This is a genomic window from Kitasatospora sp. NPDC059327, from assembly GCF_042752535.1.
Taxonomy (GTDB): Bacteria; Actinomycetota; Actinomycetes; order Streptomycetales; family Streptomycetaceae; genus Kitasatospora.
The window spans coordinates 1-57,671 of sequence record NZ_JBHYYB010000056.1; the positions used below are offsets into that span (position 1 = coordinate 1).

The following is a 57,671-nucleotide window of genomic DNA, read 5'->3' on the forward strand; positions in this document are numbered from 1 at the left end:
CCGGCACCCGCGGGTCACCACGAACCCGTCCATCAGCAAGACCAGCCGCCCCCGCCGGGGCCAGGCCGGAATCCCTACACACGGATTAGGACCCCATGCCCTCCTCCACCGTCAGCCGCGCCGCCGCCACCCGCCTGCTCGCCCGCCGGATCGGCGTCGCGGGGGCGGCCTTCGCCGCCGTCGCGGCCCTGGCCTCGCCGGTCGCCGACGCCCGCGGCTCCGGCCCCAAGCAGCCCGAGCTCCGCGCCGACACCATCTCCCAGAACCCGCTGCCCTTCAAGACCCGCTTCGAGGGCAACTTCCACGGCTCGGTCACCCGGATCAGCAACTCGCTGATGACCTGTGACGAGACCCAGCCGCCGGTCGACCCGGCGCAGCCCCCCTGCGTGGACGCCCGCACCGGGGCGGGCAGCCGCCCGATCAACAACAACTACCAGATGAAGTACATCAACATCGACCCCGGTTCCATCGGCCCGCTCGGCGACCCGATCTACTCCGCCAGCTCCGCCGACCTCGGCCTGCTGGAGGGCTCCGAGATCAAGTACGCGCGGCTGTACTGGGGAGGCACCCGGGGCATCGGCGACACCGTGCTGCCGGAGAGCCAGATCGACGAGATCTACCTGAAGCTCCCGGGCGACAACCAGTACACCAACATCGCCAACGACCAGCCGTCGATCGGCTACATCACCACCACCGAGGAGAGCAGCTACCAGGCCTCCGCCGACATCACCGAGCTGGTCAAGAAGCACGGCAACGGCACCTACACCGCGGCCAACATGGACTCCGTGGTCAAGCCGCACAGCTGGGGCGGCTGGACGATCGTGGTGGCGTACGAGAACGCGTGCAAGCCGCTGCGCCACATCCACCTGTGGGACGGCTTCCAGGTCGAGCTGCCGGACAGCCCGCCGCGCGAGTTCGACCTGACCGGGCTGCAGACCCCGGCCACCGGGCCGGTCGCCGGCAAGCTCGGCTTCGTGGTCTACGACGGCGACCTGAAGTGGACCGGCGACACCCTCGCGATGAAGTCCACCAACGGCCCGCTGACGCCCTTCCAGGACGTCAACCACGCGGTCAACGACTCGTTCAACTCCACCATCGAGGAGCTGACCCCGGCCGACCAGTTCACCCGGAACCCGTACAACCGCAACAACTTCGGCTACGACTCCAACCGGTGGGACATCTCGCCCTACCTGCGCAACGGGGACACCGACATCTCCATCAAGTTCGACACCGACAAGGACGGCTACGACCTGGGCGTCTTCTACGCCTACGTGAACCTGGACGGCTCGCTGGAGGGCTGACCCGGCGTCACCGCACGGCGCCGCTGCCGCACCACCCGCGCCGGGTGGAGCGGCGGCGGCGCCGTCGTGTGCGCGGCACGCCCGCGCAGCGCCCGCTCGCAGGGCCGCTCGACCCAGCGGTACAGCGCGCCGGCCGCCAGCAGGCTCGCACCGGCCAGCAGCAGCCAAACCGCCGCCGTGGCCGCCCCGGGCTCCGGCCGGCCGGCCACCCGGAGCCAGCAGCGGATGCCGATCTCGTGCACCAGGTACCAGGCGTAGGACCACTCGCCGAGCCGCACCGCCGTTCGCCCGGCCAGCAGGCGCGGCCCGCCGGAGGTCGCGCGGTCGCGCTGCGCGGCGGCCACCAGCAGCGCGGCGAACAGCGGTGCCGGGACCAGCTGGGACGCGCTGTACGGGCCCCACCAGACGGAGTCCGCCGCGGCCGCGTGCCACGGCACCAGCAGCAGGTGCCAGCCGGCCACCGCCGTGGTGGCGGCGGCGAGCGGGACGCGGGGCAGCCGGCCGTGCCGGACGGCCAGCCCGGTGACCACGCCGAGGACGAACTGCGGGGTACGGGTCAACGGCAGGTAGTCCAGCAGCCAGCCGCGCACCGCCGGGTCGTCCGGGAGCAGGGCGCCCGCCGCCCAGAGCGCCGGGCCGAGGGCCGCGGCCACCGCGGCGAGCGGCGCCCAGAGCCGGCGGCGCGGGGCCAGCGCGCGCAGCAGGAACGGGAAGAGCAGGTAGAACCAGGCCTCCGCGCCGAGCGACCAGGAGGCCGGGTTGCCGCCGAACACCGTCTCCCGCGCCCAGGGGTGCACCAGTGGCAGCGACCAGAGCGCCGCCGCCAGCGGCAGCGCCGCGCCGGTCAGGGCGTCCGCGCCGAGCGAGAGCGCCGTGCTGAGCGCGTGCAGGGGCCAGATCCGGGCGAACCGGCGGCGGGCGAAGCGCCGTACGGTGGTCGGCACGCCGTCGTACGTCCAGGCCAGGACGAAGCCGGAGAGCACGAAGAAGAACGTCACGCCGCTGCGGCCGTACCAGGCGAGCGGGCCCAGCAGCGGTACCTCGCCCACCTTGCGGGCGAGGTGGTAGAGCACCACCAGCAGCGCGGCCCAGAACCGCAGCCCGGTGAGCGAGGGCAGTCGGGTGGGCATCGGGCGCTCCGCGGGTGGGGTCGGGTCGGGGCATTCGGTCGGGCCGGGGCGGGCCGGGGCGGTCGGTCGGGCCCGGCGCCGGTCCAACGAGTCGGGGCCGACCCGGGACACGCCCCGGCACGGTCGCGCCGTCGCGCCGGGGTGCGCGGGGCGGAGCCCGGCCGCGTACCCTGCTGGAGGCGGGTCGGACCGGTCGGTCACGGCTCGCGCGGGCCGGAGCCGGAGGGGCGATGACGGTGGAGGAGCAGCGGGCCGGGAGCCGGGTGAGCCGGCCGGAGATCAGGCTGGTCCGGCGCGGGTTCACCGATCCGGCGCAGGCCGTCCGGCTGCTCGCCGGACCGGGCCTGGAGGGACTGGCCGACGACCCGGTGCTGCTGGACGCGCTCGGCGCCACCGCCGACCCGGATCTCGCCCTGCTCGGCCTGGCCCGGCTGCTGGAGGGCGCCGACGAGACCGAGCGCCACACCCTGCGCGACACCCTCACCACCTCCAAGCCGCTGCGCGACCGGCTGCTCGGTGTGCTCGGCGCGTCCACCGCGCTCGCCGAGCACCTGGCCCGGCACCCGCACGACTGGCACGCCCTGGTCACCTTCGAGCTGCGCGACATGCACCCCGGCCCGGACGACTTCCGGCGCGCGCTGCGCGAGGGCTTGGCAGCGGACCCCGCCGGCAACCGGGCGGACGCGCTGCGGGTCTCCTACCGCCGCTGCCTGCTGGCCATCGCCGCCCGCGACCTCACCGGCACCACCGACCTGGCGCAGACCGCCGCCGAGCTGGCCGACCTCGCCGGCGCCACCCTGCAGACCGCCCTGGACATCGCCGCCGAGGAGGATCCGGAGGCCGCCGGGGCCTGTCGCCTCGCCGTCATCGGCATGGGCAAGTGCGGTGGCCGGGAGCTCAACTACGTCTCCGACGTGGACGTCATCTTCGTCGCCGAGCCGCAGGACGGCGTCGACGAGCACGAGGCGCTCAAGGCCGCCACCCGGCTGGCCGCCGCGCTCACCCGGCTCTGCGCCGACACCACCGGCGAGGGCACCATCTGGCCGGTGGACGCCAACCTGCGGCCCGAGGGCCGCAACGGCCCGCTGGTCCGCACGCTGGCCAGCCACCGGGCCTACTACCAGCGCTGGGCCAAGACCTGGGAGTTCCAGGCCCTCCTCAAGGCCCGCCCGGTCGCCGGTGACGCCGAGCTCGGCGCCGCCTACCTGGCGGCGCTCGAACCGATGGTCTGGCAGGCCGCCGCCCGGGACAACTTCGTCACCGACGTGCAGCAGATGCGCCGCCGGGTGATCGACTCCATCCCCGTCACCGAGCTGGACCGCCAGCTCAAACTGGGCCCGGGCGGCCTGCGCGACGTCGAGTTCTCCGTCCAGCTGCTCCAGCTGGTGCACGGGCGCACCGACCCGTCGCTGCGCAGCGGCAACACCCTGGAGGCGCTCGCCGCGCTCTCCCAGGGCGGCTACGTGGGCCGGGCCGACGCCGTCTCGCTGAACACCGCCTACCGTTTCCTGCGCTCGCTGGAGCACCGGATCCAGCTGCACCGGCTGCGCCGCACCCATCTGATGCCCACCGGTGAGGAGGACCAGCGCCGGCTGGCCCGCTCGCTCGCCCCGCTGATCAACGACGACACCCGGGCCGACCCGGTCGCCGCCCTCCAGCGGGAGTGGAAGCGGCACGCCGTCGAGGTCCGCCGGCTGCACGAGAAGCTGTTCTACCGGCCGCTGCTGGACGCGGTCGCCGAGCTGCCGACCGGCGCGACCGGGCTGACCCCGGACCGCGCCCGGGCCCGGCTGGAGGCCCTCGGGTACGCGGACCCGGCCGCCGCGCTGCGCCACCTGGCCGCGCTGGCCTCCGGCGTCAGCCGCAAGGCCGCCATCCAGCGGACCCTGCTGCCGGTGCTGCTCGGCTGGTTCGCCGACTCCGCCGACCCGGACGCCGGGCTGCTCAACTTCCGCCAGGTCTCCGACGCGCTCGGCCGCACCCCCTGGTACCTGCGGCTGCTGCGCGACGAGAGCGCCGCCGCCGAGCAACTGGCCCGGGTCCTCTCGGCCGGCCGGCTCGCTCCCGACCTGCTGCTGCGCGCCCCCGAGGCGGTCGCCATGCTGGGCGACCCGCAGGGCCTGACGCCACGCGGCCGGCCCGCCCTGGAGCAGGAGATACTGGCCGCCGTCGGCCGGGCCGACTCGGCCCCGGCGGCCGTCGCCGCTGCCCGGTCGGTGCGGCGCCGGGAGCTGTTCCGGACCGCCGCCGCCGATGTCCTCGGGCGGCTCGGCGACGACCCGGCCGAGGCGCTGGACGCCGCGGGCGAGGCGCTCACCGCGCTCAACGCGGCCACCCTGCAGGGCGCGCTGCGCGCCTGCACCGCCGCCTGGGAGGCCCGGCACGGGGAGCTGCCGACCCGGATCGCGGTGATCGCGATGGGCCGGTTCGGCGGGCGCGAGCTCGGCTACGGCTCCGACGCGGACGTGCTCTTCGTCCACGAGCCGCTGCTCGGCTCGCTGGAGCAGGACGCGGCCCGCGCCGCCCAGGCCGTCTGCCACGAACTGCGCACCCTGCTCTCCGGGCCGTCCACCGAGCCGCCGCTGGTGGTCGACGCCGATCTGCGCCCCGAGGGCCGCAACGGACCGCTGGTGCGCACCCTCGCCTCGTACGCGGCGTACTACCGGCGCTGGTCGCACGCCTGGGAGAGCCAGGCACTGCTGCGCGCGGAGCCCGTGGCGGGGGACGCGGGGCTGGGGGAGCGGTTCCGGCAGCTGATCGACCCGCTGCGCTACCCGGGCGCCGGGGTGCCCGAACGGGATGTGGTGGAGATCCGCCGGATCAAGGCCCGGATCGAGGCCGAGCGGCTGCCGCGCGGCGCCGACCCCACCACCCACACCAAGATCGGCCGGGGTGGGCTGGCCGACGTGGAGTGGACCGTCCAGCTGCTCCAGCTCCAGCACGGGCACGAACTGCCGGCGCTGCGCACCACCCGGACCAGGCCGGCGCTGGCGGCCGCCGCCGAGGCCGGGCTGGTCGGGGCGGAGGACGCGGCGGTGCTGAACGCCGCCTGGGTGCTGGCCTCCCGGGTGCGCTCCGCGGTGATGCTGGTGCGCGGCCGGCCCGGGGACAGCTTCCCCGGGGACGCCCGGGAGCTGGCCGGGGTGGCCCGCTACCTCGGCTACGGGGCCGGGCGCAGCGGCGAGCTGGTCGACGACTACCGGCGCACCACCCGGCGGGCCCGGGCGGTGGTGGAGCGCCTGTTCTACGGGTGAGCCCCGCCCCCTCCGGGGACGGCGAGGGCCGCCCGGACCTTCGGGAGGCGGACACGGCGAAGGCGCCCCGGAGGCGGACACGGCGAAGGCCCCCGGCCACGGGTACGGCGCCCACCGCGGGCGCGCTCCACTGCTCGGGGACGGTGATCGGCTCCTCCGTCGTCTCCCGGGCCGGGATCCTCGGCAGGCGGTAGACCCACACGTGGTAGATCAGCCGGGCCGCGACGAAGCCGACCGCGAGGCAGGCGACGCCGCCGACCGCGTCCATCCAGAAGTGGTTGGCGGTCGAGACGATCACCACCAGGGTGGCCACCGGGTAGAGCAGGCCGAGCACGCGCACCCAGGTGGCGCGGGCCAGGAAGAAGAGGGTCAGACCGCACCAGAGCGACCAGCCGATGTGCATCGAGGGCATCGCCGCGTACTGGTTGGAGACGTGCGTGGCCGGCCCGGAGGCCATCGAACCCCAGGTGTTGTGGATCTTCAGGGTGTCGATGAAGCCGCCGTCCGTCATCAGCCGGGGCGGGGCCAGCGGGAAGAAGTAGAACCCGACCAGGGCGATGCCGGTGGTGACGAACAGCACCGTGCGGGCCGCCACGTAGCGGCCGGGGTGCCGGCGGTAGAGCCAGACCAGGACGCCGATGGTCACGATGAAGTGCAGCGTCGCGTAGTAGTAGTTCATCCCGACGATCAGCCACGTCACGCTGTCGACCGCGTGGTTCACCGAGCGCTCGACGGCGACGCCGAGGCTGTGCTCGAAGTCCCAGATCCAGCCCGCGTGCCTCTGGGCCGTCGCCTCCTGCTCGGGGACGGCGTTGCGGACGAGGGAGTAGACCCAGTAGCTGATCCCGATCAGCGCCAGCTCGAACCAGATCCGCGGCCGGGCCGGCGAACGGCGCTGGTCACGGACGCGGCCGCGCAGCGCGGCCGCGCGGGACTGGGCGACACGGGTGGCTCCGTCGGGCATCCGGCCGGAGCCGGCCGGGCCCGCCACGGAACCGCCACCGTGCGCCGCTCGGGCGCGCTCGGCGTCCGTCTGCTGGATCTCGGTCGGTTCCCCCATGGACGAGAAGTCTGCCAGACGTCCCGTAGCCGTCTGCTCATCCTCCGGAAGTGGATTCTTCACCGGCTGTCCCCCTTGAGGGCTAGGGGACGGATCCCACCGGGGTAGGGGGTGCGGTGGGGTCTGGTACGAACCGGCGGGACGGACATACGTCCCATTGTCACGCCGGAGGTATCGGGTGGCGCAATCGGGGGGTGGACGGCGGCCCGCGGGGGCTTGCGGGTTTCCCGGACCGAAACCGTTTCTGCATCTTGCTGAAACGGATTGCAGACCGCTAGCGTCCTGCCCACTCGACACCCCTTCCCCCGCAAGGGAGCCCTCCGTGGCCGATGTCCCGCTCCACCACCGGCGGAGCACCACCCCGACCCGCGGCCCCGGCCGCACGGCCGTGCTGCTCGCCGCCGCGCTGACCGCCGCCACCCTCGGCACCGCGGCGCCCGCGGCCCTCGCCGCGGCCCCGCCCGGCCCGCCCTCCGACGCCGCGCTGGCCGCCACCGCCGGCCGGCACGACCTCACCCGCGAGCAGTTCTACTTCGTCCTGCCGGACCGCTTCGCCAACGGCGACCGGGGCAACGACACCGGCGGCATCACCGGCAGCCGGCTGGACCACGGCCTCGACCCGGCCGACAAGGGCTTCTACCACGGGGGCGACCTCGCGGGCCTGATCCAGCGGCTCGACTACATCCAGGACCTCGGCACCACCGCGATCTGGATGGCGCCGATCTTCGTGAACAAGCCCGTCCAGGGCACGGGTGACAACGCCAGCGCCGGCTACCACGGCTACTGGATCACCGACTTCACCCGGGTCGACCCGCACTTCGGCACCAACGAGCAGCTCAAGGAGCTGATAGCCAAGGCGCACGCCCGGGGCATCAAGGTCTTCTTCGACGTCATCACCAACCACACCGCCGATGTCGTCGACTACGGGCAGCGGCAGTACGGCTACCGCTCCACCGGCGCCTACCCGGTGCTGGACGCCGACGGCAGGCCGGTGGACGAGACCGCCGTCGCAGACGCCGGCGCCGCCTGGCCGAGGCTGACCAAGGACTCCTTCCCCTACAGCCCGGTCTTCCGCAATCAGGCCGACGCCGGGGCCAAGACCCCGGCCTGGCTCAACGACCCCGCGCTCTACCACAACCGGGGCGACTCGACCTTCGTCGGCGAGTCGGCCACCGAGGGCGACTTCTCCGGCCTGGACGACCTCGACACCCAGAACCCCGCGGTGGTGAAGGGCTTCGAGAAGGTCTACCGGCAGTGGGTCGAGGACGCCGGGGTGGACGGCTTCCGGATCGACACCGTCAAGCACGTCAACATGGCCTTCTGGCAGCAGTGGGCGCCCGCGCTCAAGGACTTCGCCGCCAAGCAGGGCAACAAGAGGTTCTTCATGTTCGGCGAGGTCTACTCCGGGGACCCGGCCGTCACCTCGCCGTACGTCACCAAGGGCCGGCTCCAGGCCACGCTGGACTTCCCGTTCCAGAACGCCGCCCGCTCCTACGTCTCCCAGGGCGGCTCGGCGCGCGGCCTGGCCGACGTGTACGGGCAGGACTACCGCTACACCACCGCCGACACCGACGCCTACGAGCTGCCGACCTTCCTCGGCAACCACGACATGGGACGCTTCGGGTCCTTCCTGGTCGGCGACAACCCGGGCGCCGACGAGGCCACCCTGCTGAAGAAGGACCGGCTCGGCACCGAACTGCAGTTCCTCACCCGGGGCCAGCCGGTCGTCTACTACGGCGACGAGCAGGGGTTCACCGGCGCGGGCGGCGACAAGGACGCCCGCCAGGACCTCTTCGCCTCGCGGACGCCCTCCTACAACAGCGACCGGGTGCTCGGCGGCACCGCCGGCTCCGCCGACCGCTACGGCGAGGGCGGCGGGCTCTACCGGGGCATCGCCGCCCTGGCCGCGCTGCGCCGCGACCACCCGGCCCTCGCCGACGGCGCCCAGATCGAGCGGTACGCCGCCGACGGCGCGGGCGTGTACGCCTTCTCCCGGATCGACGCCGGGCAGCAGGTCGAGTACCTGGTCGCGGTCAACAACGCGGCCGGGGCGAAGACCGTCACCCTGGACACTTTCTCGGCCGGCCAGGGCTTCGACCGGATCTACCCGGCGGCCGGGGAGCGGCTGACCGGCGGCGCGGACCGCAGGGTCACCGTCACCGTCCCCGCGTTCTCCTCGGTGGTGTTCAAGGCCGCCGGGAAGCTCGCGCCCGTCGCGGCCGCGCCCCGGCTCGCGCTGCGGACCCCGGCCGACGGCTCCACCGGCACCGTCACCGTCGGCGCGGACGTCGACGGCGGGGGCTTCGACCGGGTCACCTTCGCCGCGCAGATCGGCGACGCGCCCTGGCGGACCCTCGGCACCGCCGACAACGGGACGTACCGGGTCACCCAGGACCTGAGCGGTGTGCGGCCCGGCACGGTGGTCCGCTACAAGGCCGTCGTCCAGGACTCCGGCGGCCACCTGCGCTCGGTCACCGGCGCCTTCACCACCGGCGCGCCGGCCCCCGTGCCGGCGCCCAGCGCCACCGCCCGCCCGTACGCCGTCGTGCACTACCAGCGCCGGAACGGCGACTACGACGGCTGGAACCTCTACGCCTGGGGCGACCTCGCGGACGGCGAGGCCACCACCTGGCCGGCCGGGCACGGCTTCACCGGCCGGGACGCGTACGGCGCCTTCGCCTACGTGAAGCTGAGGGAGGGCGCCTCGGACGTCGGCTTCGTCGTCGAGAAGGACGGCGTCAAGGACGTGGACGCGGACCGCCACCTCGACGTCGGCGCGACCGGCGAGATCTGGCTCACGGAGGGCGACCCGGCCGTCCGGACGACCAACCCCGGGCCGGTGAACACCCAGCCCGCGAACACCGCCGTCATCCACTACAACCGGGCCGACGGGAACTACGACGGCTGGGGTCTGCACGACTGGACCGGCGCCGCCACCCCGACCGACTGGGGCAACCCGCTGCTGCCGGCCCGCCGCGACGCCTTCGGCGCCGTCTTCGAGGTGCCGCTGGCACCCGGCGCGACCAGCCTCAGCTACATCCTGCACCGGGGCAACGACAAGGACCTGCCCGACGACCAGTCGCTGGACCTCGCCGCCGTCGGCCGTGAGGTCTGGATCCTCGGCGGCCGGCCGGGCCACCTGCTGCCGCAGAACGCCGCCGCCTCCGCCCAGGTGGACCTCGGCACCGCCAAGGCCCAGTGGATCGACGCCCGGACGGTGGTGGTGCCGGCCGGCTACGGCGCGGACGACGCCGCCCTGGCCGGTGGCACCAGTGCCCAGCTGGTGTACGACCCCGAGGGCGGCATCCGCGCCGACAAGGGCGTGCTCTCCAAGCCCGGACAGTGGATCCGGCTGACCCCCGTCCCCGGCGGCCCGACCGCCGCGCAGAAGGCGAAGTACCCGCACCTGGCGGGCTACCGGGCCTTCACCGTGGACGCCCGCGACGCCGCCCGGGTGCCCGACGCGCTCCGCAGCCAACTGCTCTTCACCGAGCACCTGCCGAGCGGCGCGGCCTCGGCCGCCACCGGGGTGCAGATCCCGGGCGTGCTGGACGACCTGTACGCGGGCCGTACCGGCCGGGTGGACTTCGGGCCGGCCTACTACCACGGCAAGGTGGCGCTGTCGGTCTGGGCACCGACCGCGCGGGAGGTGTCCGTCCAGATCTTCGACGGTCCGACCGGCGGCACCCCGAAGACCGTGCCGCTGAAGCTGGACGACGAGACCGGGGTCTGGGAACTCGTCCGGGACAAGGCCGAGTTGGACGGCAAGTATTACCTGTACCAGGTGAAGGTCTGGGCGCCGTCCGTCCAGCGGACGGTGGTCAACGCCGTCACCGACCCGTACGCGGTGGCGCTCTCCACCGACTCCGGGCGCGGCCTGGTCGCCGACCTCGCCGCCAAGGAGCTCAAGCCCGCCGGCTGGGACAACCACGCCGTCCCGAAGGCCGTCCCGCCCGCGCGGCAGCAGATCCAGGAGCTGCACGTCCGGGACTTCTCGATCGAGGACACCACCGTGCCGGTCGCCGAGCGCGGCACCTACCTGGCCTTCACCGAGTCGCGGTCGGCGGGCATGCGGCACCTGCGCGAGCTGGCCGGGGCCGGGGTGACCACCGTGCACCTGCTGCCCACCTTCGACATCGCCACCATCCGGGAGAACCGGGCCGAGCAGAAGCTGCCCGCCTGCGACCTGGAGGCCCTGGCGGCGGACAGCGAGAAGCAGCAGGAGTGCGTGGCGGCCGTGGCCGCCGAGGACGCCTACAACTGGGGCTACGACCCGCTGCACTACAACGTGCCGGAGGGCTCGTACGCCACCGACCCGGAGGGCACCGCCCGCACGGTGCAGTTCCGGCAGATGGTGCAGGCGATCCACGCGGCCGGGCTGCGCGTGGTGCTGGACGTGGTCTACAACCACACCGCCGCCTCCGGTCAGGCCGAGCACTCGGTACTGGACCGGATCGTCCCCGGCTACTACCAGCGGCTGGACGCCAACGGCAAGGTGACGACGGACAGTTGCTGCGCCGACACCGCGCCCGAGCACGCCATGATGAACCGCCTGGTGGTGGACTCGGTGACCACCTGGGCCCGTGAGTACAAGGTGGACGGGTTCCGCTTCGACCTGATGGGGCTGGACCCCAAGTCCACCATGCTGGACGTGCGGGCGGCGCTGCGGCGGATGACGCCGGACTCGGACGGGGTCGACGGCGAGAACGTCTTCCTCTACGGCGAGGGCTGGAACTTCGGCGTCGTCGCGAACGACGCCAGGTTCGAGCAGGCCACCCAGCTGAACATGGCCGGCACCGGCATCGCCACCTTCGACGACCGGGTCCGGGACGCGGCGCGCGGCGGCAACTTCCAGCTCTCCTCGGCGCCGCGGCAGGGCTTCGCCTCGGGTCTGTTCACCGACCCCAACGGCTCGCCCGCCAACGGCGGTCCGGCGGAGCAGAAGGCCCGGCTGCTCCAGCAGATGGACCAGGTGAAGGTGGCGCTCACCGGCAATCTGGCCGGCTACTCCTTCACCGACAGCTCGGGCCGGGCCGTCACCGGCGCGGGCGTCGACTACAACGGCGCCCCGACCGGGTACGCGGCCCGGCCCGGCGAGTCGGTGGAGTACGTGGACGCGCACGACAACGCCGACCTGTTCGACGCGCTCGCGTACAAGCTGCCCACCGCCACCGCGCCCGCCGACCGGGCCCGGATGCAGGCGCTCGCGCTCTCGCTGACCGCGCTCACCCAGGGGCCGGGCTTCGTCCAGGCCGGCAGCGACCTGCTGCGTTCCAAGTCACTGGACGCCAACTCCTACGACTCGGGCGACTGGTTCAACGCCGTCCAGTGGGACCCTTCGCGGGGCAACGGCTGGGGCCGCGGGGTGCCGATGGCGGCCGACAACAAGGAGATGTGGCCGGCCGCCAAGTCCCTGCTGGCCGATCCGCGACTGGTGGTGGGCGAGGCCGACATCCGGGCGACCGCCGCGCAGTACCAGCAGTTCCTGCGGATCAAGCAGGGCTCGCCGCTGTTCTCGCTGCCCACCCTGGCCGCCGTCCAGCAGCGGCTCTCCTACCCGCTCTCCGGTACGGCCGGCGAGACGCCCGGGGTGATCACCCTTCATCTGGACGGGACCGGGCTGGCGGGTGCGGAGAAGGGCATCACGGTGGTGTTCAACGCCACGCCCACCGCGCAGAGCCAGACCGTGGCCGCCCTGCGGGGGACGGCGCAGGCGCTGCACCCGGTGCAGGCGGGCGGGGCCGACCCGGTGGTCAGGCAGGCCGGCTTCGCCGCCGGGACCGGTACCTTCACCGTGCCGGGCCGCACCGTGGCGGTGTTCGTCCAGGGCTGACGGATCGTCTCGCACGGCCCCGCGTCGCCTTCGGGTGGCGCGGGGCCGTGGTACTTCCCGCCGGTGCCCGGCGAGCGGTGGCCGAAAACCGCCTCCGGCACGGCCGGAAAGGTGGGGTGCCCGATCCGTTCGGCGACGCGGTCCACCACGCCGACGCCGAGCGGGCCCTGAGCGCTGGTCAGTGCCCGCCGGAGGTGATCGAACCTTTGCGGCGGGAATGAAAACCGTCGTCGGTAGTTCCCACGCCCGTAACACGGACGGCGGTCCGACGGATGAACGGTCCCGGTAGCTAATCGGCCAATCCGTGGCATGCATCTGTCATTAACGGCTCGTTTGCTGCCACGATTCCCCCGGCTGCAGACGAGGGGGCCCCACCCCCCGGTGCGGCTGTCCCAGGTCAGGTACAGCGCCTCTTCCTGTCAGCAACTGTTCGGCACCTTGCTCCGCAACCGCACCCGCGCCGCGCACCCGGCGGCGGGGGCCCCCACTGCGCCGCAACCCCGCGGCCAGGTTCTCTCCACCGCACGCGCACCCCGCGTCGGTCGGAAAAGGAGTCCGCATGTCGCGTTACACCCAGGCTCGGAAGGCAGCGGTTGTCATGGCCGCCACCACCGCGCTGCTGGTGACCGGTATCCCCGTCATCGCGCAGGCCGCCACTCCGGACGCGCCGTCCGCCGTCGCCGCCCAGCAGGCGAGCCGGGCCCAGCTGATCGCCTCCGCGACCCAGCAGACCAGCACCCTCGCCCAGGTCCTCGGCCTCGGCAGCGAGGAGAAGCTGGTCACCAAGGACGTCGTCCAGGACGCCAACGGCGCCCGCCACCTGCGCTACGAGCGCACCTACGCCGGACTCCCGGTGCTCGGCGGCGACCTGATCGTCCACCAGGACGCCACCGGCGCCACCCAGGGTGTGACCAAGGCCAGCGAGGCCGTGCTGACCGGCGTGAACACCACGCCCGCGCTGGCCGCGCCGAAGGCGCAGGAGACCGCGCTCGCCGCCGAGGCCGGCTCCGCCCTCGACACCGCCCCGCGGCTGGTCGTCTGGGCCGCCGACGGCACCCCGAAGCTCGCCTGGGAGACCGTCGTCTCCGGCAAGGAGTCGGACGGCACCCCGAGCCGGCTGCACGTCGTCACCGACGCCAAGACCGGCGCCGTCCTCAGCCAGGCCGAGGGCATCAAGACCGGCACCGGCCAGGGCGTGTTCGTCGGCAACGTGCCGCTGACCACCACCCAGAGCGGGTCGAACTACCAGCTCAAGGACGGCACCCGCGGGGGCCAGTACACGACCAACATGAACAACGGCACGACCGGCAACGGCACGCTGTTCAGCAAGACGAGCGACACCTGGGGCAACGGCCAGGCCAGCAACAAGGAGTCCGCGGCCGTCGACGCCCAGTACGGCGCCGCCGCCACCTGGGACTTCTACAAGAACACCTTCGGCCGCAGCGGCATCCGCAACGACGGTGTCGGCGCGTTCAGCCGCGTCCACTACGACAGCGGCTACGTCAACGCCTTCTGGGACGACACCTGCTTCTGCATGACCTACGGCGACGGGTCGGGCAACACCCACCCGCTGACCGAGCTCGACGTGGCCGGCCACGAGATGAGCCACGGCGTCACCTCCGCCACCGCCAACCTGAACTACTCGGGCGAGTCCGGCGGCCTCAACGAGGCCACCTCGGACATCTTCGGCAACGCCGTCGAGTTCTACGCCAACCTGCCCGCCGACAACCCGGACTACCTGGTCGGCGAGCTGATCGACATCAACGGCAACGGCACGCCGCTGCGCTACATGGACAAGCCCTCCAAGGACGGCGGCTCGGCCGACTCCTGGTACTCGGGCGTCGGCAACCTGGACGTGCACTACTCGTCCGGTGTCGCCAACCACTTCTTCTACCTGCTGGCCGAGGGCAGCGGCGCCAAGGTCATCAACGGCGTCAGCTACAACAGCCCGACGGTCAACAACATCACCGTCACCGGCATCACCCGGGACAAGGCGCTGCAGATCTGGTACAAGGCGCTGACCTCGTACATGACCTCGACCACCAACTACGCCGCGGCGCGCACCGCGACGGAGAAGGCGGCCACCGACCTGTACGGCGCCGGCAGCCCCGAGCTGCTCGCGGTCGGCACCGCCTGGGCGGCCGTCAACGTCGGCACCCTGCCCAACAACCCGGGCGGCGTCACCGTCACCAGCCCGGGCAACCAGAGCACCAAGGTCGGCACCGCGGTCAGCCTGAGCATCAAGGCCAGCGGCGGCACCGCCCCGCTCACCTACTCGGCCACCGGCCTGCCCGCCGGCCTGTCGATCAACGCCTCCTCCGGCCTGATCACCGGCACCCCGACCACGATCGGCACCTCCACCGTGACCGTCACGGCGAAGGACGCGGCCAACAAGACCGGCACCGCGAGCTTCACCTGGACCGTCAGCGACAGCAGCAGCACCTGCACCCCGGCGCAGCTGCTCGGCAACGCCGGCTTCGAGACCGGCACCGCCGCGCCGTGGACCGCCTCCAGCGGGGTCGTCGACAACAGCGCCTCGCAGGCCGCGCACGGCGGTTCGTGGAAGTCGTGGCTGAACGGCTACGGCTCCGCCCACTCGGACAACCTCTCGCAGACGGTGACCATCCCGGCCGGCTGCAAGGCCTCGCTCAGCTTCTACCTGCACATCGACACCGCGGAGTCCGGCTCCACGGTGTACGACAAGCTGGTGGTCACCGTCAACGGCACCGCGCTGAAGACCTACTCCAACGTGGACGCCGCGGCCGGCTACCAGCTGCGCACCTTCGACCTCTCGTCCTACGCGGGCCAGACGGTCACCCTGAAGTTCGCCGGCACCGAGGACGCCTCGCTGCAGACGAGCTTCGTGATCGACGACACCTCGATCGCCACCAGCTGACCCGCCCCGGCGGTCGGTAGAACCAAGTAGGACAGGGAGCGGGGTCCGGCAGCCACGGCTGCCGGACCCCGCGTCCGTCTGCCCGGGTCGGCCTGCGGTGCCCGGTGCGGTGCGGTCCGGCGCGTTCCGGCCCGGCCGGCGCTCACGGGGGCGTGAGGTTCCGGAAACCGGTCGGCAACCGCGGGGCAACCGCCGGGCAACACGAAACACGGGCGAAACGTGTCCGTCCGCAACCAGAAATCCGTCCTCGCGACACTCTCCCAACCGACCCGCGCCCTCCCCTCGCGCGGGCCCGTGGGAAGGCACCCCCTATGTTCCTGGCTGACCCGTCGCCCGGCCTCGACACCGGTGACACCGCCTGGCTGCTGGCCAGTACCGCCCTCGTCCTGCTGATGACCCCCGGCCTGGCGCTCTTCTACGGCGGCATGGTCCGTACCAAGAGCGTGCTCAACATGATCATGATGAGCTTCGTGTCCATCGCCGTGGTCACCGTGGTCTGGCTGCTGGCCGGCTACTCGCTCGCGTTCGGCCCGGACGTCGGCGGGTGGGGCCTGATCGGCGGGCCGGACCACCTCGGGATGGCCGGGATCACCCCCTCCTCGCTCACCGGTCACGTCCCCACCGTGCTGTTCGCCACCTTCCAGCTGACCTTCGCGATCATCACCGCCGCCCTGATCAGCGGCGCCATCGCCGACCGCGCGCGGTTCGGCTCCTGGGTCGCCTTCACCGCCGTCTGGACGCTCCTGGTCTACGTCCCGGTGGCGCACTGGGTGTTCGCGCCCGGCGGCTGGATCCTGGCCAGGCTCGGTGCGCTCGACTTCGCCGGCGGTACCGTGGTCGAGGTCAACTCCGGGGCCAGTGGACTGGCCCTGGCGCTGCTGCTCGGGCCCCGGATCGGCTTCCGCAAGGAGGCGATGCGCCCGCACAGCCTGCCCCTGGTGCTGCTCGGCGCGGGCCTGCTCTGGTTCGGCTGGTTCGGCTTCAACGCGGGCTCGGCGCTGGGCGCCAACGGCCTGGCCGCGTCCGTGCTGCTCAACACCCAGGCGGCCGGCTGCACCGGGCTGCTGGGCTGGCTGCTGGTCGAGAAGCGCCGGGACGGCCACGCCACCACGCTGGGCGCCGCCTCCGGGGCGGTGGCCGGCCTGGTCGCCATCACCCCCTCCTGCGGGAGCGTCGACCTGCTCGGCGCACTGGTGATCGGGCTGGCGGCGGGGATGGTCTGCTCGTACGCGGTCGGCTGGAAGTTCCGCTTCGGCTTCGACGACTCGCTCGACGTGGTGGGGGTGCACTTCGTGGCCGGGGTGATCGGCACCGCGCTGATCGGCCTCTTCGCGAGCGCCGTGATGACCGGCGGTCCGACCGGGCTGCTGCACGGCGGTGGCCTCGGCCAGCTCGGCAAGCAGCTCGTCGCGGTGGCCGCCGTCGCCGCCTACGCCTTCGCCATGACGTACGGGATCGGGCGGGTGATCGACCGGGTGATGGGCTTCCGCGCCACCGAGGAACACGAACTCACCGGCCTGGACCTCGCCGTGCACGCCGAGACCGCGTACGATCACGGCGTCCTGGGCCACGGCACGACCGCCCACGCCACCACCGTGCTCACGCACTCGTCCGACAGGACCCCCTCCGCATGAAGCTGATCACCGCGATCGTCAAGCCGTTCAAGCTGGACGAGGTCAAGAACGCCCTGCAGGCCATCGGTGTGCACGGACTGACCGTCACCGAGGCCAGTGGGTACGGGCGCCAGCACGGTCACACCGAGGTCTACCGGGGGGCCGAGTACCGGATCGACCTGGTCCCCAAGGCCCGGATCGAGGTGGTGGTCGAGGACGCCGATGCCGAGCAGGTGATGGAGGAGATCGTCCGGGCCGCCCGGACCGGCAAGATCGGCGACGGCAAGGTCTGGGCGGTGCCGGTGGAGACCGTCGTCCGGGTCCGGACCGGCGAACGCGGGCCGGACGCGGTGTAGTTCGGGCATGGTGCGGGGCGGGCGTCGCGCCGTTCCGGTGCCGCGCGGTCCGGGCGTCGCGCGGTCCGCTGCCACCGCCCGGGCGCGAACGGCGGCGCGGCCCGGCCGGGCGCGGGCTGAGCCGGGGCTCGGCGTCCGTCCCGCCGTGGTTGCGCCGGGGCGGCGCGGTGGCCTGCGAGGCCGGGTCGGGCACCTCGGCCGAACCCCGTAGCGGCACCCTGCCGAGGCCGTTCCCGTCGCCGTCGTGGCGCGGCGGCACCGCGCGGGCGTAGCCGTCCGGCGAGGGTCCTCCTTCCCGGTCCGGAGCCGGCCCCGGACCGGGAGCATCGTGGCGAGTGTGCGGCCCGGGTCCTCGGCCCCGGCTTCGGTGCCCGCCGCCCGTACATCGGCCGGTCGCCCCGGAACGGCCGTCCGGCCCGGTCGGCCGCGCACCCCGAAGTCGCGCACCCCGAAGTCGCGTCCCCCGAAGTCGCGTCCCCCGAAGTCGCCCGCCCTGTTCATGGCGCCCCCGCGCGCGCCGCTCGCCGGCTGTCGTCCTCCGCCGGTTGTCCTGCTCCGCCGGCCCTCGCCCGCCGGCCGGCGTCCGCCCCGCTGTTCTGCGCCGCCACCACGGTTCGCGTGGTGGCGCGCGGAAGCGTCGTGCACGAGCTTCCCGGGGCTGCGGAAACGTTGCTCCCAAGGCCTTGACGGGTCCTCGTCGCGACCCTAGGTTCAGCGCTGCAAGTTTCCAGCAAGTTTCAGCAATCTTTCACGAGCGGTACCCCAGGCTGCCCCACCCCAGCCCCCAGGAGACAACGTGGTCACCACCGCCCCCACCCGCCGGCCTGCCCGGACGGCGGGCGCGCTCACCGCCTCGGCGGCGCTCGCGCTCTCGCTCGCCGCGGCCTTCGGCACCGCCCCCACCGCCCAGGCCGCCCCGCCGGGCAACGGCAAGGACGTCACGGCCACGCTCTTCGAGTGGCGCTTCGACTCCGTCGCCAAGGCCTGCACCGACACCCTCGGACCGAAGGGCTACGGCTTCGTCGAGGTCTCGCCGCCCCAGGAGCACATCCAGGGCAGCCAGTGGTGGACGTCCTACCAGCCGGTGAGCTACCGGATAGCCGGGCGCCTCGGCGACCGGGCGTCCTTCAAGAGCATGATCGACACCTGTCACGCGGCGGGCGTCAAGGTGATCGCCGACTCGGTGATCAACCACATGTCCGCCGGCTCCGGCACCGGCACCGGCGGTACGAACTACACCAAGTACACGTACCCCGGGTACTACCAGGACCAGGACTTCCACTCCTGCCGCACCGCGATCAGCAACTACGCTGACCGCTCGAACGTGCAGAACTGCGAGCTGGTCAACCTCTCGGACCTGAACACCGGCAGCGGCTACGTCCAGCAGACCATCGCCGGCTACCTGAACGACCTGGCCTCGCTCGGCGTCGACGGCTACCGCATCGACGCCGCCAAGCACATCGCCGCCGCCGACCTCGCCGCGATCAAGGCGAAGACCGCCAACCCCAACGCCTACTGGGTGCAGGAGGTCATCTACGGCGCGGGCGAGCCGATCCAGCCCACCGAGTACACCGGGACCGGCGACGTCGACGAGTTCCGCTCGGGCACCTGGCTGAAGAGCGCCTTCCAGGGCGGTCGGATCGCCGACCTCGGCAACTGGGGCTCCGGGCTGCTGCCGAGCGACAAGGCCCGCACCTTCGTCGACAACTGGGACACCGAGCGCAACGGCTCGACGCTGACCTACAGGGACGGCTCCGCCTACACCCTGGCCAACGTCTTCCTGCTGGCCAACCCCTACGGCTCGCCCAACGTGTACTCCGGTTACGCCTTCTCCGGGCACGACGACGGCCCGCCGAACGGCGGCACCGTCAACGCCTGCTACAGCGACGGCTGGAACTGCACCCACGCCTGGCGCCAGGTCGCCAACATGGTGGGCTTCCGCAACGCGGTGGCGGGGACCGGGATCACCAACTGGTGGTCCAACGGCAACAACGCGATCGCCTTCGGGCGCGGGGGCAAGGGCTTCGTGGCGATCAACCGCGAGTCGGGCCCGGTCACCCAGACCTTCCAGACCTCGCTGCCGGCCGGCTCTTACTGCGACGTCCAGCACGGCGACCCGGCGTCGGGCGGCTGCACCGGCCCCTCCTACACCGTCGGGTCCGACGGCCGCTTCACCGCCACCGTCGGCGCGGGCGACGCGGTGGCGCTGTACGTGGGCGCTCCCGGCGGCTCCGGCGGCGGCACGCCGGTGACCGGCGGCGCGTCCTTCGCGGTCAACGCGACCACCGTCTACGGGCAGAACGTCTTCGTGGTCGGCGACACGGCCGCGCTCGGCGCCTGGGACACCGCGAAGGCGCTGCCGCTCTCCTCGGCCGCGTACCCGGTCTGGAAGCTCGACGTGGCGATGCCGGCCGGGACGGCGTTCGCGTACAAGTACGTCCGCAAGGACGCCTCCGGGGCGGTGACCTGGGAGTCCGGGGCCAACCGGACGGCCGCGGTGCCGACGTCGGGCGGTGTGGTACTGAACGACACCTGGCGGGCCTGAGCCACTGCCGACGGCCGCCGCCCGCCGCCCCGCGCCCGGCGCGGGGGAGGGCGGCGGCCGTCAGCGCGCCGCCCGGGAATTCCCCCGCGCGGGTGGCTCCGCCCCGGTTCCACCCGCCGGGACGGGCCGGCGCTGCCAGCATCACGGGATGAGAACCACCCCTGCCGTCCTCGACGTCGAACTCCTCGGCGGCCGTTGGGACGGCCACCGCAAGCGGGTCAACACCACGGCCCCGCCACCCTCGCTGCGGATGGCGCTGCGGGCCGAACTGCCCGCCGCCGAGGCCGGCGAGTACTGGCCGACCACCTGTGTCTACCGGCTGGACGACACGGGCGGCCGGTGGCGCTACCGCTACTCCCACGACGAGTAGCGACCGGTGGGCGTGGCCGGCGTCGGGCGGCCCGGCCCGGTCAGCCCCGGCCGATGTACGGCATGGCGGTCGCCATCACCGTGGCGAACTGCACATTGGCCTCCAGCGGCAGCTCCGCCATGTGCCGCACGGTACGGGCCACGTCCGCGACGTCCATGGTCGGCTCCACCGCGACCCGCCCGTCCGCCTGCCGCACCCCGAGGCTCATCGGCGCCGTCATCTCGGTCGCCGCGTTGCCGATGTCGATCTGCCCGCAGGCGATCCGGTACGGCCGTCCGTCCAGTGACAGCGACTTGGTCAGCCCGGTGACGGCGTGCTTGGTCGCCGTGTAGGCGATCGAGTGCGGCCGGGGCACGTGCGCGGAGATCGAGCCGTTGTTGATGATCCGGCCGCCCTGCGGGTCCTGCGCCTTCATCTGCCGGAACGCGGCCCGTGCGCAGAGGAAGGCGCCGGTCAGATTGAGGTCGACCACGGCCCGCCACTCGGCGACGTCCAACTCGTCCACCGGGGTCGGCGCGCCGAACGTCCCGGCGTTGTTGAACAGCAGGTCGACCCGGCCGAACCGCTCGGCGGCCACGGCGAAGAGCGCGTCCGTCGCCGCCGGGTCGGTGACGTCGGTCGGCACCACGAGGGCCACGTCGCCGCCCGGTCCGGCCGCCGCGCAGAGCCGGGCCGTCTCCCGCAGCGGCTCCGCCCGCCGCCCGGCGAGCACCGGGCGCCACCCGGCGGCGGCCAGCTCCACGGCCACGGCGCGCCCCACCCCGCTGCCGGCTCCGGTGACGACGGCGATCTGCTGCGGCATGGCGATACTCCTCGGCGGGTCTTCGGGCGGCTCGTCGGTCGACGGCGGGTGTGCCGATCGTTCCCGATCCGCGGCCCGGAGTCACTGGTGGAAGGCCCCAAAGTCCGGCCCGTCCGGCGGGCGGTCGGCTGTGGAGGGCTCCCTCCCCGCCACCCGGCGGGTGGCTTCCCCCGCCGATCGGCAGAGCCGCCGCGGGCCTTTACCCGATCGGGGACAAACCTTGGACCGACGCCGGGCCCGGCGCAACCGGGCCGCCCGTGACCACGTCATAAGATCGCAGGACGGCGCGCTCCCGCGAGGGACGGCGCGCCGCCGCCCCGGGGGCAGGCACGACGTCGCACCCCGGGTCTGTCCGGCCCCACCCGGGGGCCGCCGCCCGGCTCCCGACGGAGCGGGCGCGACATCGGTCGGAGAGTCCTCACCGTGCAGCCGCAGTCCACCCGCATCCGCGCCGTCCTGACCGGCGCCGCCGCCCTGGCCCTGGCCGCCTCGCTGGCGGCCTGTGGCAGTACGGACGGCAGCGGAAAGGGGGACGCCGTCAAGGGGAAGGCCGCCAAGGGCGGCACGGCGAGCGGGACCACCGCGCCGGGCACCCCGACGGCCTCCGACAGCGCCACCACGCCGCCGGCCCCGAACCCGGCGGGCAAGGTCCTGATGCCCGCCGGTCCGGCCACGGCCTTCACCAAGGCCCGCGACACCGCGGCCGGGCAGATCATGGTGACCACGCTGAACGGTCCCAAGTCGGGTGTCTCCGGCAAGGTCTGGGTCTGGCTGCCGCCCCAGTACAACGACCCGAAGTTCGCCCGGACCGGCTTCCCCGTGCTCACCCTCTACGCGGGCGGCCAGAGCGCCGGGTACAACACCTGGACCGACAACCAGCTGCCGATCCAGGAGATCGACGCCAACCTGGCGGCGGCCGGCACGGCGCACCCGTTCATCATGATCATGCCGGTGCAGAACCTCGATTCCAACGAGGCCAAGGCCCTGGAGTGCGCCGACATCCCGGGCCAGCCCAAGATCGGTACCTGGATGGCCGAGGACATCCCGGACTTCGTCCGCGCCAACTTCCGGACGGTGAAGGGCCGCGACGGCTGGGGGCTGATGGGCGCCTCCACCGGCGCGTTCTGCAGTGCCAAGCTGGCGCTGCAGCACCCGGACAAGTTCAAGGCCGCCGTCCCGATCGACGGCTACTTCAACCCGGACTCGCCGCTCTGGAAGGGCCACGAGGCGGAACGCCAGGCCAACAGCCCCGAGTTGATGGTCGCTCAGGGCAAGGCCGACGTGCGGCTGCTCGCCACCGCGGGCGGCGCCAACCCGTTCGAGATGAAGCTGGTCAAGGCGTGGGTCGGCAAGGCCGCGGCTCCGCTCACCGTCGAGTACTACGAGCAGGCCGGCGGCAAGCACCTGACCAGTGACTTCAAGAAGATGATCCCGGACACGCTGCAGTGGCTGACCAAGAACCTCGCGGGGCCGCAGAGCGACTGACCCCGAGGGGGCGGCCGGTGGGCGTGGGCCCCGGCCGTCCCCTCGGGCGGTCCGGCCGGCCGGTCGCCCGACCGTCCGCCCGGCTCTCGGCCCGACTGTCCGCCTCCGGTGAGCCGGCGAAGCACCGTGGACGCGTCCCGTGCCGCTGCCGGACGTGTCCGCCCGTCGCCGCCGCGCTCCCGGGCGCGCGTCGCCGTACGTACGCGTCGCCGTACGGGCCCGCCCTGGTCCGTCGGGTGACCGCCCCGGCTCCGCCGGCCCACCCCTCCGCCGACTCGCCGTCGCACCCCGGCGCGGCGCCGCGCGCTCTCGGCTCGCGGTGTGCGCGGCCGCCGCGAAGCCCCGCGCCAGGCCGCTGACCTGCACGTCAATCGGACATTGATTCGCCTCTGATCGACTACGGCCACTGTGATGGGACCGCAATCCGCCAGTGCCGCCGGCCGCGAACCCGGCCGTGAACCCGGTCGTGCCATGCCGTGCAAGCCCGCCGTGCCAAGTCGTGAAGAGAGTGCCATGCCGAGCCACCTGCTGTCCGTAGCGTCCCCCTCCGTGCCCGCCCAGGCGGGCTCCCAGCGTCAGCGGGCCGCCGACGAGGACCCGCAAGCCGTCCGGTTCGCCGGACTGCGACTGGTGCACGACGCCCTCCGCCGCGACCTCGCCCGGCTGCCCAACGCGCTGCGACTGCTGCAGCCCGGTGAGGACGAGAAGGGCGAGGCGCTGCTGCGGCACTGGACCTTCGTCACCGCGATGCTGACCTGCCACCACGAGCAGCAGGACACCCGGATCTGGCCGATCGTCCGCCGGTTCGCCCCCGAGCTGCGGCTGTTGCTCAACTGGCTGGAGGCCGACCACCACAACCTGGACCACTCCTTCACCCGGGTCACCACCCTGGTCCGGATCGCCAGCCGGGACGCGGGCAGTGCCTGGCCGGTCGCGTACGCGATGGACGACCTGGCGGCCCGGCTGGAGACCCACCTGCGGATCGAGGAGCGTCAGCTGCTGCCCCGGATGGAGCGGGTCTTCGCGGACACCTCGCGGGTCGGCGGCCTGCCGGAGCTGCTGGACCTGCTGCGCTCCGCCGACGGCCCCGGCAGCGCCGACGCGCTCGCCTGGCTGCTGGACGGTGTCGAGCCCGCGGTGGTCGAGCGGCTGCTGGCCGACTGCGACGACGACGTGGCCCGCAACTGGCCGCACTGGCACGCGACCTACCAGCGCTGCACCGCCCTGCTGTGGGGGCCCTCCGACACCTCGGACGGCTCCGCCGAGTGAGGGGCGGGTCTTTTTCGGGCCGTTGATCTACGCGCGTGGCATATGCCGGAGGCCCATGCCGGACGGTCCGGCGCGTCAAGCTCCCCGGCCGCGCTCCCCGGCCGCGCTCCCGGGTCCCGCGCCGGTCGCGCTCCCGCTCCCGCCCGGTCCCCGCTCAGGAGCGGCGCAGCCCGAGCCGGGCGAGGTACCCCGGCAGGTCGGCCGGGTCGTGGGTGGCCAGTCCGAGATAGCCGTCCGGCCGGATCACGAAGAGCCCGCAGCCGTAGGCCTCGGCCGTCACCCCGTCGTCGACGCGGTGCGCCCGCACGCCGGCCGGGACGTCCGGCAGCTCGTGACCGACCGCGAGCACCGTCACCTGCGGACCTTGGAACACGTCGAACAGCCGGGTCCCCGCCGCGCCCGGTCCCGCCTCCTGAGGGGCGTCCAGCGGCGCGTCCGGCGCGCGCTCCCCGGCGCGCAGCGCCTCCTCGGCCAGGCCGGAGCGCGCCTCCACGGTCAGCGGGCCGTGCTCGTAGCCGAGCCCCAGCTGTTCCGTCCGCGGCCCACGGCGCAGCCCGCCGTCCTGCACCCCGCCCGCGCGGTGCAGCCGGGTGGAGAGCTCCAGGACATCGGCGGCGATCGGCAGCCGCTCCGCCTCGTAGCTGTCCAGCAGCTCCTCCGGTGCGCCGTGCCGCAGGACCTGGCCGAGCTTCCAGCCCAGGTTGTAGGCGTCCTGGACGCTGGTGTTCAGGCCCTGCCCGCCCGCGGGGGAGTGGATGTGGGCGGCGTCCCCGACGAGGAAGACCCGGCCGGCCCGGAACCGCTCGGCCAGTGCCGCGCGCGGGCGGAAGTCGGAGGCCCAGCGCACCTCGCCGACCGCCGACGCGTCGAGGTGGGTCCGGGCGGCGATCACCCGGCGTACCCCGTCGGGCGAGGTGTCCGGGGTCTCGTCCGGGGCGAACTGGGCGAACAGCTGGAAGTCGGCGGTGCCGGGGAGGGGGCAGAGCAGCAGCGGTCCGCCGGGCCCGTGCGGCCAGACGTGCCAGTTGCCGCGGTCGAGGCCGTCGATCCCGACGTCCGCGACCAGGGCCGGCCGGGGGTCGACCTCCTCGCCGGCCATCGTGATGCCCACCGCGCGGCGCACCGTGCTGCGCCCGCCGTCGGAGGCCACCAGGTAGCGGGCGGAGACGGTCCGCCCGATGCCGTCCGGGCCGGTCAGGGTGGCCTCGACCCGGTCGGGGTACTGGTCGAGGCCGGTGAGCGCGGTGCCGAAGGAGACCCGGCCGCCGAGCTCCAACAGCCTGGTGTGCAGGAGCTCCTGGGTGCGCCACTGCGGGATCATCCAGACGTCCGGGTGCGGGACGGTCGGGTCGGGCAGGCTCCGGTCGACGAGGTCCCACTCGCCCTGCCGCTCGCCGTCCTGCCAGGACAGCATCCGGGGGTAGGGCGCGCCGTGCGCCCGGACGGCGGTCAGGACGCCGAGGTCGTCGAGGACTTCCTGGGTGCGGGGCTGCAGTCCCTTGCCGCGCGAGCCGGGGAACAGTGCTCCGGCGCGTTCCACCAGCAGGGCGTCCACGCCGCGGCGGGCGAGGTCGCAGGCCAGGGTGAGGCCGGCCGGTCCGGCGCCGACGATCAGGACATCCGTGCGGTCCGGGTGCGGGGCGGGGCGCTGCTGGGTGGGCTGCTGCTGGACGGACGTCATGGAGACTCTCCTTAACGACGTTAAATTGGCCGATGGGGAGAGCATGGGCTTAACGGTGTTAAATTGTCAATGCCGGGGATCGGGACGACAGGAAGGGGCGGCCGGGATGCCGTCGAAGCTGGACCGCGCGCAGGTGGTCGACACCGCCCTGCGCCTGCTCGACGAGACCGGACTCGACGGTCTCACCCTGCGACGCATCGCCACCGAGCTGGACGTCAAGGCACCCGCGCTCTACTGGCACTTCGCCAACAAGCAGGCCCTGTTGGACGAGATGGCCACCGAGATGCTGCGCCGGATGTCCGCCGGCGCGGCGGTGCCGGACTCCTGGCAGGAGGCCCTCACCGGCACCTGCCGGGCCCTGCGGGCCGCCCTGCTCGGCTATCGGGACGGCGCCAAGGTCTTCAGTGGGACGCGGCTCACCGACTACGGTCACATCGAGGGCCAGAACGCCGTGCTGGCCGTGTTCGTCCGCGCCGGCTTCGAACTCGCCGACGCGGTACAGGCGTTCACGACCGCGTACGCGTACACCATCGGCTTCGTGATCGAGGAGCAGGCCGTCCACCCCGTGCCGGGGGAGCGGGCGCCCGGCTATGACCCGGCGGAACGGGCCGCCGCCATCGACCCCGCGCACGGACTGGCCGCCGCGGCGGGGCTGGACTTCTTCGGGGGCTTCGAGCAGCGCTTCGAGCGTGGCCTGGCCGTTGTCGTGGCCGGCGTGGAGCGGGTCCTCGGGCCTTCAACTCCCCGCGTCCCCTAGGGGATTCACCCCGGTTTCGGTCGGGGCGGGGCGGCCCGGGTGCTCCGGGGGCGGCCAGGGGGAGAGTACCGCCGGGGGTCGATGGCGCGGCCCGGGCCGCCGCCTACCGTCGAAGTCATGACCACAGCGACCGTCACCGCGCGCCCCGCGCGCCGCTTCGCACCGGCCCGCCCGGCCCTGCTCGGGGCCGCCGCCGTGCTGCTGCTCGGGGCCGGGCTGACCGCCTGCGAGGGCGGCGCCTCGCTCTGCACCACCGACACCGGCTGCGACGTCGTCGTGCGCACCGACGGCGGTGACGCCACGCACAGCGTCGAGGTCTTCAGCGGCGACCGGACCGTGAAACTGACCATCGGTCACATCACCGACAGTGCGGCCGAGGTGAAGATCGGCGATGAGACCAAGACCATCGGCGAAGGGGTCGAGACCGCCGTAGGCGCCGCGAAGATCACGCTGCGCGAGGCCGACGCCCACGACCACTACGCCGAACTCCACGTCAGCCGCTGAGCACCGCGCCCGCCGGGTGTCACGCCCGCCGGGGGTGCCACGCCCCGCCGGGCACCGCACCCGCTACTCGGGCAGGCGGTTGAGCCAGGTCAGCGGCGTCACGGCGATCGCCTTCTGCGGCGAACCGTCCCACTCCACCGGCAGACCGACCGCCTCCAGTGCCGCGACCACCGCGCGGCCGATCTCCAGCGTCCTGCGCTCCGCCGACTCCGTGCTCTCGTCCTCGGCCCGGAACCCGCCGTAGCGCAGCATCAGGCCGAGCCCGGCGGCCGCCCCTTCGGTGTCCTGCTGGTGGAAGAAGACGAAGCCGCGCGAGTCCTCGTCGGCCTCGCCGCCGATCTCCGCGTAGCCGCAGTTGGCGCAACAGGTGAAGTCCATCGCCGCGACGATGCCCTGCTCCTCCAGCGCGTCGAAGGCCTCCTCCAGTCGGTCCACGTCCGTCGTCTCCGGCCACGACGCCTGCTCGGCCAGCCGCTCCCGCCAGACCGGGGCGACGATCTCCTCGGCGTCCTCCGGTTCCAGTCCCTGGTCCTCGAACTCGTCGACCAGGGACTCGGCTATCTCGTCCGGCTCCTGGAAGCCGCAGCGGATCAACTCGCGGGCACGCTCCTCGGCCTCGCGCCGTACCTCGAAGCTGAGCTCGGTCTCCTGGTTCATGCCCGCATCCTCGCACCGACCACCGACAGCTTCGGCGGCCGCCCCCGGTGCTGACGTCCCCCGATGCCCTCTCTTCTCGAACCGCCCCTGATGACCCGTCTGCTGGCCGCCGAACGCGTGCTGATCGCCGGCGCCGGCGGCGGGTTCGACGTCCACGCGGGCCTGCCGCTGGCGCTCGCCCTGTGCGCGGCCGGCAAGGAGGTGCACCTGGCCAACCTCTCCTTCAGCCACCTCTACGGCCTGCCCGCCGAGGCCTGGTGGGAACAGGACGTCGCCCGGATCCGCCCCGACACCGCCGCCCCCGAGGGCTACTTCCCGGAGCGGACGCCGGCCCGCCGGCTGCACCGGCACGGCATGCCCGACACCGTCTGGGCCTTCCCCTCCGTCGGTGTGCGGCCGCTGCGCGCCGCCTACCGGGCGCTCACCGCCCGCCTCGCCGTCGACGCCGTGCTGCTGGTCGACGGCGGCACCGACATCCTGATGCGCGGGGACGAGGCGGGGCTGGGCACGCCCGAGGAGGACATGGCCAGTCTCGGCGCGGTGGCCGGGCTGACGGAGGTCCCCGAACGCCTGGTGGCCTGTCTGGGCTTCGGGATCGACGCCTTCCACGGCGTCAACCACGCGCTGGTGCTGGAGAACCTCGCCGCGCTGGAGCGGGCCGGCGGCTACCTCGGGGCCTTCTCGATCCCGCGCGACAGCCGGGAGGGCGTGCTCTACCTGGATGCCGTCGAGCATGCGAGGTCGGCGCTCCCCGAGCATCCGAGCATCGTCAACGGTTCGGTCGCGGCCGCGCTGCGGGGCGAGTTCGGCGACGTCCGTTTCACCGACCGCACCAAGGGCGGCCCGCTGTTCGTCAACCCCCTGATGACGCTCTACTTCGGCGTCACCGTCGAGGCGCTGGCGGCCGAACACCGCTACCTGCACCTGATCGAGCGCACCGTGCTGACCCGGCAGATCAGCAGCGTGATCGAGGAGTTCCGCGACGGCCCGCCGGCCCAGCGCCCGCCCTGCCAGTTCCCGCACTGACGGCGGCCGGTCCCGACGGGGGCCGGCGCTCCCGGGCGGGGGCGCCCCCGCCCGGTGGGCGCTCAGCCCGAGGCCAGCCGGAACTCCAGGTTGCCGAACCGGACCTGGTCCCCCGGGCGGACGCGGACGCCGCCCGCGACCCGGAGGCCGTTCACATGCGTGCCGTTGGTCGAGCCGAGGTCGTACAGCACCCAGTCGTCGCCCTCCCGCCGCAGCTCGGCGTGGTGGCGCGACACCGAGGCGTCGTGCAGCCGCAGGCCGGAGCCGGGGATCCGGCCGATCGTCAACTGCCGTGCCGCCGGGTGCGGCAGGCTCAGTCCGGGCAGGCGTTCGGTCCGCCAGGCGCCGCGCAACCGCACCCCGAAGGAGGAGAGCTGACCGACCGTCCGCAGGACGAAGCGGCCGACCGGGTTGCCGGTCGGCAGGTCGGCCATCGCCTGGTCGAGCTCGGCCCGGCTGTGGGCGTGCAGCACCAGCTCCATCCGCCCGAGGAAGGTGTCGTGGGACAGTCGGCCGCTGCCCGCACCCTCCCGCAGGACCCCGAGCGCGTGGTCCCGCTCGGCCTCGGACGGCCGGACCACGCTCGTCCGGATCTCTGGAGACGTCATGGCCCGATTGTCGGCTCGGCCGCCCCCGCCTGTCCAGATTGCCGGGTGCCCCGGTCCGTCGGGGCAGGCCGTGCCCGGGACGGCGCCCCGGCCCCCCGGGGTCAGGACTTCCGGGCGGCGGCCAGGATCTTGACGGTGGTGTGCAGGAACCGGGCCGTGGCCGAGCCCCGGTAGGTCGGGCCGAAGAGCTTGCCGCCGGCCCGCCACTTGCCGTCCTTCAGGTGGATCACCACATAGGCGGCGCCGGCGTCGGCACCGACCACCTCGTAGTCCCCCTTGGGCGAGGTGTACGGGACCGGGAAGTCGGCCGGCAGCGGCTCGGAGAGGAAGTTGACCACCAGCCGGATCTCCGGTGTGACCTCGATGCCCGCGAACGGTTCGGCGGCGAGCAGCTCCGCCACCTCGTCGACGGTGCGCAGCATCACCGGGACGGGGTAGCCGAGCGCCTCGGCCAGGTGCTCCTCGATCCGCCGGGCGAGCGCGGCGCGGTCCGGCTCGGCGGTGCGGAAGAAGACGTTGCCGCTCTGGATGTAGGAGCGCACCTCGTCGAGGCCCAGCTCGGTGAAGAGAGCGCGCAGCCGCTCCATCCGCACCGTCCGGCCGGCGACGTTGACGGCCCGCAGGAACGCGATGTACGTGGTCGTGGTGGTCACCCGCCCAGTCTGGCAGCGGCCACCGACAAGCGCCGGGCGCCACCGGTCACGGGCGAGCACCGGCCCGCGTCGGCCGGCCCGCGTCGGAGGCCGACCGTCGGTGCCCGGTGCCAGACTGGCGCCATGGCTACCTGGCAGGATTTCGAGCACGAGGCACCCGAGCTGGCCTCCGCCGTGCGGGCCCGCTTCGAGGCGAACAAGCACCACGTCCTGGCGACGCTGCGCAGCGACGGCTCACCCCGGGTGAGCGGTACCGAGGTGGACTTCAACGGCGCCGATCTGACCCTCGGGTCGATGCACGGCGCGATGAAGGCGCGCGACCTCCAGCGGGACGCCCGCTTCGCGCTGCACAGCAACCCCAGCGACGAGACCTTGGCGGGCGGTGACTCCAAGGTCTCCGGCCGGGCCGTCGAGATCACCGACGAGACCGAGCTGGCCGCCTACGCGGCGGACCTGCCGGAGCCGCCGCCCGGTCCCTTCCAGGCCTTCCGGCTGGAACTGGAGCAGGTGGTGCACACCACGGTGGGCGACGACCACCTGTGGATCACCTCCTGGCACCCGGGGGAGCCGGTGCGCAGGATCCAGCGGCACTGACGCGGCCCCCCCCGGCTACGGCAGGACGGACTTGAGGACGTCGGGGGTGCGGGCCACCACGGCGTGGCCGTCGTCGGCGGTGATGATCGGGCGCTGGATCAGGATCGGGTGCTCGGCCAGCGCCGCGATCCAGCGCGCCCGGTCGCCCGGCTCCCTGGTCCAGCGCTTCATGCCCAGGTCCCTGGAGGCCTGCTCGTCGAGCCGGGTGATGTCCCACGGCTCCAGCGCCAGCCGCTCCAGGACCCGCTCCAGCTCCGCGGCGGTCGGCGGGTCCTCCAGGTAGCGCCGCACGGTGTACTTCGCGCCGGCCGCCTCCAGCGCGCCGAGCGCGGTGCGGCACTTCCCGCAGCGGGGGTTGATCCAGATCTCCATGCCGCCAGGGTACCGACCGCCGGCCCTCGAACGGGTGAACCCGGGTTCGCGGGAACTACCGTGCGTCCACCGGCGGTTTACGAACCGGCAGCGGGGCCGCGGGAGCGCGGCCGCGGGAGCGGGTCGTGGGAGGGGAGCACCGGGTGGACGGCGCGTCGATCATCGAGCGGCTGACGGCCGACAGGGGCATGGCGGATCCGTACCCGCTGTACGCGCGGGCGCACGAGCTCGGCGCGGCGTTCGCCGCCGGGCCCGGCACGGTCGTGGTGGTCGGCCACACCGCGGCCAACCAGGTGCTGCGCAACCCCGGCTTCGGCCTGCAGGACATGGAGCTGCTGGGGCGACTGGACGCCGAGCTGGCCCGGCACACGTCGGTGACCCTGCTCGGCCGCTCGATCCTGCAGCGCAACGCCCCCGACCACGCCCGCGTCCGCTCGCTGATCGCCTCGGCCTTCAACGCCCGGCGGGTGGCCGCCCTGCGACCGGTCGTCGAGGCCGCCGTCGGCCGGCTGCTGGACGCGATGGCGGAGCAGGGCGGTGGCGGTTCGCCGGTCGACTTCATGGACGCGTTCGCCTTCCGGCTGCCGGTCGAGGTGATCTGCGAGCTGCTCGGCGTCCCGGAGGCGGACCGCTACCGCTTCCGCGGTCTCGCGGGGGACCTGACCATCGCCCTGGAGCTGGTCCAGGACCTCGCCGAGCTGGCCGTCGCCGACGCCGCCGCCGACGAGCTGTCCGGCTACTTCACCGCGCTCGTCGCCGAGCGGCTGGCCCGCCCGAAGGGCGACCTGGTCAGCGACCTCGCCCGGATCGCCGCCGACGCCCCGGAGCGGATCTCCGGCCGCGAGCTGCTGGCCAACCTGGTCCTGCTGCTGGTGGCCGGGTTCGAGACCACCACCAACCTGCTCGGCAACGGGCTCGCGCTGCTCTTCCGGCACCCGTGGGCGATGGAGGGGCTGCGCACCGGCGCGCTCGACCCGGCCCGGTTCACCGACGAGGTGCTGCGGTACGACTCGCCGGTCCAGCTCACCACCCGGATCGCGACCGCCGAGGGGCTCTCGGTGGCGGGGGTACCCACGCCGCCCGGCGCCGTGGCGCTGATCCTGCTGGGCGCCGCCAACCACGACCCGGCCCGCTACCACCGTCCGGAGGTGTTCGACCCGAACCGGACGGACAGCCAGCCGCTCAGTTTCGGCGGCGGCCCGCACTTCTGTCTCGGTTCCCAGCTGGCCCGGCTGGAGGCCGAGGTCGCCGTGCCGGCCCTGCTGGACCGCTTCCTTCGGCTCGCGCCCGGGGGCGTGGCCACCCGGCGGGACCGGCTCGTCCTGCGCGGCTTCGACACCCTGCCGGTCACCGTCCGCTGAGCCGCCGGGCGGCTCCGCGCGGGGCCGTCGGGGCCGCCGGGCGGGGCCGAAACGGGGCCGTTGGGCCCGGACGGCCGGGACCAAAGCAAGGGGGCCGTGCGGGCGGCGGTGGGAGAGCATGGAAGGGACGAACCGGTCGTTCCGGCCCGGTCACCCCGACCGCGGCCCCGACCGGTCGGCCAGGAGGTCACCGCCGTGCCCACAGCCCCCCGTCCGCCGGACCGGGCGGCCGTGGAACCGAGCGCACCGCGCTGGGTGGCCTGGCTGCCGGTGCTCCTGGTGCTGCTCGACCTGGTGGCCGAGGCGGTCGTCCCGGACGCGGTCGCGGCCGGGTTCCTGCTCACCGCGCTGCCGGTCGTGGTGGCGTTCTCCTACGGCCCGGTGCTGACCGCCGGTGCCACCGCCGGGGCCCTCGGGCTCCAGTTCGCCCTGGCGGGGCGGGCCGGACACCTCTCCGAGCAGCACCACGTCTGGGTCTACATCTCCACCCTGCTGGCCGGCGTGATGGGCACCGCGCTCTCCTGGCAGCGGACCCGGCAGCACCGCACCCTGCTGCGCACCCGGACGGTCGCCGAGACCCTGCAGCGCACCGTGCTGCGCCCGGTCCCCGAGCGGGCCGGCGGGCTGCGGGTGGCCGGCCTCTACCGCCCGTCGCAGGCCGAGGCGCTGATCGGCGGCGACCTCTACGAGGTGTGCGACACCCCCTTCGGGGTCCGGGTCCTGCTCGGCGACGTCCGGGGCAAGGGCCTCGGCGCGGTCCGGACGGTCGCGGACGTGCTGGGCGCGTTCCGGGCGACCGCGCACGACACCGCCGACCTGGTCGAGCTCGCCGAGCAGCTGGACCGCGCGGTCCTGCGGGACGCGGCCGACCGCGGTGACGACGAGCTGTTCGTGACGGCCGTCCTGCTCCAGTACCGGTCCGGCTCGTACGAGGTGGAGATCGTCAACCGGGGCCACGTCACGCCGCTGCTGCTCGCCGAGGGCGGCATCACCCCGGTGCACTGCCCGTTCGACCTGCCGCTCGGCCTCGGCCATCTCCACCGGCCCGCGGCGGACCGCCCCGCCCGTCCCGGACCCTCGACCGTCCCGCTGCCGCCCGGCCAGACCCTGCTGCTCTACACCGACGGCGTCAGCGAGGCCCGGGACGCCTCCGGCGCCTTCTACCCGCTCGCCCACCGGCTCGCCGCCCTCGGCACGACCGCCCCGGACCGGCTGGTCTCCTTCCTGGCCCAGGACGTCCACGCCTACGCGGGCCTGCTCGCCGACGACCTCGCCGTCCTCGCCCTCACCCCCGCCTGACGCCCCGCGCGCCGGTTCGGCCCTTCGCTCCGGCTCGGCCCCGCGCGTCGGCCGGGGCCGCCGACCACGCCGACCACGGCGGCTGCCCGCCGCGCTGTCGGCCCGGACGGAAGCGGCGTCACAGGGCGGTGGGAACGGGGGGTCCGGATCCGATCCGGGCGCGGACGAGGTCGACCGAGCCGCGGAACCAGCCCAGTTTCTCCACCCACCAGGTGAGGCCGGCCGCCCGGTACGGGGCGACGACCAGGGCGTCGGCGTCCCGCCGGAGCCCGGAGGTCTGCCCCTCCATGACGACGTCGAACCGCCCGTTGCGGACGGGCTGTTGAGCGTGGACGTAGGCGACCACGTCCGCCAGGTCGGCCGGCGGCATCATCTCGGTGTGGCCCACCCCCGCCCGGGTGGGGAAGACGCCGTCCCAGCGCGCGGCCCGCCGCATGGGGCGTCGCGAGGGCCAGGTGCCGGCGATCCACACCGGGATGCGAGGGCGTTGCGGGCTCACCGGCTGGAAGGTGAGGTCCGTGACCGTGAACCAGCGGCCGTGGAAGGTGAACGGCCGGCCCGTCCACAGCCCGTCGAGGACGTGGAGGGCTTCGTCCAGTCTCTCCGCCCGCACCCGTGGGTCCGGATCGTGGCCCAGTGCCTGGAACTCGGCTGCGGAGGACCCCAGTCCGGCGCCGAAGATCAGCCGCCCACCGCTGAGGAGGTCCAACGCGACGGTCGCGCGGGCGACTTCGGCGGGACGCTTGAGGGCGAGCACGTTCACCATGACGCCGAGTCGCAGGCGCTCCGTGTCGGCGGCGATCGCGGCCAGGGTGGTCCACGAGTCGGTGACGTGCTCGTCCGGGTGTTCCGCGACCTGGCCGTCCCAGAGGAAGAAGCCGTCCCAGCCGGACCGTTCCGCCAGCACTGCCAGTTCGCGGAGCAGGCGGGGATCCGCGTACTCGCGTCTGTTGGGCAGTCCGACGGCGTAGCGCAGCGGTGGTTGTGGCGTGGCGTCCATCGGTTGTCGCCTTCCTGGTCGCCGTCCCGATCGCACACGGCGGTCGCCGGCGCGCCCGGCTCCAGCCTCGATGATGTCGGCTGCGCGACGGCCGGGGCAACCGGAACGGGGTCGGGCGATGGCCCGCCCGAGCATTCGCACGTGCACGGATCAATTATCGGATTTCCGTCGATCACAGCAGGTCAGCGGCTCCTCCGCAGGCCGAGACCCCGACACGGTGCTACGGTCCACTGGGAGCCTGAATCGCCCGCGGCGGTTCCGATGCCCTCCCCCGCGGCGGCGTCCCCTTCGACGGGACGGCACCCCGCCCTCCCCTCACCTCAGTGATCGACCGGAGTCCCCCGGCCGCCGCCAATCGCGGCGGCGGGCGCCTGCGATGCCGGCGAGGCCAGGCCTGCGCCGCCCAGACCCTCCACACTTCCCGCCCCCACCCCCATCGCCTTCGGACGGAACGGCGCCCGAGGGTCCGAAGGGAGCAGCCATGTCCGAGAACAGCGCGACCCCGCGGCTAGCCCCGCCGCGTCCGACCAGCGTCGTGGTCCCGTGTCTCGACGACGCGGCCGTCCTGCCCGCGACCTACGAGCGACTGGCCGCCCTGACGGGCCGTCCGGTCCGTTGGCGGGCCGGACGGCCCGGCACGCCGTCCCCCGTCGCCGCGGGCCCGCTGGGCCCGGACGACCGGGCAGCGGCCTCGTGAGCGGCCCGACGGCGGGTACGGCGACGCGGGACGGCCGGGCGCGGGCCCCGGCGCCCGACGGCGAGGTCCTGGTGATCGGCGGCGGGTTCACCGGCCTGGCCGCCGCCCACGAACTCGCCCTGGCCGGGGTGCCCTGCCGGGTGCTGGAGCGCGATCCGTACGTCGGCGGCCTGGCAGGGTCGTTCGAGGTCGGGGGAGCCCGGCTCGAACGCTTCTACCACCACTGGTTCTCCTCCGATCTGGAGGTCCAGGGGCTGTGCGCGGACCTCGGCTGCTCCCATCTGCTCCAGCCGCACCGGACCCGGACCGGCGTCTACTACGCGAACTCGGTGTACCGGTTGTCGAGCCCGTGGGACGTGCTGCGGTTCGCCCCCCTCCCGCTGCCCGACCGGGTCCGGCTGGGCTGGTCCGCGGTGCGCGCCCACCAGGTGAAGCACTGGCGGGACCTGGAGGACCTGACGGCCCGCGAGTGGCTGCTGGAGCTGAGCGGGCCGCAGGTCTACGAGACGGTCTGGCGTCCGCTGCTGGAGGGCAAGTTCGGCCAGTACGCGACCGAGGTCGGTGCCACCTGGATGTGGACCAAGCTCCATCTGCGCGGCGGCAGCCGGTCGCACAGCGGCCGCGAGGTCCTCTACTACCTGAGGGGTGGCTGCGCCGCCCTGCTGGACGCGTGGGTCTCGCGCCTTTCCGAACTGGGGGTCCGGATCTGCACGAACACCCCGGTACGGGAGGTGCTGACCGACGCCCGCGGGGTGTGCGGGGTCCGCACCGGGAGCGGCGTCCTGCCCGCACGGCGGGTCCTGGCCACCACGGCACCGGACCTGCTCGCCGGCTTCCTCGCCCCCGCCGCCGCCGGACCACCGTCCCATCCGAACGTGCCCGCCGTCCGTCGGCGACTGTCCGACATCCCCTACCTCGCCAATCTGTGCCTGGTGTTGCAGAACGACCGGTCCCTGTCGGACACCTACTGGCTCAACGTCACCGACCCGTCGTTCCCGTACGTCGGCGTCATCGAGCACACCAACCTGGAGGCTTCCGACGTCTACGCCGGGCGTCACCTGGTCTACCTGTCCGCCTATCTTCCGACCAGCGCCGAGCTGTACCGGATGGACGACGACGCGGTGTTCCGGGCCAGCCTTCCGCACCTGAGGCGGATGTTCCCGCGGTTCCAGCGCGACTGGGTCCGGGGCTACCACGTCTGGCGGGCCGATCACGCCCAGCCGGTCATCACCCCGCACTACTCCGACCGCATCCCGGCGACGGAGACCGACGTGCCGGGGCTGTACCTGGCCAGCATGGCCCAGGTCTACCCCCAGGACCGGGGCACCAACTACGCCGTGCGGCAGGGACGGCACGTCGGCCGCCTGATCGTCGACCGGATGCGCACCGCCCCCCGCACCGCCCCCGATCCACGACTCTCCGCGGCCGGGAACGGTACCGGTCCGCGGTCCGGCCCCGAGGAGGGGACGCCATGAACTCCCTGATCAGCACCGAGGATTGCGAGCGGATGCCGATCGCCCGGGTGCACGAGCTCTACCGCCGTCACGTCAGCCGGGGCCAGGTGACGCTGCTTTCCGCCTTCGGATTCGGCCGCGACGTCGTGGACAGCGCCTCGGGCTGCTGGATCACCCTGCGCGACGGCAGGCGTGTCCTGGACTTCACCGGCGGGATCGGCGTTCTGAACCACGGCCACAACCACCCCCGCATCCTGGCCGCTCGTCGACGCTTCCAGGAGCTGCGGCGCATGGAGGTGCACAAGAACTACTTCTCGCCGTACGTCGCCGCACTCGGGCACAACCTGGCGCAGCTGCTGCCCGCGGATCTCGACGTCAGCTACTTCCCCAACTCGGGTGCGGAGGCCGTCGAGGGCGCCCTCAAGATGGCCTACAAGTACCACCGCGGTCATCGCGGCACCGTGCTGCACACCGACATCGCCTTCCACGGCAAGCTGCTGGGCGCCGGAAGCCTGACCACCTCGCCGGAGGTGCACTTCACCTTCCCGCGGATCCCCGGCACGGACGGTTTCGCCTTCGACGACCTGTCCTCCCTCGAACTGGCCCTGGAGCGGCACACCACGCCGGAGGGCGGGAGCGACGTCTACGCGTTGGTCCTGGAGCCCTTCAGCGCGTCCAGTCTCCGCGAGTGCTCGGAGGACTTCCTGCGCGAGGCGCGCCGGCTGTGCACCGAGCACGACATCGTCCTGATCTTCGACGAGGTCTACACCTCCTGGGGCAGGACCGGTTCCCTCTTCCACTTCATGCGCCACCCCGGCCTGGTCCCGGACGTGGTGACCACCTCCAAGTCCTTCGGCGGCGGCAAGGCCTCCATCTCCGGGTACGTGGCCAGGGAGCCCGTCTTCCGCAGGGCCTACGACTCGCTCCCCGACGCCACCCTGCACAGCACCACCTACTACGGATTCGGCGAGGAGACGGTCACCGCGCTGGAGGCCGTGGCGATCGCGGTCGAGGACGACTACCCGGCCAGGGCCCGCCGCCTCGGCGAGCGGCTGCGCCGCGGCCTCACCGCCCTCGCCGCCCGCCACCCGCAGTCGATCGCGGAGGTCCGTGGCACCGGCGCCCTCCAGGGCGTCGTCCTGCGGCACGGTCCGGCCGCCCTCGACCACGCGCTGCACCTGCTGCCGTCCTCCTTCGCGCGCGACCCGCAGGCCGGGGCCAAGCTGGCCACCGCCGCCGTGGTCGCCGCCCTCTACCGCGACCACGGTGTCCTCACCTACTACGGCTCCAACCACGACCTCCCCCTGATCGCCGCGCCTCCCCTGGTGGCCGAGGACTCCGACCTGGACCTCTTCCTGGACGCTCTGGACGCGGTCCTGGCCAAGGGAATGCCCCGTCTCCTGGCGGGTCTGGTCAGGGAGAAGGTCACCGCATGAGCGCCCGGTCGGCCCGTCCCGCACCGCCCGCCGAGGGGCTGCGCACCGCGCGGGAGCACCGTCGCCTGCGGGTCTGGGAACGGCGCGTACGCGCGGCCGGGCTCCCGTCGCTCTGGGCAGGCCGCTGCACGGCCCTGTCCGAACCGTCCCGCCAGGCCGCCGCGGTCCGCCACACGGCCGCCACCCTGGCCGCCCTCCCGAAGCCGTACCGCTTGGTGTTCGCCCTGTTGATGCGGGTGTTCCCGGTCGCCGTCGTGCTCGCGGACCCGACGGGCCCGCTCCGGGGCGCCTCCGACCGGGCCCGTCCGCGACGGGTCGCCGACCGGCTGTCCGCGGTGCCCGGCTTCGCCGAACTGCTCAGGGTGAGCCTCGCGCTGGCCCTGCACGGCGCTCTGGACGGACCCTCCGGGACGGCACGGCAGGAGCTCGGATGACCAGGGCCGTCCGCACCGTCCGCTGTGACGCCCTGGTGATCGGCTCGGGTGCCGGAGGCAGCACCGCGGCCCTGGAGCTCGCCGGCGCGGGCCGGGAGGTCCGCGTCCTGGAGGAGGGCCCGCTCGTCCCGCAGGCGCGGATCACCCGGGCGTCCCCGGCGGAGAACCTGCGCCTGCTCTACCGCCAGGGCGGTCTGGTGCCCATCCACGGCGCACCCACCATCCCCTTCGGGGAGGGGCGTTGCGTCGGGGGGACCACGGTGGTCAACGGAGGGCTGCTCTGGCGTCCTCCCGAACACCTGCTGGACCGCTGGGCGTCCGCCGGCGTCGACGGCTTCCGGGCCCACCACCTCGCCCCCCACCTGGCCGAGGTGGAGCGGCGCCTCGGCGTCGTCGACCAGCCGCCCGGGCCGGGTAACCGTGACTCGGTGCTGCTCGCCCAGGCGGCCGACCGGCTCGGCTGGCGCTGGGCGCCGGCCCGCCGGGCGGTACGAGGCTGCCGGCACGCCAACCGGTGCGTCACCGGCTGCCCCACCGGGGCCAAGCAGAGCATGCTGGTGAGCTACCTGCCCGCCGCCGAACGCCTCGCCGCGGTCGTCGAACCCGACACCCGGGTCCTCCGGCTCGATCATGACGGCACCCGGGTCACGGTCGTGCACGCCCTGCGCGACGGCCGACGACTGCGCTACCTCCCGCGGACGGTGTTCCTGGCCGCCGGCCCGATCGGCAGCGCGCTGCTGCTGCGGCGCAGCGGCATCGGCGGACGCGGCCCGGGCCGGGCGATCGCGTTCCACGTCAACTTCCGCACCGTGGCACGATTCGGCGAATCCGTCCGCGCCGTCGAGGGCACCATCTTCACCGCGCAACTGCAGGAGTTCGCCGAGCGGGGAGTGCGGGTGATGCCCGGGAACCTCACCCCGGGGTCGCTCGCCGCGGCGCTGGCCGCCCACCCCGCCGGGACGGTCGACCGGATGCTGGCCCAACTGGACCGGATCGCGGTCTACACGACCCAGGTGAGCGTCCAGGGCACCGCCCGGCTGCTGGCGGTACCCGGCCTCGGCGCGGTCCTGCGGCACCGCCTGACCGGGAGCGACCGGGACCTCCTCCGCGCCGCCTTCCGGCACACCGCCGACCTCCTCCTGGAGGCCGGCGCGGTCGAACTGCTGCCGCCCGCACCCGTCGGTCTGACCACCGCCGCACAGGCGGCCGACTTCGCGCGGCACGCCCGGCCCGAGAGCTGGGACCTGATCTCCGTCCACGCCATGGCGTCCTGCCGGATGGGCCCACCCGCCCTGGGCGGGGTCTGCGACGCCCAGGGCCGCCCGCACGGCTTCACGAACCTGCGGCTGTGCGACGCGAGCGTCCTGCCGGGCGCCACCGGCATCAGCCCGCAGGAGACCATCATGGGCTTCTCCCACCTGATGACGGCCCGGCACCTGGAGCAGCCCGCCGGCCGCCGGCCCGAGGGCACCTGAGCGGCCGCGACCGGACCGCGTCTCCGCAGGTCAGCAAGGTGCTGACCTGCGGAAACGGCGTGCGATCGACCGGCGTTCCGACAGGTCGGAGGTGCTCCTACAGGTCGTAGTACAGCTCGAACTCGTGCGGGTGCGGGCGCAGGGCGATCGGGGCGATCTCGTTGGTGCGCTTGAAGTCGATCCAGGTCTCGATCAGGTCGGGCGTGAAGACGTTGCCCGCGAGCAGGTACTCGTGGTCCGCCTCCAGGGCCTCCAGCACGGCCGGGAGCGAGGACGGCACCTGCGGCACGTTGGCGTGCTCCTCGGGGGCCAGCTCGTAGAGGTCCTTGTCGACCGGCTGCAGCGGCTCGATCTTGTTCTTGATGCCGTCGAGGCCGGCCATCAGCATCGCGGCGAACGCGAGGTACGGGTTGGACGACGGGTCCGGCGCGCGGAACTCGATGCGCTTGGCCTTGGCGTTGGAGCCGGTGATCGGGATCCGGATCGCGGCCGAGCGGTTGCGCTGCGAGTACACCAGGTTGACCGGCGCCTCGAAGCCGGGCACCAGGCGGTGGTAGGAGTTCACCGACGGGTTGGTGAAGGCGAGCAGCGAGGGGGCGTGCTTGAGCAGCCCGCCGATGTAGTAGCGGGCGGTGTCGGAGAGCCCGGCGTAGCCCTGCTCGTCGTAGAAGAGCGGCGAGCCCTCGGTCCACAGGGACTGGTGGACGTGCATGCCCGAGCCGTTGTCGCCGAAGATCGGCTTCGGCATGAAGGTGGCCGTCTTGCCGTTGCGCCAGGCGACGTTCTTGATGATGTACTTGAACAGCATCAGGTCGTCGGCCGCGTGCAGCAGCGTGTTGAACTTGTAGTTGATCTCCGCCTGGCCGGCCGTGCCCACCTCGTGGTGCTGGCGCTCGACCTCCAGTCCGGCCGCGGCCAGCTCCAGCGACATCTCGGCGCGCAGGTCGGCGAAGTGGTCGACGGGCGGGATCGGGAAGTAGCCGCCCTTGTACTTGACCTTGTAGCCGCGCACGTCGCCCTCGGCGGAGCCGCTGTTCCAGGCGCCGGCCTCGGAGTCGATGTGGTAGTACGACGCGTTGGCGCTGGTGTCGAAGCGCACCGAGTCGAAGACGTAGAACTCGGCCTCGGGGCCGAAGAACGCGGTGTCGGCGATGCCGGAGGAGGCGAGGTACGCCTCGGCCTTCTTCGCGACGTTGCGCGGGTCACGGCTGTAGGCCTCGCCGGTGACCGGGTCCTGGATGAAGAAGTTGATGTTGAGGTGCTTGTCCCTGCGGAACGGGTCGAGCCGGGCCGTGGCCAGGTCCGGGACGAGTGCCATGTCGGACTCGTGGATGGCCTGGAAGCCGCGGATCGACGAACCGTCGAACATCAGGGTCTCGGACGGGTCGAAGGTCGCCGCGGGCACGGAGAAGTGCTGCATGACGCCCGGGAGATCGCAGAACCGGACGTCGATGAACTTGACATCGTTCTCCTGAATGAACTGCTTCACTTCGGCGGCGTTGTTGAACATTCATCCTCCTCGGCGTGCGAATGGGCCTCACCCTAGGAATGGGCCGTTTCCAACCGGTGACCCGGTCGTTTCCTGAATGTTAACCGCCGTCCTCCGGCGGGCGGCAAAGTCGTATGCTCCGGGGCAAAATGCCACGCCCGCCCGGATCGCGGACGTCGAGTGGTCTGGACCACCTGGGAAGCCCCGGGAGGCGCGATTCACCCTCCGGGGGAGCCGGTGCCGGGCCGGGGTGTCCGCCCGGTTAGTGTGGATTCGTGGACACCAGAGAAGCGTTGGGATCGTGGATCGACGGCCCGAAGGCGGCCGCCGAGAAGATGGGTGCCGACTTCGGCCACCGCGGTGAGCGCCTCGGACTGCCCCGGGAGGGCACCGGCTCGATCGCCGGTCCGGGCCGGCGCCTGGGCGCGCTGTTCGTCGACGGCTGGCTGGTCGCCCTGGTGGCCTACGGGTTGCTCGGCAAGGGCTCCCCGGCCTCGGCCAACCTGTGGACCACCCCGCTGTTCTTCGCCGTCACCGTGCTGCTGCTCGCCACCACGGGGACGACCGTGGGCAAGCGGCTGTTCGGCCTGCGGGTGGTCCGCCTGGACGGTCGCCGCGCGACCATCCCGCAGGTGCTGCTGCGCACCCTGCTGCTCTGCCTGGTGGTGCCGGCCCTGGTCTGGGACCGCGACACCCGCGGGCTGCACGACAAGGCGGTCGGCACGGTCGAGGTCCGCATCTAGGGCGTACGGCCCGGTCCGGCGCGTACGGCCCGGCCGCCGGGCACCCCGTCATCCGGGCAGCCGCCCGGATGACGAAGCCGGCGAACGCTCCCCGGCCGGCGAGCCGGCGACGACCTCGAACGATGAACGGCCCCGCCGCGGACGCTCCGCGGCGGGGCCGTTCATGTCGATGGGGGAGGGGGTCAGCGGACCTGGCCACCCTTGGGCATCCGGGCACCCTTGGGCATCGGGCCCTTGGGGATCGGCGCCTTGGAGAGCAGGTCGCCCAGCGCGCGGAGACGGTCGTTGGTCTCGGTGACCTGGGCGGGCGTGATCGCTCGGGGCAGTCGCATCAGGTGGATCTGCAGCTTCTTGAGCGGAATCTCGCCCTCGCCGGTGCCCACCACGATGTCGTGCACCGGTACGTCGCCGACGACCCGGGCCATCTTCTTCTTCTCGGACGCCAGCAGCTGGCGGACCCGGTTCGGGTTGCCCTCGCCGATCAGCGCGATGCCGGCCCGGCCCACGGCGCGGTAGACCGCGTCCTGGTTGCGGGTGACCGCCACCGGGGTGGAACTCGCGCTCCACCCTCGCTTGATGTTGTTCAGTACCGCCGCCACGGCCCCCGGCTGCCCTTCCATCTGCCCGAACGCGGCGCGTTCGGCCCGGCGCCCGAAGACGATCGCCATGGCCAGGAAGGCCACGATGAAGCCCAGGATGCCCAGATAGACCGGGTGGTCGATTGCGAAGCCGATGGCGAGGAACACGCCGAAGGTCAGCAGGCCGACGCCGGCGATGATCAGGCCGATCTTGGTGTCGACCTTCTTGGTCATGGTGTAAGCCAGGCGGATCTGCTTCAGTCGCCCGGGGTTCTCGGATGTTTCCCTCGCCATAACGCTCATGGTACGTGCCGTGGGTACGGGATAACCAAGCCCGGGTACCCGTTCGCCCCGAACCGTGACCCGGGTGCCCCAGGACGAACGCGCACAGTGGCTGTTCCGGGGTCGTTCCGGACCGAGGGTCCGGGTGGAGGTCCGGGTCGGGGTCAGCGGCGCGCGGACTCCACCGCGGGGCCGCCCGGCAGGGCGTCGCGCTCGCGGTCGGCCGCGTAGCGGCGGTTCTCGCAGACCGCGGCCCAGGCGTTGCGCCGGGCCTGTCGCTGCCCGCCCGCGAGCAGCACACTCTCGGCCAGCCGCAGCGCGGTGCCCATCGACCGGATGCCGACCTGCATGTCGAACAGCTCCTCTTGTGGCGGAAATGATTCGAACGCTTCCATCCTCACCACCCCGTGTTACCAGCCCGTGACCTGCCAGTCAAAGCCCGGTGAACCCGAAGGGGCGGAGCCGAAGCTCCGCCCCTCAGATGGCTCAAACCGAGCGGTGGCCGGCGCGGCCCACGGTCGGCGCGACCCGCGTTCCGGCCGGCCCGCGATCGGTCCGGCCCGCGATCAGACCGCCGTCGCCCGCGCGCGGTGCTCCAGCGCCTGCCGGTACAGCCGCCCGGCGCGGTACGAGGACCGCACCAGCGGGCCGGACATGACCCCGGCGAAGCCGAGCTCCTCGGCCTCCTGCTGCAGCTCGACGAACTCGTGCGGCTTCACCCAGCGCTCCACCGGGTGGTGGCGCAGCGAGGGGCGCAGGTACTGGGTGATGGTGATCAGCTCGCAGCCGGCGCCCACCAGGTCGGCCAGCGCCTGGCTGACCTCCTCGCGGGTCTCACCCATGCCCAGGATCAGGTTGGACTTGGTCACCAGTCCGGCCGCGCGGGCCTGGGTGATGACGTCCAGCGAGCGCTCGTAGCGGAACGCGGGGCGGATCCGCTTGAAGATCCGCGGCACCGTCTCGACGTTGTGGGCCAGCACCTCGGGGCGGGACGAGAAGACCTCGGCCAGCTGCTCCGGCACCGCGTTGAAGTCGGGGATCAGCAGCTCGACGCCGGTGCGGCCGCTCTCGCGGCCGGCGGTCAGCGCGTGCACCTGGCGCACCGTCTCGGCGTACAGCCAGGAGCCGCCGTCCTCCAGGTCGTCGCGGGCGACGCCGGTGATGGTGGCGTAGTTGAGGTCCATGGTCACGATGGACTCGGCGACCCGGCGCGGCTCGTCACGGTCGAAGTCGGCGGGCTTGCCGGTGTCGATCTGACAGAAGTCGCAGCGGCGGGTGCACTGGTCACCGCCGATGAGGAAGGTCGCCTCGCGGTCCTCCCAGCACTCGAAGATGTTGGGGCAGCCGGCCTCCTGGCAGACCGTGTGCAGCCCTTCCTTCTTCACCAGCGACTGGAGGGCGTTGTACTCCGGCCCCATCTTCGCGCGGGTCTTGATCCACTCAGGCTTCCGCTCGATGGGGGTCTCGCTGTTGCGGACCTCCAGGCGGAGCAGCTTCCTGCCGTCGGGTGCGACAGCGGACACGTGCGACTCCTAGAACTAGACGGGGTACCCCCAGGGTACGCCTGTGCTTGTACGGCCTTCGCCGGGCCCGTGGCCCGCAAACGCAGGGCAACGCCGCTACCGGCGGGTAGATTCCCGGGTGGCGCGGTCGTCCCGCGCCCGGGTTCGGACTCAGCGGCCGAGTGCCGGTTCCGGCAGCTCGGCGAACACCTCCGCCAAGCGCTTCTCGACCACGGACAGCGCCTCGCCGACCCCGAAGTCCCGCGCCAGCTCACCGGAGAGCGAGGCCACGCCCGCGTCCCGGATCCCGCACGGCACGATCCGGTCGAACCAGGTCATGTCGGGATTGCAGTTCAGCGCGAAGCCGTGCATCGTCACCCCGCGCGAGACCCGGACGCCGATCGCGGCGAGCTTGCGGTCGTCGCCGCGCTGCCCGGCGTTGGACGGCGCGTACTCGGGGCCGGCCAGGCGCGGGTCGAGGCCCAGCGGCAGGCCCATCCGCAGGGTCAGCTTGCCCATGTCGACCACCTGCGCCGGGTCCACCACCGCGTCGGGGATGGTCGCGCCCAGCACCCAGACCCCGCTGCGGCCCTCGATCCGGGTGGTCTCCACGCCGAATTCGCCGCAGGCCCGGATCAGGGCCTCCTCCAGCCGGCGCACGTAGGCGACGACGTCCATCGGCTCGGGGAGCTTGACGATCGGGTAGCCGACCAGCTGGCCGGGACCGTGCCAGGTGATCTCGCCGCCCCGGTTCACCTCGACCACCGGGGTGCCGTCCAGCGGCAGGTCGGCCGGGTTGGTGCGGCGGCCCATCGTGTACACCGGCGGGTGCTCCAGCAGCAGCACGGTGTCGGGGATCTCGTCCGCGACCCGCAGGGCGTGCAGCCGCTGCTGCTCCTCCCAGGCCTCCTGGTAGGGCACGGCGGCCTCGCCGGTGCCCAGACGCACGAACCGTACGTTCCCGCTCATGCGCCCACCTCGTTGCGCTCTGTGGCCACTGCTGCTCCTTGCCAGGCGTTCGAGACCAACCTCGCCACTGTACGCCCGAGCCGCTTTCGGCCGTTCAGGTGCCCGAGGGTCCCCGCGGGTGCCCGAGCGGGACCGAGCGGGACCGAGCGGGACCGGGGGGCGCGGCGGGCGCGTGCGCCCGGGCCCGGCCGCGGCGGTTCAGGTGCCCGCGAGCAGTTGGAGGCGCAGCGCCAGCTGGAGCTCCAGCGAGCGCTCGGGGTGGTTCCAGTCCCGGCCGAGCAGCACCTCGACCCGGTCCAGCCGCTGCACCACGGTGTTCACGTGGACGTGCAGCTCGTCCTTGGCGCGGGTCAGGCTGCCCCCGCAGTCGAAGTAGGCGCGCAGGGTGCGGACGAGTTCGGTGCCGCGCCGGGCGTCGTAGTCCAGCAGCGGACCGAGCGTCGCGCCGACGAAGCCGTCCACGTCGTGGCCGTCGCCGAGCAGGACGCCCAGGAAGCCGAGGGCGCGGGCCGAGGCGCCGTCCCCGGCCCGGCCGAGCACCCGCAGGGCCCGGACGCAGCGCAGGCCCTCGGCGTACGAGGAGGCCAGCGCGACCGGCCCGGCGGCCGGGCGGCCGACACCCACCGTGACCGGGAACCCGGCCAGCCGGGCGAGCCGCTCGGCGGCCAGTTCGGCCACCTGCTGGGCGACCGCCGCGCCACCCGCCGCGCCCGCGCCACCCGCCGCGGCCCGCGTCGGGCCGGCGGCGCCCGCCGGACCGGTCGCCGAGCCGTCGTCCGGGAGCAGCAGGACCACGGCCTCGCCGTGCTCCGCGCTGATGCCGCGCGAGCCGAACAGGTACCGCCCGGCGGCGCCCGCCAGCCGGGCGCGGTCGGTCGTCGCGCTGCCGGGGGCGCCGGCCGGTTCGGCGACCAGCACCAGGTGCGGGCGGCCGAGGTCCACGCCGAGCCGGCGGCCGCGCGCGGTCAGACCGGCCGGGTCGCGGTCGGCGGCGGTCAGCAGGTCGGCGAGCAGTTCGCCGCGCACCCGGTTCTCGGTCTCGGCCACCGAGCGGCGCAGCAGCAGGAGCAGCGCGGTGACCACACTGGCCCGTTCGAACAGCCGCCGGTCGGCGTCCTCCAGACCGGGCCGACCGCGCAGCACCAGCGTCCCCAGCGGCTCCTGGCCGGCCAGCACGGCGCAGACCCAGTCCTCGCCGTGCCGCACCGAGCGGCCCTCGGCCCGGGAGGCGGCGACCGCCTCGGCCAGCCCCTCGGCGGGCCCTGCCCGGCCGGCCAGCGGGTCGCCCTCGGAGTCCAGTACGGCTATCTCGCCGCCCAGCAGGGCGGCCACCGCGGCGGCGACGTCCGGTACCTCGGCGCCGCGCAGGACGAGGTCGGTGAGCCGGTCGTGGCCCTGTTCGGCCCGCTGGACTGCGGCGGAGTGGGCCCGGATCAGCTCGTTGGCGCTGTTCAGCTCGGCCAGCGCGGCCCGGGTGCCGGCCAGCGACCCGGCGGTGTCCAGCGCGATCGCGGCGTGCGCGGCCAGCGAGCAGAGCAGCGCGACCTCGTCGGGGGAGAAGGCGCGCGGGGAGCGGTCGGCGGCGAACAGCACCCCGATCACCCGGCCGCCGAGCAGCAGCGGCACCCCGATGATCGCGACCAGGCCCTCGTCCAGGACGCCCGCGTCGATCGTGCCGGTGTGGTGGAACCGTTCGTCGGTGCGGTAGTCGGGGGTGGCGTACGGGCGGGCGGTCTGGGCGACCAGGCCGCCGAGGCCGTCGCCCAGGCTCAGCCGCAGGGTCTGGAAGAGCACCGAGACCGAGCCGTCGGTGACCCGCATGTAGGTGTCGCCGGCGGCCTCGTCCGGGAGCGTCAGATAGGCGGTGTCGGTGCCGAGCAGCAGCCGGGCCCGGCGGACGATCGCCTGCAGCACGGTGTCCAGGTCCCGGGAGGCGGCGAGGTCGCCGGCGGTGTCGAAGAGCGCGGTCAGTTCGGCCTCGCGGCGCCGGTGCTGACGCAGGGTCCGGTGCACCCGCAGTGCCTGCCAGGTGGCGTCGTCGATCTCGCTCAGCACGGCGGCCGGTGCCCCGCGGCGGCGCGCGTCGGCCAGGACGTCGGCGAAGTCCTCGGTGGCCGCGCCGGAGGCGAGGAGGTCGAGCAGCCGTCGCAGCGCCGGTGCCGCGCCGGTCTCGGGACAGGGGTCGTTCACGGTACGGCCGCCAATCGGCAGTGGGTCTCCGGCCCCCGGGGCACCAAGGACGGGAGCGCGATCCTAGCGGCTCGGCCCCGGCGGGCGCGGGTGGCCGGCGTTCCCCGGGGGACGGGCGCCGGCCACCGGTTCGTCAGGCCCTCGCGGCCTTGGTGACCACGGTGTCCTGCGGCGCGTCCGCCGCCGGGGCCGCCGCCGGGGCCGCCGCCGGGGCCGCCGCCGGGGCCGCCGCCGGAGCCGCCGCCGGAACGGCCCCGGACGCGGCCCCGGATCCGGTTTCGGCTCCGGCCCCCGATTCGGCTCCGGGCTCGGTCAGGTCCCGGCCGCGGGTCTCCCGGGCGCAGAGCACCGCGAGGACGGTGATCACCGCGGCGACGGCCACGTACACGGCGATCGGCGTCGAGCTGCCGTAGTCCTTGAGCAGCGCCGTCGCGATCAGCGGCGCCGGCGCGCCGGCCGCCACCGAGGCGAACTGGGCGCCGATGGAGGCCCCCGAGTACCGCATCCGGGTCGCGAACATCTCGGAGAAGAAGGCCGCCTGCGGCGCGTACATCGCGCTGTGGAAGACCAGCCCGACGGTCACCGCCAGCAGCAGCGAGCCGAACGACCTGGTGTCCACCAGCCCGAAGAAGACGAACGCCCAGACCCCGACGCCGACCGCGCCCACCAGGTACACCGGTTTGCGCCCGACCCGGTCGGAGAGCGCCCCGAACACCGGGATCAGCGCGAACTGGATCGCGGAGGCGATCAGCACCGCGTTCAGCGCGGTCTGCTTCGGCAGGTGCACCTGGGTCACCGCGTACGCCAGCACAAAGGTGGTCATCACGTAGTACGAGATGTTCTCCGCCATCCGGGCGCCCATCGCCACCAGCACCTCCCGCCAGTGGTGCTTCAGCACCGCCACCAGCGGGGGCTGCTCCACCGCCCGGCCCGCCTCCTTGCGGGCCTCGGCGGCGGCCAGCGCCTGCTGGAACAGCGGGGACTCGTCCACCGCCAGCCGGATCCACATCCCGACCGCCACCAGCACCGCCGACAGCAGGAACGGCACCCGCCAGCCCCAGGACAGGAAGGTGGCGTCCGACTGCACGGTGGTCAGCAGCGACAGCACGCCCGCCGCCAGCAGGTTGCCCGCGGGGGCGCCGCCCTGCGGCCAGGAGGCCCAGAACCCGCGCCGCCGCGCGTCCCCGTGCTCGGAGACCAGCAGCACCGCGCCGCCCCACTCGCCGCCGAGCGCGAAGCCCTGCACCAGCCGCAGCACGGTCAGCAGCACCGGTGCGGTGGCGCCGATCTGGTGGTACGTCGGGAGCAGGCCGATCAGCGTGGTCGAGCCGCCCATCAGCAGCAGGCTCACCACCAGCAGCTTCTTGCGGCCGACCCGGTCGCCGAAGTGCCCGAACACCAGCGCGCCGAGCGGCCGGGCGGCGAAGCCGATCGCATAGGTGAGGAAGGCGAGCAGCGTCCCGGTCAGCGGATCGCTGGCGGGGAAGAACACCTTGCCGAAGACGAGCGCGGCAGCCGTGCCGTACAGGAAGTAGTCGTACCACTCGATGGTGGTGCCGATGAGACTGGCGCCGACCACCTTCCACAGGGGGGAGCCTGGTCTCGCGACGGCGGGGGAACTGGCCATGGGTGGGGTCACCTCGAAGGGGGGAGTGTGGTGAGAGGGCATCAGCGGGCCGTCCAGCCGCCGTCGACGGGGAGGCTGGCGCCGGTGATGTAGGAGGCGTGCGCGCAGCAGAGCCAGACGGCCAGCTGCGCCACCTCCTCGGGTTCGATCAGCCGCTTGACGGCGGTGCGGTCGAGCATGATCTGCTCCACCACCTCGTCCTCGCGGATGCCGTGCGCCAGCGCCTGGTCGGCGATCTGCCGCTCCACCAGCGGGGTGCGGACGTATCCCGGGTTGATGCAGTTGCTGGTGACGCCGTACGGCGCGCCTTCCAGCGCGACCGTCTTGCTCAACCCCTCCAGCGCGTGCTTCGCCGTCACGTAGGCCGACTTGAAGGCGCTGGCCCGCAGGCCGTGGACGGAGGAGATGTTGACCACCCGCCCCCAGTCCTGCGCGTACATGTGCGGCAGGGTGCGGCGCAGGATGCGGAACGGGGCCTCGACCATCACCCGCTGGATCTGGGTGAAGCGGTCGAGCGGGAACTCGTGGACGGGCGCGACGTGCTGGAGGCCGGCGTTGTTGACCACGATGTCGGCGTCGTGCGGCAGCGCCTCCACCGCCTCCGGGTCGGCGAGGTCGGCGACGTGGGCCACGCCGCCGATCCGGTCGGCGACCTCCCGGGCCGGGGCGGCCGCGAGGTCGACGACGTAGACCCGGGCGCCGGCCTCGGCGAAGGCCTCGGCGCAGGCCCGGCCGATGCCCGAGGCGGCCCCGGTGACCAGGGCCGTGCGGCCGTCGAGCGGGCGGGCTGAAGTGGTGTCCATGGCCGAGAACGCTAGGAATCCGGCGGCCCCGATCCCATGTGGTGGGGCACCACAGTGACCGGGTCCGCTGTGGTGGTCACGGCTACGGCGGTCGATCGGCGGTTCGGCCGCCCCAGGCCAAACCCGTGCTGTCCGGGCTTCCCCACAATGGGCGCCGATGCTTCACCCGTTCGGAGGATTGCTCGGTCAGAACCGCCCATAGCGCCCGAATGCTCGCTACATTCACGCCGATTCCCGACAGGGGGCGCCGCCACAGGCAGCCGAAGTGCTGGTGGAGCCGGTGCGGCGTCCGAGAGGTGTTGACTGACTATGCCCCAACGGCCTGCAACCGACAGCCCGGCGTACGGACCGCTCGACCCGCTCGACCAGCACCGGGGCCCGGTCGGCCGGGCCCTTCCGGACGCCCCCGACGCCCCGGCCGCCGACGAACCGCGGCTGCCCGCGCAGGTCACGACCGCACGGCAGCGCAGCGCCCCGGCGCCCTCGGACGCGCCGGTCGCGCCCGCGCCGCCCCCGGCGCCCGCCCATGCCGGTCCGGCCCCGCAGAACGGCCAGCTGGCCGCCCTGATCGAGGAGGCCGGCTTCTCGCACGCCGGCCTGGCCCGCCGGGTGGACCAGCTCGGTCTGGAGCACGGTCTGGACCTGCGGTACGACAAGACCTCCGTGACCCGTTGGCTCCGCGGCCAGCAGCCGCGCGGCGCCACCCCGGCGCTGATCGCCGAGGTGTTCACCCGCCGGCTGGGCCGTCGCCTCACCGCCCAGGACCTCGGTCTGGACGCCTGCGCCCCGGTCTACGCCGGTCTGGAGTTCGCCGAGACACCGCAGGAGGCGGTGGACATCGTGGCGAGCATGTGGCGCAAGGACAACGGCCCGCAGTCCGAGCTGCGCCGGATCGCCTTCACCCCGGCCGGTCTGGTCGTCCCCAGCCGGGACTGGCTGATCGGCCGCACCGACGAGCGGGTCGCCCGGGACGGCTCCACCCTGCCCCGGCCCGACACCGCCGCGGCGGCGGCGCCCGGCGGGTCGGCCGCGCCCGGAGCGACCGCCGCACCCACGGCGCGCGGTACGGCGCCCGGCGCGCCCGGCGCGCCCGCCGGGCCCTCCGCGCAGTCCGCCCGGAGCGCCGCCGGTACGGCGGCCTCCTCGGCCCCCGCCGCCGCCTCGTCCGGCGCGGTCCCGTCCGGCGCGGCCGGTGCGCTCGGCCGGGTGCCGACCCAGAGCCGCCGTCCGCCCGTCGCCGTCGAGCCGCCGTACACCGACCCGGCCCGCGAGCCGAGGCCGGCGCTGCGGGTCGGCCGGGGCGACATCGCCGCCATCCGCGCGGTCGGAGACCTCTTCCGCGCGCTGGACCACGCCTACGGCGGCGGCCACGCCCGCCAGGCGCTGGTCCGCTACCTGGAGAGCGAGGCCGAGCCGATGCTGCGCGGCCGCTACGGCGAGCAGATCGGGCGGGCGCTCTTCGGCGCCGTCGCCGACCTGACCAGGCTGGCGGGCTGGACGTCCTTCGACATCGCCGCCCACGGCCTGGCCCAGCGCTACTTCGTTCAGGCGCTGCGGCTCTCCCAGGCGGCGGGGGACCGCGCGCTCGGAGGCTACATCCTGGTGACGATGAGCCAGCAGGCCGTGCACCTCGGCCACGGCCGGGAGGCGGTCCAGCTGGCCCGGGTCGCCCAGCAGGGCGTGGGCACCGCCGTACCGCCCACCGTGCAGTCGCTGCTGCACGCCGCCGAGGCGCGCGGGCACGGACTGCTCGGGGACGTGCGCTCCTGCACCACCGCGCTGGTGCGCTCCGAGCGGGCCCTGGCCGGGGCCCGGGCCGGCGACGAACTGCCCTCCTGGGCACGGTACTTCGACGAGGCACAGCTCTCCGACGAGTTCGCCCACTGCTACCGGGACCTCCAGCAGTGGCGGACGTCGGCCCAGCACGCCGAGAAGTCGCTGCGGCTGCGCTCACCCGCCTACGCCCGCAGCCGGATCTTCTGCCGGATGGTGCTGGCCACCGCCCGGCTCGGCATGGGGGACTTGGACGAGGCCTGCACCATGGCCACCGACGCGCTGCGGGCGGCCGGAGAGATGCGGTCGGCCCGTTCGCTGGAGTACGTCCGGGACTTCCACCGCCGGCTCACCCCCTACCGGGGCAGCCCGGTGGCCCGCGCCTTCGAGGAGACGGCGCGCCAGGCGGGGGTGATCTGACGGCGGGGCCCGCCGCGGTTACCAGCTCTCGGCGTTGACGCGCTGCCGGTCGCCCTCGGCGGCCGGCGGGCGGACGGTCCCGCGCAGCCGCTGGGCCACCAGCGGGAAGGCGAGGACGGAGAGCATGCCGGCGCCGACCAGCGCGGCCGCGGTGGAGGACGGCAGGTGCCCGGCGTCCACCTCGATGGTGGTGATGACCACGACCAGCGGCAGCGCGGTCGCGCCGAACAGGCCGAGCGCGGCCCGGTCGCGCCGGCCGAGTCCGAGCGGGGCCAGGAGGGCGGCCGGCAGTCCCCGCACGACCAGGAGCAGCAGCAGGAAGACGGGGACGAGCAGCAGGGTGCCCGGATCCCGGAGCAGTGCCTCCAGGTCGAACTTCATCCCGCTGACCACGAAGAACACCGGGACGAGGAAGCCGAAGCCGATTCCCTCCAGCTTGGCCTCGATGACCTCCTCCTCGGCCTCGGGCACGTCGGCGAGCAGCAGGTGGGAGACGATCCCGGCGGTGAAGGCGCCGAGCAGCATGTCCAGATCGAGCCAGATCGCGGCGGACACCATCGCGGCGAGCACCAGGACCACCGTGCGGATCGCGAACTGGCCGGAGGTGCGCAGGGTCCGCCGGATCAGCCGGGTCATCCAGTCCGGCCGGGGCCGGCGGGCGTAGCCGACGGCGGCCGCCGTGATCGCCGCGAAGGTGCCCAGGATCACGGCGGTCCGGACCGGGCTGTTGCCGCTGAGCAGGATCGCGATCGCGATGATCGGCCCGAACTCGCCGACCGCGCCGGTGGCCATCACCAGCGAGCCGAACGGGGTCGGCAGCTCCCCGGAGTCCCGCAGGATCGGCAGGATGGTGCCGAGCGCGGTGGTGGTGAGCGCGAGCCCGGCGAAGGCGCCGTTCAGCGGGTCCCGGTTGACCATCGCGCCCACGCCGAGCGCTACCACCAGGGACACCAGCCACGCGGCGCCCGCCCGTTTCAGCGGGCCGCCGCGCAGCTTGGCGAAGTCGATCTCGTAACCGGCCAGGAACATCAGCATCGCCAGGCCGAACTCGGAGAGCGCGTCGACCAGGCCGCTGACCTGGGCCCAGTTCAGGACGTCGGGTCCGATCAGCACGCCGAGCACGATCTCGAACACCACCGTGGGGACGGCGATCCACCGCAGCAGCCGGTCGGCGAGCAGCGGCGCGGCCACGGCGGCGACCGGGATCAGGACCAGGGCGAGCGGGTCGACCGTGCAGTCGGCGCTCACCGGGCGACGGGTCGATGGCTCTGGACGGAAAGCATCCGATTAGCGGTCATATCGGCATACTGGCACGTTGCAGTGTGCCGCCTCGGCAGCCCGCCGGTCGCGTGTTACGCAGCCGCTTCCGACTCCCGGGCGACGACCGGCAGTCCGAGGTCGCGCACGACCGCCTCCGCCGCCCGCCGCCCCGAGACCAGCGCGCCCTGGGCGCTGCTGGTGTCCCGGTGGTCGCCGCAGACGTACAGCCCGGCCAGCAGCCGCACCGGGCGCCGGTTGTTGTGCGGCGGCGGCATGGCGGGCACCGCGTCCGGGACGTGGCGCACGCTCAGGAACTGCCACCCCTTGGTCGGGGCGCCGTACAGCTCCGCCAGTCGTGCGCGGACGGCGGGCTCCAGCGCGGCGGGCCCGCCGGAGTCGAAGGAGCGCCGCCCCAGTACCGTCGTGGCGACCAGCGCCTGTCCGGCCGGGGCGTACGAGGAGTGCAGCTCGCTGAGCACCAGGGAGTGCGAGACCAGCGGCGGGTGTCCGTTCGGCCGGTCGCCGTCCAGCAGCAGCACGGCCTCGCCGATGGGCGCCCGGTCGGTCGCGTGGTAGAAGGTCGTGACGGGGTGGAAGTCCGGCAGTCGCAGTCCGGGCAGCAGGCCGGCGGCGGAGCGCGCGTCGGTCGCCACCACGACGGCCTGGGCCCCGATCCGGCCGTGTCCGGCGGTCTCCACGCCGTCGGCCGCGATCGAGGTGACCCGCACGCCGGTCCGCAGGGTGCCGACCGGCAGGGCGGCGGCCACCTGGGCCGGCACGGCCGCGAGCCCGTCGGCGGGCAGACAGAGCCGGCCGCGCGCGTAGCAGCGCAGCACCAGGTCGGCGATCCGGCTGCTGGTGCCCAGGGCCGGGTCGCTGAGCAGGGCGCCGAGCAGCGGCCGCAGGAAGCCGTCGACGGTGCGCGGTGCGAGGCCGCGTTCGCCGAGCGCGCGGGCGGTGGTGGTCTCCGGCCGGGACTGCAGCCGGCCGGCCGGGGTGGCGGCGAGCCGGCCGAGCCAGTTGCCCAGTCGGGCCTTGTCCAGCGGACTGCCGAGCGGCGCCCGCGAGGCCGCCTGCCGGGCGGCGGTCACCTGCGGGTCCCCGGCGCGGTACCGGCGACCGCCGCTGTGCACGAGCACGCCGGGCGCGAGCGGCCGCAGACCGAGCCGGTCCAGGTCGAGGGCACGGTTCAGTTCGGGGTACGCGGTGTTCAACAGCTGGCTGCCGTGGTCGAGCCGGAACCCGTCCAGTTCGCGGGTGGCCATCCGGCCGCCGATCCGGCCCGAGGCCTCCAGGACCTGGACGGTCAGGCCGCGGCCGGTGAGCGCGCGGGCGGCGGCCAGGCCCGCGAGTCCGGCGCCCACCACGACGACGTCCGGATCGGACTGTCGGCGGGTGCGGCGAGTGAAGTCGTATGTGGGCACTGGCGTGCTCCCTCCCTGGTCCCGGAGCTTCGGCCGACGCAGGCAGCGGGGTGCCGGGACACGGTCCGACGGTGTGATGCCCAGTCAGTGCGAGCGTCAGACAAGCACACCGGGCCCGATCCGGGCCCCGGAGACGGTTCGACAGCGTGCGGTGCGGATGTGGTCACGCACGGTGTGCGCAACCGGCCGCCTTCCGGGTCGGCGGGCGCGTACGGTCACCAGGGGCGTGCGGCGCGCCCGTTGCGTGCTCCCGTGCGCCCCCTGCCGGAGCCCCGCCCGGCTCCGCTCGGCATATGCCTCCGGCCAGCGCGAATGCCGTAGCGGGCGTACGCGGGACCGCCGGGGCGGGGTGCCGCACCGGGAGCAGCCGGCCTACCGCACCCGCCCGCCCGGCGCGCACCCCCGCCGCCCCGGTCCCGGGGTGCCGGCGCCGCCGGCCCCGGCGCAGGGCCGCCCCGCCGCTACCGGGCCGCCCGCGCCGCCACAGGGCCCGCCCCACCGCTACAGGGCCGCCCGCACCGCCGAGTCCACCTCCGGGTGGGTGAAGCGGAAGCCGGCCTCCAGCAGCCGCCGCGGCACCACCCGGTGACTGCCGACCACCTCGACCGCCAGCTCGCCCAGCACCGCGGTGAGCACCGCCTCCGGCACCGGGAACGGCGTCGGCCGCTTCAGCACCCGGCCGAGCGCCGCCGTCAGCTCGGCGTTGGTGACCGGCTCCGGCGCGCTGAGGTTGAACGCGCCGCTCAGGTCCTCCCGGTCGAGCAGGAACCGCAGCGCCGCGACCTCGTCGGCCAGGGAGATGAAGCTCCAGTACTGCCGCCCGTCGCCGAGCCGACCGCCGAGCCCGAGGCGGAACAGCGGGAAGAGCCGGCCGCCGGCCCCGCCGGCGGCGGAGAGCACCAGTCCGGTTCGCGGGTGGACCACCCGGATCCCGGCCCGCTCGGCGGGCCGGGCGGCGGCCTCCCACTCGACGCAGACCTCGGCCAGGAAGTCGTCCCCGGCGGGGGAGTCCTCGTCGATCACCGCGTCCCCGGTCTGCCCGTAGAAGCCGACCGCCGAGGCGCTGACGAAGACCTTCGGCGGCTCCTTGAGCTCCGCCAGTGCCACGGCCAGCGTCTCGGTGCCGAGGACCCGGCTCTCCCGGATCTCCCGCTTGTACGCGTCCGTCCACCGGCGGTCGCCGACCCCGGCGCCCGCCAGGTGCACCACCGCCTCGACGCCCGCCAGTCCGGCCCGGTCGACCTGTCCCAGCAGCGGATTCCAGCCGATCGCCGTCGTCCCGTCCGGACGCGGCCCGGTTCTGGAGCGGTGCCGGACCAGCCGGACCACCTCGTGGCCGTCGGCGAGCAGCGAGCGGACGAGTGTCGAGCCGATCAATCCCGTGGATCCTGTGACCGCGATGCGCATGGGGTCATCCTGGCACCTCCCGGTGCCGGGAATTCCGTGTACGCCCCGGGCGCCGCTGATTAGCATGGCGCGCATGCACGACGAAGATCTGATCATCCGTCCCGCGCAGGACGAGGACGAGAAGGAGCTCGCCGAGCTCAACCGGGCCGCCTGGTCCTGGCAGAGCGAGGTCGCCCCGCGGCCGGCCGAGGACGCCGGGGTGTTCGACGAGCGCCACTCCCCGGACCAGTTCCTGGTGGCGCTGCTCGGCGGGCGGATCGTCGGCTACATCCGGGTGGTGCCGCCCACTCCGCTCGCCAGCAACCGCCATGTGCGGCAGATCCAGGGCCTGGCGGTCTCCGCCGCGGCCCGCGGCCGGGGCATCGGCCGGGCGCTGGTGGAGGCGGGCTGCGTGGCTGCCCGGGAGCAGGGCGCGCGCCGGATCACCCTGCGCGTGCTGGGGCACAACTCCCCGGCCCGCCGCCTCTACGAGGCCTGCGGCTTCGTGGTCGAGGGATCGCTCGCCGAGGAGTTCCTGATCGACGGCCGGTACGTGGACGACATCTGGATGGCCCGCTCGCTGGCGGTCTGAGCCTGCCCCGTCCGCCCGCGTCGCGCCTCACGCGCCACGGCACCCGTCACCCGCCGCCCCCGTGCGCAGGTTGCTGACGTGGCGTCAGATCGGGTGCGAGGGTGGTGCAGACTCGTGACAGAACCAACCGGTCTGGAGCGGCGCCGCGCCGGGTACCGTACGGCCGTGAGCAACTCGACGCCTCCCGGGTGGTACCCGGTACCGGGTGCGGACGGCACGGCCGGTCATGAGCGCTGGTGGGACGGCACCGCCTGGACCAGTGACGTCCGCCCCGTCCAGGCGGGCGGCGGCGGGCTCGCCGACGCCCCGACCCAGGTCTCCTGGCAGACCACGACACCGCCGGCCCCCGCCTCCCCGCCGCCCTCCTACGGCTACGGCGCCCCGCAGCAGCCCGCGCCCGGCTACGGCGCCCCGCAGCAGCCCGCGCCCGGCTACGGCTACCCGACGCAGGGCCAGCAGGGCTACGGCTATCCGCAGGGCGGCTACCCGCCACCGCCCCCGCAGTCCGGCCGGATGAAGCCGGGCGTGGTCGTCGCGATCGTGGCCGGCGTGCTGGCCGTGGTCGGCGTGGTGGCCGCGATCGCCCTCAACAGCGGCGGCGATCCCAAGGCCGACCCGCCACCCGTGCCGACGGTCACCGTCACCGACACCCCCAGCCCGACGCCGACCCCCCGTCCGACCACGCGCACCCCGACCCCCACCCCGGTGCCC

At 73.8% G+C, this 57,671-nt stretch carries 44 protein-coding genes and 1 pseudogene (1 of these 45 running past the window's edge); 25 read left to right on the forward strand and 20 right to left on the reverse strand.

Translation table 11 applies throughout. The features are described 5' to 3' along the window. Positions 1-95: 95 nt before the first annotated feature. The gene (locus tag ACFXHB_RS28475) at positions 96-1,301 is read left to right on the forward strand and encodes a hypothetical protein (RefSeq protein ID WP_380577523.1); all 1,206 of its coding nucleotides are present in this window, start codon (positions 96-98) and stop codon (positions 1,299-1,301) included. On the opposite strand, the gene ACFXHB_RS28480 is transcribed toward ACFXHB_RS28475, so the two are convergent. After that, positions 1,268-2,431 carry an acyltransferase family protein gene (locus ACFXHB_RS28480; RefSeq protein ID WP_380577524.1) on the reverse strand — a complete coding sequence of 388 codons (1,164 nt, stop codon included), beginning with the start codon at positions 2,429-2,431 and terminating at the stop codon, positions 1,268-1,270. The two genes, ACFXHB_RS28475 and ACFXHB_RS28480, sit on opposite strands and share 34 nt — an antisense overlap. Before the next feature lie 230 nt (positions 2,432-2,661). Between ACFXHB_RS28480 and ACFXHB_RS28485 the strand changes: the two genes are divergently transcribed. Beyond that, positions 2,662-5,685: a bifunctional [glutamine synthetase] adenylyltransferase/[glutamine synthetase]-adenylyl-L-tyrosine phosphorylase gene (locus ACFXHB_RS28485; RefSeq protein WP_380577525.1), complete on the forward strand. Its 3,024-nt coding sequence runs from the start codon at positions 2,662-2,664 to the stop codon at positions 5,683-5,685. Between the two features lie 169 nt (positions 5,686-5,854). Here the strand turns inward: ACFXHB_RS28485 and ACFXHB_RS28490 are convergent. Further along, a pseudogene (locus ACFXHB_RS28490) lies at positions 5,855-6,745 on the reverse strand (phosphatase PAP2 family protein); the annotation flags it as partial. A 322-nt stretch (positions 6,746-7,067) separates the two neighbouring features. On the opposite strand from ACFXHB_RS28490, the gene pulA reads away from it, so the two are divergent. The 6 genes from pulA to ACFXHB_RS28520 all read left to right on the forward strand — a co-directional run bounded on the left by pulA (position 7,068) and on the right by ACFXHB_RS28520 (position 20,358). Next, positions 7,068-12,578 (forward strand): pullulanase-type alpha-1,6-glucosidase, encoded by a 5,511-nt coding sequence (gene pulA, locus ACFXHB_RS28495; protein WP_380577526.1) that lies wholly within the window; start codon positions 7,068-7,070, stop codon positions 12,576-12,578. Positions 12,579-13,137: 559 nt separating this feature from the next. Beyond that, a complete protein-coding gene (locus ACFXHB_RS28500) occupies positions 13,138-15,474 on the forward strand; it encodes a M4 family metallopeptidase (RefSeq protein WP_380577527.1) in 2,337 nt (778 codons plus the stop codon). Positions 15,475-15,785: 311 nt separating this feature from the next. Then, positions 15,786-17,108 carry an ammonium transporter gene (locus ACFXHB_RS28505; RefSeq protein ID WP_380577528.1) on the forward strand — a complete coding sequence of 441 codons (1,323 nt, stop codon included), beginning with the start codon at positions 15,786-15,788 and terminating at the stop codon, positions 17,106-17,108. After that, entirely contained in the window at positions 17,105-17,443 is a 339-nt protein-coding gene (locus tag ACFXHB_RS28510; protein ID WP_380577530.1) for a P-II family nitrogen regulator, read from the forward strand. The genes ACFXHB_RS28505 and ACFXHB_RS28510 overlap by 4 nt, the downstream gene beginning before the upstream one ends. Positions 17,444-18,239: 796 nt before the next feature. After that, complete coding sequence (locus ACFXHB_RS28515; RefSeq protein ID WP_380577531.1) at positions 18,240-19,988, forward strand: carbohydrate-binding module family 20 domain-containing protein; 1,749 nt, start codon at positions 18,240-18,242, stop codon at positions 19,986-19,988. Between the two features lie 148 nt (positions 19,989-20,136). After that, entirely contained in the window at positions 20,137-20,358 is a 222-nt protein-coding gene (locus ACFXHB_RS28520) for a hypothetical protein (protein WP_380577532.1), read from the forward strand. A gap of 40 nt (positions 20,359-20,398) precedes the next feature. On the opposite strand, the gene ACFXHB_RS28525 is transcribed toward ACFXHB_RS28520, so the two are convergent. Continuing rightward, positions 20,399-21,160: an SDR family oxidoreductase gene (locus tag ACFXHB_RS28525; protein ID WP_380577533.1), complete on the reverse strand. Its 762-nt coding sequence runs from the start codon at positions 21,158-21,160 to the stop codon at positions 20,399-20,401. Between the two features lie 423 nt (positions 21,161-21,583). Here ACFXHB_RS28525 and ACFXHB_RS28530 point away from each other — a divergent pair, with 423 nt between their 5' ends. After that, positions 21,584-22,645, forward strand: coding sequence for an alpha/beta hydrolase (locus tag ACFXHB_RS28530; protein WP_380577534.1), 1,062 nt, complete (start codon positions 21,584-21,586; stop codon positions 22,643-22,645). A 513-nt stretch (positions 22,646-23,158) separates the two neighbouring features. Beyond that, positions 23,159-23,914 (forward strand): hemerythrin domain-containing protein, encoded by a 756-nt coding sequence (locus tag ACFXHB_RS28535; RefSeq protein WP_380577535.1) that lies wholly within the window; start codon positions 23,159-23,161, stop codon positions 23,912-23,914. 154 nt (positions 23,915-24,068) lie between these two features. Here the strand turns inward: ACFXHB_RS28535 and ACFXHB_RS28540 are convergent, their stop codons facing one another. Beyond that, positions 24,069-25,595: an FAD-dependent monooxygenase gene (locus tag ACFXHB_RS28540; RefSeq protein ID WP_380577536.1), complete on the reverse strand. Its 1,527-nt coding sequence runs from the start codon at positions 25,593-25,595 to the stop codon at positions 24,069-24,071. Between the two features lie 106 nt (positions 25,596-25,701). Here ACFXHB_RS28540 and ACFXHB_RS28545 point away from each other — a divergent pair, with 106 nt between their 5' ends. Together ACFXHB_RS28545 and ACFXHB_RS28550 are read left to right on the forward strand one after the other, a co-directional pair. Continuing rightward, the gene (locus ACFXHB_RS28545; RefSeq protein WP_380577537.1) at positions 25,702-26,352 is read left to right on the forward strand and encodes a TetR/AcrR family transcriptional regulator C-terminal domain-containing protein; all 651 of its coding nucleotides are present in this window, start codon (positions 25,702-25,704) and stop codon (positions 26,350-26,352) included. A gap of 117 nt (positions 26,353-26,469) precedes the next feature. After that, positions 26,470-26,856: a hypothetical protein gene (locus ACFXHB_RS28550; protein WP_380577538.1), complete on the forward strand. Its 387-nt coding sequence runs from the start codon at positions 26,470-26,472 to the stop codon at positions 26,854-26,856. 63 nt (positions 26,857-26,919) lie between these two features. On the opposite strand, the gene ACFXHB_RS28555 is transcribed toward ACFXHB_RS28550, so the two are convergent. Further along, positions 26,920-27,513 (reverse strand): DUF6891 domain-containing protein, encoded by a 594-nt coding sequence (locus tag ACFXHB_RS28555; RefSeq protein ID WP_380577539.1) that lies wholly within the window; start codon positions 27,511-27,513, stop codon positions 26,920-26,922. Between the two features lie 63 nt (positions 27,514-27,576). On the opposite strand from ACFXHB_RS28555, the gene ACFXHB_RS28560 reads away from it, so the two are divergent. Then, entirely contained in the window at positions 27,577-28,539 is a 963-nt protein-coding gene (locus ACFXHB_RS28560; protein WP_380577540.1) for a DUF1152 domain-containing protein, read from the forward strand. Between the two features lie 62 nt (positions 28,540-28,601). On the opposite strand, the gene ACFXHB_RS28565 is transcribed toward ACFXHB_RS28560, so the two are convergent. Then, a complete protein-coding gene (locus ACFXHB_RS28565) occupies positions 28,602-29,147 on the reverse strand; it encodes an FHA domain-containing protein (RefSeq protein ID WP_380577541.1) in 546 nt (181 codons plus the stop codon). Between the two features lie 101 nt (positions 29,148-29,248). Then, a complete protein-coding gene (locus tag ACFXHB_RS28570) occupies positions 29,249-29,800 on the reverse strand; it encodes a DUF1697 domain-containing protein (RefSeq protein WP_380577542.1) in 552 nt (183 codons plus the stop codon). Positions 29,801-29,923: 123 nt separating this feature from the next. Here ACFXHB_RS28570 and ACFXHB_RS28575 point away from each other — a divergent pair, with 123 nt between their 5' ends. Then, positions 29,924-30,394: a pyridoxamine 5'-phosphate oxidase family protein gene (locus tag ACFXHB_RS28575; protein WP_380577543.1), complete on the forward strand. Its 471-nt coding sequence runs from the start codon at positions 29,924-29,926 to the stop codon at positions 30,392-30,394. 15 nt (positions 30,395-30,409) lie between these two features. On the opposite strand, the gene ACFXHB_RS28580 is transcribed toward ACFXHB_RS28575, so the two are convergent. Next, entirely contained in the window at positions 30,410-30,766 is a 357-nt protein-coding gene (locus ACFXHB_RS28580; RefSeq protein WP_380577544.1) for an ArsC/Spx/MgsR family protein, read from the reverse strand. A 125-nt stretch (positions 30,767-30,891) separates the two neighbouring features. Between ACFXHB_RS28580 and ACFXHB_RS28585 the strand changes: the two genes are divergently transcribed. Both ACFXHB_RS28585 and ACFXHB_RS28590 read left to right on the forward strand, forming a co-directional pair. Further along, positions 30,892-32,127 (forward strand): cytochrome P450, encoded by a 1,236-nt coding sequence (locus tag ACFXHB_RS28585; RefSeq protein WP_380577545.1) that lies wholly within the window; start codon positions 30,892-30,894, stop codon positions 32,125-32,127. Between the two features lie 195 nt (positions 32,128-32,322). Then, positions 32,323-33,426 carry a PP2C family protein-serine/threonine phosphatase gene (locus tag ACFXHB_RS28590; RefSeq protein WP_380577546.1) on the forward strand — a complete coding sequence of 368 codons (1,104 nt, stop codon included), beginning with the start codon at positions 32,323-32,325 and terminating at the stop codon, positions 33,424-33,426. A gap of 118 nt (positions 33,427-33,544) precedes the next feature. Here the strand turns inward: ACFXHB_RS28590 and ACFXHB_RS28595 are convergent, their stop codons facing one another. After that, the gene (locus ACFXHB_RS28595) at positions 33,545-34,426 is read right to left on the reverse strand and encodes an LLM class flavin-dependent oxidoreductase (protein WP_380577547.1); all 882 of its coding nucleotides are present in this window, start codon (positions 34,424-34,426) and stop codon (positions 33,545-33,547) included. 481 nt (positions 34,427-34,907) lie between these two features. On the opposite strand from ACFXHB_RS28595, the gene ACFXHB_RS28600 reads away from it, so the two are divergent. Genes ACFXHB_RS28600 through ACFXHB_RS28620 form a run of 5 tightly spaced genes read left to right on the forward strand, consistent with a single transcriptional unit; the run spans position 34,908 to position 39,922 of the window. After that, positions 34,908-35,123 carry a hypothetical protein gene (locus ACFXHB_RS28600; protein ID WP_380577548.1) on the forward strand — a complete coding sequence of 72 codons (216 nt, stop codon included), beginning with the start codon at positions 34,908-34,910 and terminating at the stop codon, positions 35,121-35,123. Continuing rightward, positions 35,120-36,598, forward strand: a complete 1,479-nt coding sequence (locus ACFXHB_RS28605) for an NAD(P)/FAD-dependent oxidoreductase (protein ID WP_380577549.1) — start codon at positions 35,120-35,122, stop codon at positions 36,596-36,598. The genes ACFXHB_RS28600 and ACFXHB_RS28605 overlap by 4 nt, the downstream gene beginning before the upstream one ends. After that, on the forward strand, positions 36,595-38,013 hold the full coding sequence (locus ACFXHB_RS28610) for an aspartate aminotransferase family protein (RefSeq protein WP_380577550.1): 1,419 nt from the start codon (positions 36,595-36,597) through the stop codon (positions 38,011-38,013). The genes ACFXHB_RS28605 and ACFXHB_RS28610 overlap by 4 nt, the downstream gene beginning before the upstream one ends. Then, complete coding sequence (locus tag ACFXHB_RS28615; RefSeq protein ID WP_380577551.1) at positions 38,010-38,447, forward strand: hypothetical protein; 438 nt, start codon at positions 38,010-38,012, stop codon at positions 38,445-38,447. The genes ACFXHB_RS28610 and ACFXHB_RS28615 overlap by 4 nt, the downstream gene beginning before the upstream one ends. Continuing rightward, positions 38,444-39,922 (forward strand): GMC family oxidoreductase N-terminal domain-containing protein, encoded by a 1,479-nt coding sequence (locus ACFXHB_RS28620; RefSeq protein WP_380577552.1) that lies wholly within the window; start codon positions 38,444-38,446, stop codon positions 39,920-39,922. The genes ACFXHB_RS28615 and ACFXHB_RS28620 overlap by 4 nt, the downstream gene beginning before the upstream one ends. Before the next feature lie 97 nt (positions 39,923-40,019). Here ACFXHB_RS28620 and glnA read toward each other — a convergent pair whose 3' ends face one another. Beyond that, a complete protein-coding gene (gene glnA, locus ACFXHB_RS28625; RefSeq protein ID WP_380577553.1) occupies positions 40,020-41,432 on the reverse strand; it encodes a type I glutamate--ammonia ligase in 1,413 nt (470 codons plus the stop codon). 254 nt (positions 41,433-41,686) lie between these two features. Between glnA and ACFXHB_RS28630 the strand changes: the two genes are divergently transcribed. Then, the gene (locus ACFXHB_RS28630; protein ID WP_380577554.1) at positions 41,687-42,154 is read left to right on the forward strand and encodes an RDD family protein; all 468 of its coding nucleotides are present in this window, start codon (positions 41,687-41,689) and stop codon (positions 42,152-42,154) included. A gap of 182 nt (positions 42,155-42,336) precedes the next feature. Here ACFXHB_RS28630 and ACFXHB_RS28635 read toward each other — a convergent pair whose 3' ends face one another. The 7 genes from ACFXHB_RS28635 to ACFXHB_RS28665 form a co-directional block, all read right to left on the reverse strand. Then, entirely contained in the window at positions 42,337-43,026 is a 690-nt protein-coding gene (locus tag ACFXHB_RS28635) for a DUF4191 domain-containing protein (RefSeq protein WP_360627933.1), read from the reverse strand. A gap of 152 nt (positions 43,027-43,178) precedes the next feature. Beyond that, positions 43,179-43,409 carry a hypothetical protein gene (locus ACFXHB_RS28640; protein ID WP_380577555.1) on the reverse strand — a complete coding sequence of 77 codons (231 nt, stop codon included), beginning with the start codon at positions 43,407-43,409 and terminating at the stop codon, positions 43,179-43,181. 171 nt (positions 43,410-43,580) lie between these two features. Beyond that, positions 43,581-44,537 carry a lipoyl synthase gene (locus ACFXHB_RS28645; protein WP_380577556.1) on the reverse strand — a complete coding sequence of 319 codons (957 nt, stop codon included), beginning with the start codon at positions 44,535-44,537 and terminating at the stop codon, positions 43,581-43,583. 150 nt (positions 44,538-44,687) lie between these two features. Then, on the reverse strand, positions 44,688-45,485 hold the full coding sequence (gene lipB, locus ACFXHB_RS28650; protein ID WP_380577557.1) for a lipoyl(octanoyl) transferase LipB: 798 nt from the start codon (positions 45,483-45,485) through the stop codon (positions 44,688-44,690). Positions 45,486-45,683: 198 nt separating this feature from the next. Next, positions 45,684-47,675: a helix-turn-helix domain-containing protein gene (locus tag ACFXHB_RS28655; protein ID WP_380577558.1), complete on the reverse strand. Its 1,992-nt coding sequence runs from the start codon at positions 47,673-47,675 to the stop codon at positions 45,684-45,686. 133 nt (positions 47,676-47,808) lie between these two features. After that, the gene (locus tag ACFXHB_RS28660) at positions 47,809-49,302 is read right to left on the reverse strand and encodes an MFS transporter (RefSeq protein ID WP_380577559.1); all 1,494 of its coding nucleotides are present in this window, start codon (positions 49,300-49,302) and stop codon (positions 47,809-47,811) included. Between the two features lie 41 nt (positions 49,303-49,343). Continuing rightward, positions 49,344-50,105, reverse strand: a complete 762-nt coding sequence (locus ACFXHB_RS28665) for a 3-hydroxybutyrate dehydrogenase (protein ID WP_380577560.1) — start codon at positions 50,103-50,105, stop codon at positions 49,344-49,346. 309 nt (positions 50,106-50,414) lie between these two features. Here ACFXHB_RS28665 and ACFXHB_RS28670 point away from each other — a divergent pair, with 309 nt between their 5' ends. Then, positions 50,415-52,298 (forward strand): regulator, encoded by a 1,884-nt coding sequence (locus tag ACFXHB_RS28670; RefSeq protein ID WP_380577561.1) that lies wholly within the window; start codon positions 50,415-50,417, stop codon positions 52,296-52,298. Positions 52,299-52,316: 18 nt separating this feature from the next. Here ACFXHB_RS28670 and ACFXHB_RS28675 read toward each other — a convergent pair whose 3' ends face one another. From ACFXHB_RS28675 to ACFXHB_RS28685, 3 genes are all read right to left on the reverse strand, one after another. Next, the gene (locus tag ACFXHB_RS28675) at positions 52,317-53,546 is read right to left on the reverse strand and encodes a cation:proton antiporter (RefSeq protein ID WP_380577562.1); all 1,230 of its coding nucleotides are present in this window, start codon (positions 53,544-53,546) and stop codon (positions 52,317-52,319) included. Positions 53,547-53,650: 104 nt separating this feature from the next. Continuing rightward, positions 53,651-54,982 (reverse strand): NAD(P)/FAD-dependent oxidoreductase, encoded by a 1,332-nt coding sequence (locus tag ACFXHB_RS28680; protein WP_380577563.1) that lies wholly within the window; start codon positions 54,980-54,982, stop codon positions 53,651-53,653. A 501-nt stretch (positions 54,983-55,483) separates the two neighbouring features. Next, positions 55,484-56,389 carry a TIGR01777 family oxidoreductase gene (locus ACFXHB_RS28685; RefSeq protein ID WP_380577564.1) on the reverse strand — a complete coding sequence of 302 codons (906 nt, stop codon included), beginning with the start codon at positions 56,387-56,389 and terminating at the stop codon, positions 55,484-55,486. Between the two features lie 64 nt (positions 56,390-56,453). On the opposite strand from ACFXHB_RS28685, the gene ACFXHB_RS28690 reads away from it, so the two are divergent. Together ACFXHB_RS28690 and ACFXHB_RS28695 are read left to right on the forward strand one after the other, a co-directional pair. After that, complete coding sequence (locus tag ACFXHB_RS28690) at positions 56,454-56,960, forward strand: GNAT family N-acetyltransferase (RefSeq protein WP_380577565.1); 507 nt, start codon at positions 56,454-56,456, stop codon at positions 56,958-56,960. A 165-nt stretch (positions 56,961-57,125) separates the two neighbouring features. Continuing rightward, positions 57,126-57,671 carry the 5' portion of a DUF2510 domain-containing protein gene (locus ACFXHB_RS28695; RefSeq protein WP_380577566.1) on the forward strand. It continues 522 nt past the right edge of the window, so only the first 546 of its 1,068 coding nucleotides appear in the window; it begins with the start codon at positions 57,126-57,128; the stop codon falls past the right edge of the window.

Coding starts and splice junctions, on each gene's coding strand:
- ACFXHB_RS28610 (WP_380577550.1), top strand. CDS start 36,595: ATGAACTCCCTGATCAGCACCGAGGATTGCGAGCGGATGCCGATCGCC.
- ACFXHB_RS28595 (WP_380577547.1), bottom strand. CDS start 34,426: ATGGACGCCACGCCACAACCACCGCTGCGCTACGCCGTCGGACTGCCC.
- ACFXHB_RS28600 (WP_380577548.1), top strand. CDS start 34,908: ATGTCCGAGAACAGCGCGACCCCGCGGCTAGCCCCGCCGCGTCCGACC.
- ACFXHB_RS28505 (WP_380577528.1), top strand. CDS start 15,786: ATGTTCCTGGCTGACCCGTCGCCCGGCCTCGACACCGGTGACACCGCC.
- ACFXHB_RS28510 (WP_380577530.1), top strand. CDS start 17,105: ATGAAGCTGATCACCGCGATCGTCAAGCCGTTCAAGCTGGACGAGGTC.
- ACFXHB_RS28575 (WP_380577543.1), top strand. CDS start 29,924: ATGGCTACCTGGCAGGATTTCGAGCACGAGGCACCCGAGCTGGCCTCC.
- ACFXHB_RS28565 (WP_380577541.1), bottom strand. CDS start 29,147: ATGACGTCTCCAGAGATCCGGACGAGCGTGGTCCGGCCGTCCGAGGCC.
- ACFXHB_RS28660 (WP_380577559.1), bottom strand. CDS start 49,302: ATGGCCAGTTCCCCCGCCGTCGCGAGACCAGGCTCCCCCCTGTGGAAG.
- ACFXHB_RS28480 (WP_380577524.1), bottom strand. CDS start 2,431: ATGCCCACCCGACTGCCCTCGCTCACCGGGCTGCGGTTCTGGGCCGCG.
- ACFXHB_RS28475 (WP_380577523.1), top strand. CDS start 96: ATGCCCTCCTCCACCGTCAGCCGCGCCGCCGCCACCCGCCTGCTCGCC.
- ACFXHB_RS28555 (WP_380577539.1), bottom strand. CDS start 27,513: ATGAACCAGGAGACCGAGCTCAGCTTCGAGGTACGGCGCGAGGCCGAG.
- ACFXHB_RS28615 (WP_380577551.1), top strand. CDS start 38,010: ATGAGCGCCCGGTCGGCCCGTCCCGCACCGCCCGCCGAGGGGCTGCGC.
- ACFXHB_RS28580 (WP_380577544.1), bottom strand. CDS start 30,766: ATGGAGATCTGGATCAACCCCCGCTGCGGGAAGTGCCGCACCGCGCTC.
- ACFXHB_RS28485 (WP_380577525.1), top strand. CDS start 2,662: ATGACGGTGGAGGAGCAGCGGGCCGGGAGCCGGGTGAGCCGGCCGGAG.
- glnA (WP_380577553.1), bottom strand. CDS start 41,432: ATGTTCAACAACGCCGCCGAAGTGAAGCAGTTCATTCAGGAGAACGAT.
- ACFXHB_RS28550 (WP_380577538.1), top strand. CDS start 26,470: ATGACCACAGCGACCGTCACCGCGCGCCCCGCGCGCCGCTTCGCACCG.
- ACFXHB_RS28540 (WP_380577536.1), bottom strand. CDS start 25,595: ATGACGTCCGTCCAGCAGCAGCCCACCCAGCAGCGCCCCGCCCCGCAC.
- ACFXHB_RS28665 (WP_380577560.1), bottom strand. CDS start 50,105: ATGGACACCACTTCAGCCCGCCCGCTCGACGGCCGCACGGCCCTGGTC.
- ACFXHB_RS28635 (WP_360627933.1), bottom strand. CDS start 43,026: ATGGCGAGGGAAACATCCGAGAACCCCGGGCGACTGAAGCAGATCCGC.
- ACFXHB_RS28670 (WP_380577561.1), top strand. CDS start 50,415: ATGCCCCAACGGCCTGCAACCGACAGCCCGGCGTACGGACCGCTCGAC.
- ACFXHB_RS28685 (WP_380577564.1), bottom strand. CDS start 56,389: ATGCGCATCGCGGTCACAGGATCCACGGGATTGATCGGCTCGACACTC.
- ACFXHB_RS28560 (WP_380577540.1), top strand. CDS start 27,577: ATGCCCTCTCTTCTCGAACCGCCCCTGATGACCCGTCTGCTGGCCGCC.
- ACFXHB_RS28500 (WP_380577527.1), top strand. CDS start 13,138: ATGTCGCGTTACACCCAGGCTCGGAAGGCAGCGGTTGTCATGGCCGCC.
- ACFXHB_RS28525 (WP_380577533.1), bottom strand. CDS start 21,160: ATGCCGCAGCAGATCGCCGTCGTCACCGGAGCCGGCAGCGGGGTGGGG.
- ACFXHB_RS28690 (WP_380577565.1), top strand. CDS start 56,454: ATGGCGCGCATGCACGACGAAGATCTGATCATCCGTCCCGCGCAGGAC.
- ACFXHB_RS28545 (WP_380577537.1), top strand. CDS start 25,702: ATGCCGTCGAAGCTGGACCGCGCGCAGGTGGTCGACACCGCCCTGCGC.
- lipB (WP_380577557.1), bottom strand. CDS start 45,485: ATGAGCGGGAACGTACGGTTCGTGCGTCTGGGCACCGGCGAGGCCGCC.
- ACFXHB_RS28520 (WP_380577532.1), top strand. CDS start 20,137: ATGAGAACCACCCCTGCCGTCCTCGACGTCGAACTCCTCGGCGGCCGT.
- ACFXHB_RS28620 (WP_380577552.1), top strand. CDS start 38,444: ATGACCAGGGCCGTCCGCACCGTCCGCTGTGACGCCCTGGTGATCGGC.
- ACFXHB_RS28535 (WP_380577535.1), top strand. CDS start 23,159: ATGCCGAGCCACCTGCTGTCCGTAGCGTCCCCCTCCGTGCCCGCCCAG.
- ACFXHB_RS28640 (WP_380577555.1), bottom strand. CDS start 43,409: ATGGAAGCGTTCGAATCATTTCCGCCACAAGAGGAGCTGTTCGACATG.